General features: G+C 68.0%; 49 protein-coding genes (1 of these 49 only partly in view). 21 read left to right on the top strand and 28 right to left on the bottom strand.

The features are described 5' to 3' along the window. The 4 genes from AB0J62_RS36900 to AB0J62_RS36885 form a co-directional block, all read left to right on the top strand. A partial coding sequence (locus AB0J62_RS36900; RefSeq protein ID WP_363881548.1) for a TOBE domain-containing protein occupies nucleotides 1-510 on the top strand: 510 nt, incomplete at its 5' end. Between the two features lie 4 nt (nucleotides 511-514). Further along, nucleotides 515-949: a protein phosphatase gene (locus AB0J62_RS36895; protein WP_363881546.1), complete on the top strand. Its 435-nt coding sequence runs from the start codon at nucleotides 515-517 to the stop codon at nucleotides 947-949. Between the two features lie 22 nt (nucleotides 950-971). Then, nucleotides 972-1,367, top strand: coding sequence for a RidA family protein (locus tag AB0J62_RS36890; protein ID WP_363881544.1), 396 nt, complete (start codon nucleotides 972-974; stop codon nucleotides 1,365-1,367). Beyond that, on the top strand, nucleotides 1,364-1,915 hold the full coding sequence (locus AB0J62_RS36885) for a GrpB family protein (RefSeq protein ID WP_363881542.1): 552 nt from the start codon (nucleotides 1,364-1,366) through the stop codon (nucleotides 1,913-1,915). The genes AB0J62_RS36890 and AB0J62_RS36885 overlap by 4 nt, the downstream gene beginning before the upstream one ends. On the opposite strand, the gene AB0J62_RS36880 is transcribed toward AB0J62_RS36885, so the two are convergent. Further along, complete coding sequence (locus AB0J62_RS36880; RefSeq protein ID WP_363881565.1) at nucleotides 1,854-3,107, bottom strand: FAD-binding oxidoreductase; 1,254 nt, start codon at nucleotides 3,105-3,107, stop codon at nucleotides 1,854-1,856. The two genes, AB0J62_RS36885 and AB0J62_RS36880, sit on opposite strands and share 62 nt — an antisense overlap. 57 nt (nucleotides 3,108-3,164) lie before the next feature. Between AB0J62_RS36880 and AB0J62_RS36875 the strand changes: the two genes are divergently transcribed. Beyond that, on the top strand, nucleotides 3,165-4,136 hold the full coding sequence (locus tag AB0J62_RS36875) for a WYL domain-containing protein (RefSeq protein WP_363881540.1): 972 nt from the start codon (nucleotides 3,165-3,167) through the stop codon (nucleotides 4,134-4,136). Here AB0J62_RS36875 and AB0J62_RS36870 read toward each other — a convergent pair. After that, entirely contained in the window at nucleotides 4,126-4,527 is a 402-nt protein-coding gene (locus AB0J62_RS36870) for a hypothetical protein (protein WP_363881538.1), read from the bottom strand. The genes AB0J62_RS36875 and AB0J62_RS36870 overlap by 11 nt on opposite strands. A gap of 83 nt (nucleotides 4,528-4,610) precedes the next feature. Here AB0J62_RS36870 and AB0J62_RS36865 point away from each other — a divergent pair, with 83 nt between their 5' ends. Further along, the gene (locus AB0J62_RS36865; protein WP_363881536.1) at nucleotides 4,611-5,243 is read left to right on the top strand and encodes a MerR family transcriptional regulator; all 633 of its coding nucleotides are present in this window, start codon (nucleotides 4,611-4,613) and stop codon (nucleotides 5,241-5,243) included. Here the strand turns inward: AB0J62_RS36865 and AB0J62_RS36860 are convergent, their stop codons facing one another. Together AB0J62_RS36860 and AB0J62_RS36855 are read right to left on the bottom strand one after the other, a co-directional pair. Further along, nucleotides 5,244-6,665: a hypothetical protein gene (locus AB0J62_RS36860; protein ID WP_363881534.1), complete on the bottom strand. Its 1,422-nt coding sequence runs from the start codon at nucleotides 6,663-6,665 to the stop codon at nucleotides 5,244-5,246. Nucleotides 6,666-6,787: 122 nt separating this feature from the next. Then, nucleotides 6,788-7,270, bottom strand: a complete 483-nt coding sequence (locus AB0J62_RS36855; protein ID WP_363881532.1) for a MarR family transcriptional regulator — start codon at nucleotides 7,268-7,270, stop codon at nucleotides 6,788-6,790. A 107-nt stretch (nucleotides 7,271-7,377) separates the two neighbouring features. Here AB0J62_RS36855 and AB0J62_RS36850 point away from each other — a divergent pair, with 107 nt between their 5' ends. After that, nucleotides 7,378-7,959, top strand: coding sequence for an NAD(P)H-dependent oxidoreductase (locus tag AB0J62_RS36850; RefSeq protein WP_363881530.1), 582 nt, complete (start codon nucleotides 7,378-7,380; stop codon nucleotides 7,957-7,959). Here the strand turns inward: AB0J62_RS36850 and AB0J62_RS36845 are convergent, their stop codons facing one another. Further along, nucleotides 7,960-11,034 (bottom strand): replicative DNA helicase, encoded by a 3,075-nt coding sequence (locus AB0J62_RS36845; RefSeq protein WP_363881563.1) that lies wholly within the window; start codon nucleotides 11,032-11,034, stop codon nucleotides 7,960-7,962. Between the two features lie 403 nt (nucleotides 11,035-11,437). Here AB0J62_RS36845 and AB0J62_RS36840 point away from each other — a divergent pair, with 403 nt between their 5' ends. Continuing rightward, nucleotides 11,438-12,760: an MATE family efflux transporter gene (locus tag AB0J62_RS36840; RefSeq protein ID WP_363881528.1), complete on the top strand. Its 1,323-nt coding sequence runs from the start codon at nucleotides 11,438-11,440 to the stop codon at nucleotides 12,758-12,760. Between the two features lie 41 nt (nucleotides 12,761-12,801). Beyond that, nucleotides 12,802-13,557, top strand: a complete 756-nt coding sequence (locus AB0J62_RS36835) for a hypothetical protein (protein ID WP_363881526.1) — start codon at nucleotides 12,802-12,804, stop codon at nucleotides 13,555-13,557. Nucleotides 13,558-13,561: 4 nt separating this feature from the next. Here the strand turns inward: AB0J62_RS36835 and AB0J62_RS36830 are convergent, their stop codons facing one another. Genes AB0J62_RS36830 through AB0J62_RS36785 form a run of 10 tightly spaced genes read right to left on the bottom strand, consistent with a single transcriptional unit; the run spans nucleotide 13,562 to nucleotide 23,630 of the window. Beyond that, nucleotides 13,562-13,912, bottom strand: a complete 351-nt coding sequence (locus AB0J62_RS36830) for a YrdB family protein (protein ID WP_363881524.1) — start codon at nucleotides 13,910-13,912, stop codon at nucleotides 13,562-13,564. A 3-nt stretch (nucleotides 13,913-13,915) separates the two neighbouring features. Next, nucleotides 13,916-14,293 carry a DUF4913 domain-containing protein gene (locus AB0J62_RS36825; protein ID WP_130443131.1) on the bottom strand — a complete coding sequence of 126 codons (378 nt, stop codon included), beginning with the start codon at nucleotides 14,291-14,293 and terminating at the stop codon, nucleotides 13,916-13,918. After that, nucleotides 14,283-16,127, bottom strand: a complete 1,845-nt coding sequence (locus AB0J62_RS36820; RefSeq protein WP_363881521.1) for a TraM recognition domain-containing protein — start codon at nucleotides 16,125-16,127, stop codon at nucleotides 14,283-14,285. Before AB0J62_RS36820 ends, AB0J62_RS36825 begins: the two co-directional genes overlap by 11 nt. Continuing rightward, a complete protein-coding gene (locus AB0J62_RS36815; protein ID WP_238160140.1) occupies nucleotides 16,127-17,740 on the bottom strand; it encodes an ATP/GTP-binding protein in 1,614 nt (537 codons plus the stop codon). Before AB0J62_RS36815 ends, AB0J62_RS36820 begins: the two co-directional genes overlap by 1 nt. Before the next feature lie 37 nt (nucleotides 17,741-17,777). Further along, nucleotides 17,778-19,286, bottom strand: a complete 1,509-nt coding sequence (locus AB0J62_RS36810) for an SCO6880 family protein (RefSeq protein WP_363881519.1) — start codon at nucleotides 19,284-19,286, stop codon at nucleotides 17,778-17,780. After that, the gene (locus AB0J62_RS36805) at nucleotides 19,273-20,862 is read right to left on the bottom strand and encodes a hypothetical protein (protein ID WP_363881517.1); all 1,590 of its coding nucleotides are present in this window, start codon (nucleotides 20,860-20,862) and stop codon (nucleotides 19,273-19,275) included. The genes AB0J62_RS36810 and AB0J62_RS36805 overlap by 14 nt, the downstream gene beginning before the upstream one ends. 1 nt (nucleotide 20,863) lies before the next feature. After that, a complete protein-coding gene (locus AB0J62_RS36800) occupies nucleotides 20,864-21,817 on the bottom strand; it encodes a hypothetical protein (protein WP_363881515.1) in 954 nt (317 codons plus the stop codon). After that, complete coding sequence (locus tag AB0J62_RS36795) at nucleotides 21,814-22,683, bottom strand: hypothetical protein (protein WP_363881513.1); 870 nt, start codon at nucleotides 22,681-22,683, stop codon at nucleotides 21,814-21,816. The genes AB0J62_RS36800 and AB0J62_RS36795 overlap by 4 nt, the downstream gene beginning before the upstream one ends. A gap of 38 nt (nucleotides 22,684-22,721) precedes the next feature. Next, nucleotides 22,722-22,997 (bottom strand): conjugal transfer protein TrbC, encoded by a 276-nt coding sequence (locus AB0J62_RS36790; RefSeq protein WP_134106534.1) that lies wholly within the window; start codon nucleotides 22,995-22,997, stop codon nucleotides 22,722-22,724. Between the two features lie 15 nt (nucleotides 22,998-23,012). Beyond that, the gene (locus AB0J62_RS36785) at nucleotides 23,013-23,630 is read right to left on the bottom strand and encodes a DUF6668 family protein (RefSeq protein ID WP_363881510.1); all 618 of its coding nucleotides are present in this window, start codon (nucleotides 23,628-23,630) and stop codon (nucleotides 23,013-23,015) included. Between the two features lie 248 nt (nucleotides 23,631-23,878). On the opposite strand from AB0J62_RS36785, the gene AB0J62_RS36780 reads away from it, so the two are divergent. After that, the gene (locus AB0J62_RS36780) at nucleotides 23,879-25,306 is read left to right on the top strand and encodes a hypothetical protein (protein WP_363881508.1); all 1,428 of its coding nucleotides are present in this window, start codon (nucleotides 23,879-23,881) and stop codon (nucleotides 25,304-25,306) included. After that, a complete protein-coding gene (locus AB0J62_RS36775; RefSeq protein WP_363881506.1) occupies nucleotides 25,303-25,569 on the top strand; it encodes a hypothetical protein in 267 nt (88 codons plus the stop codon). The genes AB0J62_RS36780 and AB0J62_RS36775 overlap by 4 nt, the downstream gene beginning before the upstream one ends. 212 nt (nucleotides 25,570-25,781) lie before the next feature. Here the strand turns inward: AB0J62_RS36775 and rplI are convergent, their stop codons facing one another. The 5 genes from rplI to AB0J62_RS36750 form a co-directional block, all read right to left on the bottom strand. Further along, complete coding sequence (rplI, locus tag AB0J62_RS36770) at nucleotides 25,782-26,228, bottom strand: 50S ribosomal protein L9 (RefSeq protein ID WP_134106530.1); 447 nt, start codon at nucleotides 26,226-26,228, stop codon at nucleotides 25,782-25,784. A 14-nt stretch (nucleotides 26,229-26,242) separates the two neighbouring features. Continuing rightward, nucleotides 26,243-26,476, bottom strand: coding sequence for a 30S ribosomal protein S18 (gene rpsR, locus AB0J62_RS36765; protein ID WP_012924539.1), 234 nt, complete (start codon nucleotides 26,474-26,476; stop codon nucleotides 26,243-26,245). Between the two features lie 70 nt (nucleotides 26,477-26,546). After that, on the bottom strand, nucleotides 26,547-27,134 hold the full coding sequence (locus AB0J62_RS36760; protein ID WP_363881504.1) for a single-stranded DNA-binding protein: 588 nt from the start codon (nucleotides 27,132-27,134) through the stop codon (nucleotides 26,547-26,549). Between the two features lie 92 nt (nucleotides 27,135-27,226). After that, nucleotides 27,227-27,517, bottom strand: a complete 291-nt coding sequence (rpsF, locus tag AB0J62_RS36755; RefSeq protein ID WP_130386399.1) for a 30S ribosomal protein S6 — start codon at nucleotides 27,515-27,517, stop codon at nucleotides 27,227-27,229. A 197-nt stretch (nucleotides 27,518-27,714) separates the two neighbouring features. Beyond that, nucleotides 27,715-28,833 (bottom strand): MFS transporter, encoded by a 1,119-nt coding sequence (locus tag AB0J62_RS36750; protein ID WP_363881501.1) that lies wholly within the window; start codon nucleotides 28,831-28,833, stop codon nucleotides 27,715-27,717. Between the two features lie 94 nt (nucleotides 28,834-28,927). Here AB0J62_RS36750 and AB0J62_RS36745 point away from each other — a divergent pair, with 94 nt between their 5' ends. Beyond that, nucleotides 28,928-29,428, top strand: a complete 501-nt coding sequence (locus tag AB0J62_RS36745) for an Lrp/AsnC family transcriptional regulator (protein WP_363881499.1) — start codon at nucleotides 28,928-28,930, stop codon at nucleotides 29,426-29,428. A gap of 30 nt (nucleotides 29,429-29,458) precedes the next feature. Then, the gene (locus tag AB0J62_RS36740) at nucleotides 29,459-30,262 is read left to right on the top strand and encodes a deoxyribonuclease IV (protein WP_134106526.1); all 804 of its coding nucleotides are present in this window, start codon (nucleotides 29,459-29,461) and stop codon (nucleotides 30,260-30,262) included. Here the strand turns inward: AB0J62_RS36740 and AB0J62_RS36735 are convergent. Further along, entirely contained in the window at nucleotides 30,255-30,797 is a 543-nt protein-coding gene (locus AB0J62_RS36735) for a hypothetical protein (RefSeq protein ID WP_363881496.1), read from the bottom strand. The two genes, AB0J62_RS36740 and AB0J62_RS36735, sit on opposite strands and share 8 nt — an antisense overlap. Nucleotides 30,798-30,825: 28 nt before the next feature. Between AB0J62_RS36735 and AB0J62_RS36730 the strand changes: the two genes are divergently transcribed. Then, nucleotides 30,826-31,359: an NUDIX domain-containing protein gene (locus tag AB0J62_RS36730; protein ID WP_363881494.1), complete on the top strand. Its 534-nt coding sequence runs from the start codon at nucleotides 30,826-30,828 to the stop codon at nucleotides 31,357-31,359. On the opposite strand, the gene AB0J62_RS36725 is transcribed toward AB0J62_RS36730, so the two are convergent. Genes AB0J62_RS36725 through AB0J62_RS36715 form a run of 3 tightly spaced genes read right to left on the bottom strand, consistent with a single transcriptional unit; the run spans nucleotide 31,328 to nucleotide 33,850 of the window. Further along, entirely contained in the window at nucleotides 31,328-32,536 is a 1,209-nt protein-coding gene (locus AB0J62_RS36725) for an MFS transporter (protein ID WP_363881492.1), read from the bottom strand. The genes AB0J62_RS36730 and AB0J62_RS36725 overlap by 32 nt on opposite strands. Nucleotides 32,537-32,567: 31 nt before the next feature. Then, nucleotides 32,568-33,287 carry an SDR family oxidoreductase gene (locus AB0J62_RS36720; RefSeq protein WP_363881490.1) on the bottom strand — a complete coding sequence of 240 codons (720 nt, stop codon included), beginning with the start codon at nucleotides 33,285-33,287 and terminating at the stop codon, nucleotides 32,568-32,570. Beyond that, nucleotides 33,284-33,850, bottom strand: coding sequence for a TetR family transcriptional regulator (locus AB0J62_RS36715; protein WP_363881488.1), 567 nt, complete (start codon nucleotides 33,848-33,850; stop codon nucleotides 33,284-33,286). The genes AB0J62_RS36720 and AB0J62_RS36715 overlap by 4 nt, the downstream gene beginning before the upstream one ends. A 119-nt stretch (nucleotides 33,851-33,969) precedes the next feature. On the opposite strand from AB0J62_RS36715, the gene AB0J62_RS36710 reads away from it, so the two are divergent. The 4 genes from AB0J62_RS36710 (at nucleotide 33,970) to AB0J62_RS36695 (ending at nucleotide 37,877) form a co-directional block, all read left to right on the top strand. Beyond that, a complete protein-coding gene (locus tag AB0J62_RS36710) occupies nucleotides 33,970-34,890 on the top strand; it encodes an SDR family NAD(P)-dependent oxidoreductase (protein ID WP_363881486.1) in 921 nt (306 codons plus the stop codon). Nucleotides 34,891-34,953: 63 nt separating this feature from the next. Beyond that, complete coding sequence (locus AB0J62_RS36705; protein ID WP_363881484.1) at nucleotides 34,954-36,084, top strand: peptidoglycan bridge formation glycyltransferase FemA/FemB family protein; 1,131 nt, start codon at nucleotides 34,954-34,956, stop codon at nucleotides 36,082-36,084. A gap of 4 nt (nucleotides 36,085-36,088) precedes the next feature. Further along, on the top strand, nucleotides 36,089-37,090 hold the full coding sequence (locus AB0J62_RS36700; protein ID WP_363881482.1) for an alanine racemase: 1,002 nt from the start codon (nucleotides 36,089-36,091) through the stop codon (nucleotides 37,088-37,090). A gap of 64 nt (nucleotides 37,091-37,154) precedes the next feature. Continuing rightward, nucleotides 37,155-37,877 (top strand): methyltransferase domain-containing protein, encoded by a 723-nt coding sequence (locus AB0J62_RS36695; protein ID WP_363881480.1) that lies wholly within the window; start codon nucleotides 37,155-37,157, stop codon nucleotides 37,875-37,877. Here the strand turns inward: AB0J62_RS36695 and AB0J62_RS36690 are convergent. After that, nucleotides 37,874-39,082 (bottom strand): MFS transporter, encoded by a 1,209-nt coding sequence (locus tag AB0J62_RS36690; RefSeq protein ID WP_363881478.1) that lies wholly within the window; start codon nucleotides 39,080-39,082, stop codon nucleotides 37,874-37,876. The two genes, AB0J62_RS36695 and AB0J62_RS36690, sit on opposite strands and share 4 nt — an antisense overlap. Nucleotides 39,083-39,205: 123 nt before the next feature. Here AB0J62_RS36690 and AB0J62_RS36685 point away from each other — a divergent pair, with 123 nt between their 5' ends. Next, nucleotides 39,206-40,108, top strand: a complete 903-nt coding sequence (locus tag AB0J62_RS36685) for a LysR family transcriptional regulator (RefSeq protein WP_363881476.1) — start codon at nucleotides 39,206-39,208, stop codon at nucleotides 40,106-40,108. On the opposite strand, the gene AB0J62_RS36680 is transcribed toward AB0J62_RS36685, so the two are convergent. Further along, nucleotides 40,095-41,252, bottom strand: coding sequence for an NAD-dependent epimerase/dehydratase family protein (locus AB0J62_RS36680; RefSeq protein ID WP_363881474.1), 1,158 nt, complete (start codon nucleotides 41,250-41,252; stop codon nucleotides 40,095-40,097). The two genes, AB0J62_RS36685 and AB0J62_RS36680, sit on opposite strands and share 14 nt — an antisense overlap. Nucleotides 41,253-41,408: 156 nt before the next feature. Between AB0J62_RS36680 and AB0J62_RS36675 the strand changes: the two genes are divergently transcribed. Then, a complete protein-coding gene (locus AB0J62_RS36675) occupies nucleotides 41,409-41,876 on the top strand; it encodes a GtrA family protein (protein ID WP_363881472.1) in 468 nt (155 codons plus the stop codon). Here AB0J62_RS36675 and AB0J62_RS36670 read toward each other — a convergent pair. Next, a complete protein-coding gene (locus AB0J62_RS36670; RefSeq protein WP_363881471.1) occupies nucleotides 41,782-44,013 on the bottom strand; it encodes a glycosyltransferase family 2 protein in 2,232 nt (743 codons plus the stop codon). The two genes, AB0J62_RS36675 and AB0J62_RS36670, sit on opposite strands and share 95 nt — an antisense overlap. Then, on the bottom strand, nucleotides 43,989-44,888 hold the full coding sequence (locus tag AB0J62_RS36665; RefSeq protein WP_363881469.1) for an NAD-dependent epimerase/dehydratase family protein: 900 nt from the start codon (nucleotides 44,886-44,888) through the stop codon (nucleotides 43,989-43,991). Before AB0J62_RS36665 ends, AB0J62_RS36670 begins: the two co-directional genes overlap by 25 nt. A 254-nt stretch (nucleotides 44,889-45,142) precedes the next feature. Between AB0J62_RS36665 and AB0J62_RS36660 the strand changes: the two genes are divergently transcribed. Further along, nucleotides 45,143-48,736, top strand: the 5' portion of a protein-coding gene (locus AB0J62_RS36660) for a GH92 family glycosyl hydrolase (RefSeq protein ID WP_363881467.1). The gene runs 360 nt beyond the window's last position; only the first 3,594 of its 3,954 coding nucleotides appear in the window; the start codon lies at nucleotides 45,143-45,145; its stop codon lies beyond the right edge, outside the window.

Genomic DNA, 48,736 nt, shown 5'->3' with positions numbered 1-48,736 from the left:
GTCTACGTCACCCACGACCAGGTCGAGGCCATGACCATGGGCGACCGGGTCGCGGTCCTCAAGGACGGCGTCCTGCAGCAGGTCGACACCCCGCTCAACCTCTACGACCGGCCCCGCAACAAGTTCGTCGCCGGCTTCATCGGCTCGCCTGCGATGAACCTGATCACCGCCCAGATCGTCGACGGCGGCGCCAAGATCGGCGACTACGTCGTCCCCATCGCCCGCGACCTGCTCGCCAAGGCCGGCGACGACAAGACCCTCACCCTCGGCGTCCGCCCCGAAGCGCTGCACATCTCCGACCAGGGGCTACCGGTCAAGGTCTCGGTGATCGAGGAACTCGGCTCCGACGCGTTCCTGTACGGCTCCGCGGACCACGCCGAGAACCAGCAGATCATCGCCCGCATCGGCACCCGCCTGCACAACGACAAGGGCACCGAGGTCTACCTCGCACCCGACCCCGACAAGCTGCACCTGTTCTCCACCTCCACCGAGGAGCGCCTTGTAGTTTGATCCCGTGGGCCACTGGGACAAAGAGGCACTAGGTGTGATGGAGCTGCCGTCGGGTCGGCTCGTGCGCGGACGTAGTCTGCGGCGAGGCCCGGCGGCAGCGCCGTTTCCGACGTACGGCGTCTATCTGCTCGGGTCGGAGCCGCCCGACGTGCCGTGGGAGACGCGCTGGATCAAATGGCCCGATTTCCGGCTGCCTGTGGATCGCCCTGCCGCGTTGACGATCTTTCGCGAGGCATTGGAGCGGGCTTCCGGCGGGCGGGTCGAGTTCGCGTGCGGCGGCGGTCGCGGGCGGACCGGCACGGCGCTCGCGTGCCTCGCCGTACTCGATGGCGTGCCTGCTGACCGGGCCGTCTCATACGTACGCGCGCACTTCGACAAGCACGCTGTGGAGACACCGTGGCAGAAGCGGTACGTCGTAAATCTGTTGACCCGGGGCTGACCTCTCGCGTTGGGTTCGAGACGTGAGCATCGAGCGGACCAACCCCAGCGGACTCCACCAGACCCCCGGCTACCACCACGTCACCACGGTCCATGCGGAGACGCTTATCTACCTGGCCGGGCAGTGCCCGTTGCAGCCGTCCGGTGAGTTGGCTCCGGGTGGTCTGGAAGGACAGACCGCGCAGGTCATCAGCAACATCCTGACCGCGCTCGAGTCTGCCGGCGCGAAGCCTGAGGACGTCGTTCGCACTGTCATCTATGTCGCCAGCCCGGAACGCGAAGACTTGTCCGCCGTGTGGACGCAGCTCAACGCGTCGCCACTCGCGCCTGCTTTCACCACAGCCAGCACGCTGCTCGGCGTGGCTCAGCTCGGTTTCCCGGGCCAGTTGGTGGAGATCGACGTGACCGCGGCGCTGTGATCGTTCCGGCTGAGGTCGTCTCCTACGATCCGCGGTGGCCGCTGTGGTTCGCGGAGATCTCCGCGGTGCTGGAGCCGCATCTCGACGAGCTCCCACACGTGATCGAGCACGTCGGCAGCACAGCGGTGCCCGGTCTGGCCGCGAAGCCGATCATCGATCTCGACATCGTCGTACCGTCGGCCGAGCTGGTGCCGACGGCGATCGAGCGGTTGGTTGCCGCTGGCTACCGGCACGAGGGCGACGCCGGGATCCCCGGTCGTGAAGCCTTCGCCCTGCCGCCCGACGCTGCCCGGTACCACCATCTGTATGTCGTTGTTGAAGGCAACAAGGCTCACCGGGACCACGTGCTGCTTCGCGACCACCTGCGGACGAACGCGGCCGACCGCGAGCGGTACGCGGCGCGTAAACGCGAGCTGGCACACCTGCTCACCACGGACCGCGCCGCCTACGTCGAAGGCAAAGGCGAGTTGGTCGAAGAGCTGATCGCTAGAGCTGATGGTTCACGTGGAGCCGGCGGTCCGGGTCGTACCGGCGGCGGAGCTCGGTGAGCCGCTTGTAGTCATCCGGGTCGTAGCCGTCGGCCACCTCGTCGGTAGTCAGCGGCGCGTAGCTGAAGTTGAGAAATCGGCCGACCGTCGACGCTTTCCACGGCTCCAGGACCGCCTGCTGGGCTTCCGGCTCACCCAGGACGGTCAGCGAGTACGCCGCATCGCGATGGCCGACTGCGTTCGGGATCTCGGGTTCGCGGGCGAGTGCGCCGCCGAGATGACGGATACCGATCACGCGCATCGGCGCTCCAGCGTCCGGCTTCGGCACTGTCGACAGCGCATCGAGATCGCTCACCAGGACGTTGCGGGAGCTGTAGCTGTCGGGGCGTTCCGGTTCGGCGAAGATCTGCCCGGAGTCGACGTACGGCAGGTCCCCGACCGTGTCGAGCGCCGGCTCACCGATCGCTCGTAGGGGCTTGATCAGCTCCTCCCCGTTGTCGCCGAGGATCGCGAGCTGGATCTGTGCGATGTACTTGCCGCGCACCGGCGCCGGCACCTGCGGGATGTCCGGGATCGGCAGGATCGCGATCGCCGACGTCACCTCTTCCGGCACGGACCGCGTCCACTCGCTCCACACCTGCGGCACGGTCGAGTGCTCCGCGAGATCGAAGTACAGGCTGCCTCCGTACAGCGTCGGTACGTCGAAGAGGTCGACCTCGATCCCGGTCACGACCCCGAAGTTCCCGCCGCCACCTCTCGTCGCCCAGAAGAGGTCCGCGTCAGCGTCCCGGCGTACGCCGTCCATGGTGACGATCTCGATCCGCCGGACGTGGTCCGCGGCGTACCCGAACCGTCGCGCCATCAAGCCGAGCCCACCGCCGAGCGTGTACGGGACCGCGCCCACACCGGGCGAGCTACCTGACAGCGGCGCCAGGCCGTACGGCGCAGTCGCCGCGAGCACGTCCCGCCAGGTCGCACCCGCCTCGATCCACGCCGTCTTCCTGTCCGGATCGACCGTGACGTGGTTGAACGCGCCGGACGCGATCAGTACGCCGCCGTCGATGCCTCTGGTCAGACCGTGGCCGGAGGCCTGCACCGCGATTCGCTTGTCGTGATCGCTCGCGTAGCGCACGGCTTCCTCGACCTCGGTCGCGTTGGTGACCGGGAAGATCACCTCGGGCCGATGCGGGTCCCGCCGCTGGAACCCCAGGCGCGCGTCGTCGTACTCAGGGCTTGTCGTCGTCAGCATCATGAAACTCACGCTATGGTCCCTTGCGGACAGATCTTGTCCGCAAGGCATCCTGTTGTGATGGATATGCCTGGCCGTCTGCTCCGGTTGCTGTCGCTGCTGCAGAGCCGCCGCGAATGGTCCGGCCGCGAGCTGGCCGACCGCCTCGGTGTCACCGAGCGAACGGTACGACGCGACGTCGACCGGCTGCGATCGCTCGACTATCCGGTCACCGGGACGACCGGGACCGCGGGCGGCTACCGGCTCGTATCGGGGACGAACCTGCCGCCGCTCCAATTGGACGACGACGAGGCGATCGCGGTCGCGCTGGGGTTGGTCGGTGCGGCCGGTGGCGGGGTGAGCGGGATGGCGGACAGTTCGATGAGTGCGCTGGCCAAGCTGGAGCAGGTGATGCCCGCGCGACTGCGGCCCCAGCTCGCGGCGGTGAGTTCGTCCGCCGAAGCGATCCCGCGGCCCGGCGTACCGCAGGTTTCACCAGGGGTGCTCGCGGTCCTCGCACGCTGCTGCCGGAACCACGAGATCGTTGCCTTCGACTACCGCGGCCGGGCGCGTGGGGCGACGCGCCGGCGGGTGGAGCCGCATCAGCTGCTGACGTTGGCGTGGCGGTGGTACCTGCTCGCGTTCGATCCGGGGCGGGACGACTGGCGGATCTTCCGGGTCGACCGGATCTCCGACGTTGCCTCGGCTCTCCACCGCTTCACTCCGCGGACGTTGCCCGCTGCGGACGCGGCGTCGTACCTGGTGGAGTCGTTCGTGTCAGCGCAGTACCGGCACTCCGTCCACCTGACCGTGCAGGCGCCGGCGGCCACCGTCTCCGCAACCTTCGAGGGTGTTGTCCGCGGCATCGTCGAGCCTGTTGATGAGTCGTCCTGCGTGGTCCGCTTCAGTGCGGACACGCCGGCAATGCTCCTGACCCAGGTAGCGGCCATCGCGGCCCTCGGCCCCTTCGTCGTCGACCACGCGACGCCGGAAACGGCCGCGTTCATCGGCGGGGTCGGTGCGCGGCTCACGCAAGCCTTCGTCACGCAGTGATCAATCCGGTTCCGAGGGTCAGTACGCCGATCGCCAGGGACGCTGCGCCGGCCCACAGGATCCAGAGGAACTGATTGGGCTGGGTGCGGTCCTTGCCGGCCGACGATGCGAAGAAGCCGCCGGATATCAGGATGGCCGCGACCGGGATCGCGAGCCGACCGACCCAGAGCCAGAACCCGTCGAGGCCCGACTGGTCGACGTACAGGAGTCCGACCAGGCTGAGGATCACGAGTACGCCGGCGTGGGCGTGACCGGCCCGCGCGAACGACTTCTGGAAGTCGGTCATCGGCACCTGGCCGCGGACGATCTTGGTCATGAAGTAGCCGCCGAACTGGATCGTCACGATCGTGAGCAGGATGACTCCGGCGGTGGTGCGTGATGCATCGGTCATGCGTACACGTCCTCATGGATAGTTCAGGTATCCGCTTATGGATACTGATACTATCCATGACAGGTCACAGGAAGGCAAGGGCCATGCGGATCGGGGAACTCAGCAAGGCGACCGACGTACCGGTGCCGACGATCAAGTACTACCTGCGCGAGGGCCTGCTCCCCGCCGGCGAACTCACCAGCCCGAACCAGGCGTCGTACGGCGAGGCTCACGTCCGCCGGCTGCGCCTGATCCGCGCGCTGATCGAGCTGGCCGAGGTCCCGGTCGCTCAGGTCAAGGAGATCCTCGGGTCACTCGACTCCGACACCGAACCTCTACACGAACAGATCGGCCGCGCACACCGCGCTCTCACCCCGACCCGCCGCCTGACCGCCACCGACGAAGCCCGATCCGTCGCCACCGCGCAGGTCACCGACCTCATCACCACCCGCGGCTGGAAAGTAGACCCCGACGCTCCCGCGCTGGCTACCCTCATCGACACCATCGCCGCCATGCACACCCTCGGCCAACCCACCCTGGCCGCCCACCTCGACGCCTACGCCGACGCGGTCGAACGCTTCACGGCCCTAGAGATCGAGGCCGTCACAGCCAACCCAACCCGAGACCAACTAGCCGAATCAGTCGTCATCGGCACCATCCTCGGCGAAACCCTCATCTCGTCCCTGCGCCTTCTGGCCCAGGAGTCGATCTCCGCCGACCGCTGGAACCAGACGTAGTCAGACTCCGGCGTGGAAGGCAATGCGGGCGACTGCGTCGAGAGAGAGCTCGGCGCCGCCGAGAAGAGACTGGATCGCCTCGCGCTGCGACGGAAGCGGAAGCTTGTAGGTGATCGCTGCGCGCCGCTCCAGCCAGGTCATCAGGTCTCGCTCCGCCTCGCCCGCGAGTTCAGCCTCCGGATCGCGCATCGCCTCGAGGTCTCCGCGGACTCGATCCCAGTCATCCAGCTCTCGGCGGACGAGCCACGCTGCCCGCCGCTGGCTCGGCGACTCGGAGGCGGCTGCCCCGGCGACGTCGTCGTACCGGATGGACGGGTAGGCCGCGAGCAGTTGAGCAGCGTGCTTGACGACGGCACGGCTGGGATCGGACAGGAGACGGAGCAACAGGCCCTTCGACCGCGACTCCTTCGGCGATAGATACAGCGCCGCGAGTCGGGTCCGTGGGTCCTCGCTGGACAGAGCCTCGAAGGCCTCCGTTTCGGTCAGCACTTGGCCCGTCTCCTGGAGGCCGGCGAGGGCGATCGCATCGTCCCCCGCCTCCCACTGAGCGCGGTAGTAGGCCGCCGGATCGTGGCCGGCACGCCGATAGCGCCATCGGGCAGCCGCGCGAACCCGGCTGGACCGATCGAGCATCCGCCGTTCCAGGTCGCTTCGGTCGAACTGGTCGTCTGCGCTCGACTGCAAGGCGATCAGGCGACCTTCGACGTACTTCGAGTGCAGCAGCTTCGCCTTCGCCTTGGTCGGGTCCAGCAACATCCAGTGCTCAGCCAGCAGCCGGCGGGACCACTGGTCCTGCTCGGTGGCCAGGCGCTCTTCGAGCTCGCCGGAGTCGAACATCCCACGGGCCATCGCCGCTTCGAGGCCGAACCTTCTCACCAGAGCGGTGTCCGCGGTCAGGAGATCACGCGGATACTCAGGTCCACGTGACGCATCGAGCTTCTCGACGTACGACGTGAGCGCCACGGCGCCGTGCGTACGCGTTCGCACCCGAAGCACCAGCTCCAGCACCCGCTCGACCTCCGCAGGATCCGTCCTGGTCAACAGCGCGGACAGTGCCGGATCACGCACCTGCCCGACGTGGTCCACCGATCGCAAGGCCAGAAAGCGCGCGACTATCTCGCCTTCGGCAACGGCAAGTGCCCGCACTGCACGCTCACGCAGGAAGCCGTCCGCGTGCATCGACGCGATGCAGTCGATCAGCGAATCACGTCGTCCGACGAGCGTCGCCCATTCAGCCGTGCCTCCGAGCGGATCCGACTGACGCCAGGTGCCGAACCGAGCTCGCTCATCCAGCCGCAGCAGGTCCGCCACGGACAGCACGCCCAGCCGCGACTTGATCTCGTCAAGCGCACCGGCATCTGACCGCTGACAAAGCGCCCTCAGCCGCCGCAGCTCGTCATCAGCCTCACGAGAGCTCAGCACACCACCGATCATCAACGATCAGCCCGGCGCACCGCGACCGCATTACCCGTCGTGAGCCATATCCACGAACCGCGAGTAATGCCTCTGGAACCCCACAACCACATCGGCAAGCAGTAGCGCAGTTAGGATCCGTCGGTGACACCGGGGATGATCTTCGTCATCACCTTGTGCAGGGTGCGCCGTTCGCTCTCGGTCAGCGGGTCGAAGACGAGCTGCCGCACCAGCTCGACGTGGCCCGGCGCCGCCTTCACCAGCTCCGCGTAGCCGTCGTCGGTGAGTATCGCGTTGGTGAAGCGACCGTCGACGGGATCGGGTTCGCGGCGGACCAGGCCGCGGTTCTCGAGCCGGCGGATGAGGTGGGACAACCGCGACAGCTCGGAGTTGGCCAGGATCGCCAGCCGGCTCAGCCGCATCGTGTGGCCCGGCTGCTCCGACAGACCGGCGAGCACGTAGTACTCCAGGAAGCTCAGGTCCGAATCGCGCTGCAGCTGGCTGCCCAGCGCGACCGGGAGACTCGCAATTACCTGATGCAGGGCCCGCCAGGTCTCCAGTTCTTCCGCGGTCAGCCAGTGGGTCTCGGGCTCGCGGGCTCCTTCGGCGGCCATGGGTGCAGCATAGGCCACTGTGAGGCTGACTTGAATCTTCAAGTAAGCGGTCGTACCGTGGTGATTGACATGAACATTCAAGTCATCCCCTCGAAGGAGTTGTCGCTGTGAGCGACCTGAAGATCGCGATCATCCTCGGCAGTACCCGTCCCGGCCGCAACGGCAAGGCGGTGGCCGACTGGGTGCTGGCCCAGGCCCAGAACCGCACCGGGGCGACGTACGAGTTGATCGATCTGCTCGACTACCCGCTGCCGCACCTCGACGAGTCGATCCCGCCCTCGCTCGGTCAGTACGCCGGCGAGCACACGAAGGCGTGGGCCGAGACGATCGCCAAGTACGACGGGTTCGTGTTCGTCACGCCGGAGTACAACCACTCGACGTCCGGCGTGCTGAAGAACGCGATCGACTACCTGTACGGCGAGTGGAACAACAAGTCGGCCGGCTTCGTCTCCTACGGCTCGCTCGGCGGCGCCCGCGCGATCGAGCACCTCCGCGGCATCAGCGCCGAGCTGCAGCTGGCCGACGTGCGGCAGCAGTTGTCGTTCTCACTGTTCACCGACTTCGAGAACTTCAGCGAGTTCTGCCCCGGGGACCACTACAAGGAGCAGGCCGCGACCCTCTTCGACCAGGTCGAGTCCTGGGCCGGCGCCCTCAAGCGTCTCCGCCACGACCTCCCGGTCGCCGCCTGATCAACCGTCGTGGGCCATGTCGACGAACCGTGAGTAATGCCCCTGGAACGCCACCACCACATCAGCGGTCGGCCCGTTACGGTGCTTAGCCACAATGAAGTCGGCTTCACCAGGACGAGTGGACTCCCGCTCATACGCATCCTCACGATGCAGCAGGATGACCACGTCAGCATCCTGCTCCAGCGAGTTGTGTGTAGCGATACCTTCCGCGACGAAGTTGTGGGTGCCTAGGACGGTGGCGTCGTACACCTCTTGTTCGCCGAGGCTTTCGATCGTGGTGATGGTGTCCCAGAAGATGTCGTTGGTGGCCAGGACCTCCAGGTCGGCGTCGTCAAGGATGTCGGCGACCTTCGCGAGGCGCTGGCGACTCGGGGCGTGCTTCCACATCGTCGAGCCGGAGAACTGGGTGCTCATGGCGGAGGCGAACTCACGGTGCGAGACGTTGCGCGTGGCAAGGACCTCGCGGACCTTGGACCAGACCTCCTTCGGCACGGTGTCGAGGTTGGTGTTGCTCTTGATGTCACGCAAGGCGGTCGCGACCTCCAGCACCTTCAACCCACGCAGCCCGTGTACGCCGATGCCGTCGCAGAACCGCAGCTGGTTCTCGGCGCCGTAGATGTACAGGTGGTAGGTGTCGCGGTACCCGGCCTTCTTCACGGTCTTGATCCGGCTGAAGATGTTGTGGCGGAGGAGGAGGCGGGCCAGGTCGTCGGTGAGGCGGCGGCTGGTGCTGGCGTAGTAGATGCGTGCCTGGCCGGCCTTTGCGTCCCAGCGGACGGAGCCGTCGGTGGCCCAGAGGTGGCGGATGAAGTGGGCGACCTGCTCCTTGGAGAGCGCGAAGACGCCGGCCGGGATGAACTTCTCATGACTGCGCAGACCGAACAGGCCGAGGTCGTCGAGCCAGGCGGCGATCGGGTTGCGCTTGCCGCGGGCCAGTCGGTACGGCGCGGGGAGGCGGAGGGTGGTTACCCGCGCGGCGGCGTCCTCGTCGCGGATCGGGGTGATGCCGAAGCGGCGCTGAGCAGCCTCGCCGACCGCGGTCAGGTTGGCCTCGTCGATGCTCGCGTAGCGGATCGGCTGCCGCTTGACGAAGGAGCCGTCGCCGAGCAGGTGAGCAAGCAGCGTGAGCTCGTCCTCGTCCCATGGCGTCACGTCGAGGGGCGGTGGGACATGCCGGAGCGATCCCAGCCTCGCCCCCGGCGACAGCTCACCCAGCGGCTTCCATCCGTCGTACGTGAGGAAGGGGTGGTTCGCGGTGGCCTTGATCTCTCGGCCCGACGCGAGCTTCAGCCGGAAGACCTCCTTCACCCCACTCGGGAAGGCATGCGTCAGCGTCCGGGGCACCAGCTTCAGCCGGTCGTCGAGCGACCAGACCGGAATGTCGCGGGCGTCCGTCGCGAGCAGCTCGCCGAGCGAGATCTCCGCGCCGTTGTCGGCTCGCATCAGCCGGGTGTCCGCGGTCAGGCAGCCCGATTCACGTAGGTCGGAGGCCATGGGGCGTTTGTCGGAGCGTTGTTCGGAGCCTCGGTTGAGCTGGCAGATGGCTACTACAGGGAGCTCCAGTTCTTTGGCGAGGAGCTTGATGGAGCGGGAGAACTCGGAGACTTCGAGTTGGCGGGACTCGACCTTCTTGCCCGAGGTCATCAGCTGGAGGTAGTCGATGATGATCAGTTTGAGGTCGTGGCGTTGCTTCAGGCGGCGGGCCTTGGCGCGGATCTCCATCATCGTGAGGTTCGGCGAGTCGTCGATGAAGAGCGGGGCCTCGGAGACCTCGCCCATCTTGCGGGCCAGGCGGGCCCAGTCCTCGTCGGTCATCTTGCCGTTGCGCATGTGGTGCAGCGGCACCTTCGCCTCGGCGGAGAGCAGACGCATGGTGATCTCGTTGCGGCTCATCTCCAGCGAGAAGATGCAGGAGGTCAGGCCGTGCTTGATCGAGCAGGAGCGGGCGAAGTCCAGGCCCAGCGTGGAGTTGTGGGTCGGGATCATCGTCTTGCCGGCCAGATACAGATGGTCGGCGTTGTCGACCTCGACGCAGCGCACCGGTACGCCGACGACCGGGTCGACCCACTCCACCCGGCGATCGCCCTCACCGACGAGAGCGGCCGGGAAGCCGTGCCCGGTGATCTGCCGCGGCGCCGACCTGGGGATCGACGGTGTCAGTCCGGGACTCGCCGACATCGCCGTGTACAGGTCGGCGGTCGTGCAGACCACCGGGCGGCCGCCGTCCTCGACGAGCCACTGGTGCTCGGCGTCGGCGACGATCGTGCTGCCGTCGGAGAACGACAGCCGGAAACAGGGCCGGTCGACCATCACCTCGGTCGCCGCGACCACGGTGGTCGGCAGCCCGCTGGCATCGAGCAACTGGTCGCCGACCGCGACCTCGCCCATCGTGGTCCAGCCGGTCGGCGTCGGCAGCGGGGTGTCGAGGGCCAGCGCCTTCCCCATCGCGGGACGCGCGGCGACGATGATCATCTGGCCGGGGTGCAGCCCGTTGGTCAGCTCGTCGAGATCGGTGAAGCCGGTCGGCACGCCGACCATCGCGTCACCGCGGGAGTCGATCGCCTCGATCTCGTCGAGGGTGCCTTCCATGATGTCCTTCAGCGGGGCGTAGTCCTCGGCGGTCCGCTTCTCGGTGACCGAGTAGATCTCCGCCTGCGCCTCGTCGACGACATCGTCGACCTCGCCCTCGCCGGCGTACCCCAGCTGGACGATCTTCGTGCCCGCTTCCACCAGCCGGCGCAGGATCGCCTTCTCGCGGACGATGTGCGAGTAGTAGCTGGCGTTCGCCGCGAGCGGGACGGACGCGACCAGGGTGTGCACATACGGCGCGCCGCCGATCCGGGCCATGTCGCCACGCTTGGTCAGCTCGGCGGCGACGGTGATCGCGTCGGCCGGCTCACCCCGCGCATAAAGGTCGGTGATCGCGTCGAAGACGCTCTCGTGGGCCGGCCGGTAGAAGTCGGTGCCGCGCAGCGTCTCGATGACGTCGGCGATCGCGTCCTTGCTCAGCATCATCGCGCCGAGCACGCACTGCTCGGCCGCCAGGTCCTGCGGTGGGGTGCGGTCGAAGCCCATCTCCGGCCTGCGCTCTTCGTGGCCGCCGTCCTGGCCCCCGCGGAACTCCGCCACGCTCACTTCGCCCGACCTCCTCGTCCGCCGCCGCCCGGCCAGTGTGGACCTGATTCGAACATCTGCTCGAATCCTAGCCCGGCCCGCCGACACTTTCCGGCAGCAGGCCTCGCGACCGTACGCCGCTGCCGTCGCCCAATGCCACCCAGCCGTCCACAGGGGGTGTGGACGAACTGTGGGAAACTCCGTGAAGGGCTGTGCACAGGCTGCGAACAACCCTGTGGATATCTGTGGACGTTTGCCCACAACATCGGCGTGACCTGCGGTTTCTCCCGTGCACAACTGTGGAGAAGAAAAAGTCTGAGACGAATTTCCAGCGCTCCCCGCCGTCGTGGGTAACCTCGCTCCGGTGAGACGCAGACGATGGGTGGGCGAACAGGATCGGGAGATCCTCCGGCTGGCCGTCCCGGCGTTCTTCGCGCTGGTCTCCGAGCCGCTGATGCTGCTCGCGGACTCCGCGATCGTCGGCCACCTCGGTACGCCGCAACTCGCCGCGCTCGGCGTCGCCGGCACCATCCTGCAAACCCTCGTCGGCATCTGCGTCTTCCTTGCCTACGGCACCACGTCCGCGGTCGCGCGGCGGATCGGCGCCGGCGACCACAAGGGCGCGCTTGCGCAGGGCATCGACGGACTCTGGCTCGCCCTGCTGCTCGGCGTCGTACTGGCGTTGCTGGGGCTCGCGCTCGCGCCGCAGGCCATCGCGGCGTTCGACCCCTCACCTGAGGTGGCCGACTACGCGGTCACCTACCTGAGGATCTCGTGCTTCGGGATCCCCTCGATGCTGCTCCTGCTCGCGGCGACCGGCGTACTGCGAGGACTGCAAGACACCAAGACCCCGATGGTCGTCGCGATCACCGCCAACCTGGCAAACATCGGGCTCAACGTCCTTCTCGTCTACGGCATCGGCCTCAACATCGCCGGCTCGGCCCTCGGTACGGCGCTCGCGCAGACGGGCGCCGGCGTCGCGCTGGTGGTGGTCGTCGTCCGCGGGGCCCGCCGCGACGGCGCCAAGCTCCGGCCGGACCGCCCCGGCATCCTCGCGTCCGCGCAGATGGGCGTACCGCTGATCGTCCGGACCCTGACGTTGCGTGCGGCAATCATTCTGCTCACCTTCGTCGCCACCGCCCTGGGTACGACGTCGGTCGCCGCGCACCAGGTGGCGTTCACGCTGTGGTCGTTCCTCGCGCTCGCCCTGGACGCGATTGCGATCGCCGCGCAGGCGCTTACCGGTCGCGCACTCGGCGCCGGTGACGTCGCAGGCACTCGCACGATCACCCGGCGGATGATGTGGTGGGGCCTGTTCTCCGGCGTGATCGGCGGCCTCGCGCTGTGGGGTCTGCGCGGCATCTACGTCCCGTGGTTCACCAGCGATCCCGAGGTACGCCGTACGCTCGCGGCCATCCTGATCGTCGCCGCACTGTGGCAACCGGTGAACGGCGTGGTGTTCGTACTGGACGGTGTGCTCATCGGCGCGGGCGACGGAAAGTACCTGGCCGCCGCGGGCGTCATCGCTCTCGTGCTGTATGTGCCGCTCGCCCTGGCGGTGCTCTGGCTCGGCGGCGGGATCGTCGCGCTCTGGTGGGCATTCGGCGGGTACATGCTGCTCCGATTCATCACGCTGACCACTCGCGAGCGGCGCGACGGCTGGCTCGTCACCGGAGCTACCCGCTGACCCTGCGGTGCGGCATCGTGGAGCGGAAGGAAAGGAGCGGCATGCCCGACACCGACGACGACCAGTCCGTCGAGCTCGACCCCGTACAGCGGGAGCAGGGCGACGACGACACTGAGGCCGCCCGTGAGCGGCGTGCCGCACAGGCGCGAACCGAGGCCGACCGGCAGGTCGTCGCTGATCTGACGCTCGACGAGGACGTGGAGCGCCGGGTCGAGGAGGAGCAGGCCCTCGTCGAGGAAGAGGACGAGGCGGCACGCGCCGAACGTCTTGAGCTCGCCACCAAGGAGCAGCAGGAGCTGGACGAGCATCGCGACCGCGAGCAGCTCCTCGATGCCACTGCGGAGACCACGAGGGCGTTCGAGCTCGCGTACGTCGACGAGGCGGCCCGCGACCGGTACCGTGCCCTCGCCACGACGGAGACGCAGCGGTCCGTCGGCGACCTGGCCCGCGGCAGGCACGAGCTCGACGAGGCGGCGGCATACCCCGACGAGCCCGGTTCGGTCGGACTGGCCGCGAAGGGCCGGCGCGACGAACGCGCGAGCGGCATCGAGGCGCGTCGCGCGGAGTCCGACGACCGCATCGCCGACAGGTACGACGACTCCGCTCAGGAACACCGCCGCGAGGCTCGGCAGGCGCAGCCGGACGCCGTCGAGGCCGTCCGTACCCCGCCCGGAGGAACGCCGGAGGCACAACTCCCTCAGGCCCGCCGCCACGTCCGCGGACCCAAGAGCAGACCGCGAAACCTTCAGCGCCGCAAGCCGCAGCAGCAGAACGACGGGATCGACCTCGACCTGTAGAGCCCTAGGGCTGGAGATTCTGGGTCTGGATGATCAGCAGGTTCGCCGCGACCACGACGACGAACACGACGGCGAGCAGCGGGTGTCCCAGGCTCCACAGGGCGGCACCCGCGAGGCCGAACACCAGCACCTTCACGATCCACCGCACCACCGGCGTACCGCGGGTGGCGGTCGGTGCTGCGAACAGTCCCCAGAGCACCGCGGTCACCAGCGGTAGCCCGATCGCGAGCAGCCATCGGGCGAGCGCCGCACCACCGGTCTCCCAACCCCACCAGGCAAAGATGCCTAGGGCAACCAGTTCGACGAGGAACGCCAGCAGCAGGTTGCCCCACTTCCAGAGATTGAACACAGTCACGTGTCAGATGCCGCGGATGTTCGGCTGGCGCTGGTCGAAGAACAGGCCGGCCGGCGGCTCCTGCACGGGCAGCGGCGGGATCGGGTAGTCGGTGTGGACGTTGTTCCGGCAGGCCGCGAACGGGCCGTCCGGGTCGAGCAGCGCCATCATGTGCGGGTCCGCGTGGTCACGCCACCAGACCGACATCCCGGTCGCCGGGTCGAGTCGCAGGTGCTCCCACGCGCGCCAGATCGAGTCGAGCCGGCTGAGCGCCTCCGCGTGCCGGTACCACTCGGGGCACCAGACGAACTGCTGCCCGAGCCGCCGGGTGTAGAGGTAGATCAGCCGGTCTTCGACGAACGCCGCGACGTGTGGATAGAAGAGCTCCTGTTCACCATCCACCTCGGTTGTCCCCTTCGTTCTGCTCCCAGACCGGCCGGTCCGGGCCGCGCTGCGGCGGGGGCGCCTGTCCGCCGGTGCCTGCGGCCACCCACGGGTTGTTGCTCACCGGAACGTTCGCCGCCGCTCCCGGATCGTACTTCGCCAGCGAGGCCTTCACCGCACCGGCGTCGGGCCGGGTGAACCAGGGGACGGTCTTCACCAGCGTCGCCGGGATACCCGACGGGAACACGACCGCGCGACCGGGCGGCATCGAGGCGAGGTCGGAGACCTCCATGATGTTGTGCCGCTGGACCTGCGAGCTGGTCCCGCGCTTGCCCTCGTTGTACGACACGGAGTTCGAGTTGATGTCGTAGTCGCCGATCATCTTGCTCAGGTTCTCGAGGAAGGACGCGTCCGCCGCGCCACCGCCGTACACCCGGATGTTGGCCGAGCCCCAGAGCTTCTGCATGCCGTGGTCCCCCCAGCACTCCTGACCCTGCGCCCAGGACTGCAGGATCGTCATCAGCACGATGCCGCGTGAACCGAAGTGCGAGTACAGGTCGGGGAGGTTCTTCCACCGGCACACGTTCGCGGCCTCGTCCAGTACGCCGACCAGCGGGCTGGGCATGCGGCCCATCGGGCAACCGCGGGCGAACTGCTCCGCCGCCTCGACGACGGCCACCGTCAGCGCGGTGACCAGCGGGCCCGCCGTACCGGCGCCTTCCTTGGAGAGGCTGTAGAGCGTGCCGCCCTTGCGGACGAACTCGTGCGGGTTGAACTGCGGGCGGTTGTCGTTCGGCCCGCTCGGGACGACCCAGCGGGTGACCTTGCGGTTGACCAGGAACTGCGCGCTCTGCTGCGCCGTGCCGTAGACACCGGCGCGCTGCTTGTCCGGCGCGTTGATGACACCGGACAGCGCGTCGGCGGACAGCTGCAGGCCCGGGGTGTTGCGCAGGATCCGCTCGGGCTCGTCGTTCCGCTGGTCGGCGAGCCAGCTGTAGACCTGCGTGATCGGGCGCTTGGCCACCGCGGCAGCCAGAAGCAGACCGGCCAGCAGGTCGGTGCCGGCGGCGTCGAAGAACGCGTCGGTCTGGGCGCCGACCTGCCGCTGCGACGCGACGAAGTGCTCGGCCAGCTCACGGGCCTTGGTCTCGTCGGTGATGTAGCTCAGCGGGTTCCACCACCAGGTGTTCGGCTCCTCGCAGACCTCCTGCGGGTCGAACACCCAGACGGGGCCCTTCTCCGAACGCGGCCCGCGGGTCGCGTCGACGATGTCCCGCTTGTTGGAGGTGGCGATGACACACCCCGGCGCGTCCAGGATCGCCGGCACCGCGCGCGACGTGGTCTTACCGGTGCGGGGACCCCAGATGTCGACGTGCATGTCTTCCCAGTTGCCGAAGACCTCGAGGTTGTCCCGGACGGTGCGGCCGATCAGGATGCCCGGACCGGCGTGCCCGGCGCCGAGCTGGTTCGCCTTCTCCTGCGCGCCTTCGCGGGTGAGCTTGTAGATCTCGGACCGCTTCGACATCAGCTGCGCCTGCCGGTCGACCCGGCCGACCGACTTCTGCCGGCTCCGGAAGTACCAGAAGCCGGTGCCGACCAGACCGAACAGCACGACCAGTTCGATGATCAGTACGCCGGTGGCCGCGCCGGACCAGTCCCGGTGCCCCTTCATCAGATCGACGATCGCGTCGAACGGGTTGCCTACCGGCGGCGAGCCGTTGATCGCCGCCGCGACCTTCATCGCGCCCCAGAGCGAGAACACGACCAGGGCGAACAGACCGACAGCGGTGAAGATCAGGATCGACTCGGGCGACAGCCCGCCCGGTCCGGTGCTTTTCCTGCCCTGGGCCATTACTCGTCAACTCCCGTTCGGGCGACCACTCGGGTGGTGGGGTCGGGCGGCGGCAGCATGGCCGGATCGTCCAGGTTGTACTCGCCGACGACCGCCTCGCTGCCGTCCGGTGCGACCTCCACCTTCAGCGGCTTGCCGTCTTCGCCGGTTTTCCACAGCTTGTTGGTGTCGTTGATCTCGCGCTCGACCGAGGTCAGGCCGACGTGCACCGGGATCCCCGGGCGGCCACCGACCTTGACCAGGAAGTTGCCTCGACCAGGGGGCGCGGCCTCCTGACCGGTGGCCGGGTCCCAGGCGGGCGGGTCCTGCCAGCCGATGAGCATGTTCTGCTCTTCCTGCGACATCGGCACGACCTCGGTCAGGTTGTCCATCTCGGCCCGCGGCAGACCACCGCAGATGACCATGCCGGAACGCTCGACGAAGCCCTTCGCCTTCATCCGGTCCTCGGGCAGCTCCAGCGCCAGCAGGTCGGACATGGTGTGCGAGATCATCGCCATCCCGACACCACGCTGCCGGTTCAGACGGGTCAGCGCGTCGACCCGGTCGACCAGGCCGCGCCCGGCCCGCAGTACTCGCCAGAGCTCGTCGAGGATGACGAAGTAGTGCCGCCGCGGCTCGAGGCCGGCATCAGCAAGCGCCTGCGAGACCGCGACCGCGCCGAACCCGTACGACCAGCAGGCCAGCAGTACGGCGGCCTGCAGGCTGGTCTCGGAGTCGTCGATGTTGGACACGTCGAACACGACGGGCCGGTCGAGCTGCATCGGGTTGTCGGTCTGCTCGGAGAAGATCTCACCGAGCCGGCCGCCGCCGACCAGACCGATCAGCGATGCCTCGAGGCCTTCGGTGATCTGCCGGTACCGGTCCAGGCTGCCGCGGTCCAGGGCGACGTTGCGGACCCGGTCCGGGGCGTCCTGCACGACCTGGAGCAGGTCGCGAAGCACCGGCGTGCCTTGGAAGCGCTCGTCGAGAACCTTGAGCGCCTCGTCGAGGATCGTCTCCTCGCGGTCGTTCGGCGGCTGCGATCGCATGATCGAGATCAGCGCCGAGACCATCGTCTGCCGGCGGCCGTGCGCGTCGGCCTGGATCGCCTCGCGGGCCTTGCCGGTCAGGCGGAGCGCGGCCTCGCGGGACTCGCCCGGGTCGAGGACGTTCAGGTGCCCTCGGCCACGACCGAGCTGGATGACCTGGCCGCCAAGGGCCTCGATCAGGTCTTTGTAGTCGGGCTTGAGGTCGCCAAGCACGAGCGGCATCACGCCGTACCCGGCCAGGCCCAGCGCCATCCGCCGGGTGATCGTCGACTTGCCCAGACCCGGCTTGCCGAGCACGAACATCGACGGGTTCGAGATCAGCTTGGCCCGCATGAACCAGCTGATCGGGTCGCAGCACATGGTCGCGCCGGACAGGATGTTCCGCCCGATCGGCACCCCGACCATCGGGCTGCCGGTGCCGGCCGCGAACGGCCACATACCGCAGACCTGCACCGTCGTCCCGCGCCACTCCGGTGCTGCCTGCAGGTACGTCGAATAGCCGCCGCCCGGTCCGGGCCAGCCCCGCGGCATCGGCCGCTTGCCCCGCTTGGTCGGCTCGACCGGCTTCTTCTGCTTCTGGCTCACTGTGACTCCCCAGAGGTCACCGTGCTGCTTTGCTCGATCATAGAGACTCCCGCAGGCCGGCCGGCACGGCCAAGTGGTTCTGCAGGACGACGCCCAGCGGCAGCGCGGACACGAAGGCGGAGTCCTGCGAGCCGTACGCCGGGCGGAGCAGGACGCGCGCCGTCGCGCCCAGATTGTCCATCGCGGCGATCATGTCCGGGATCTGCTCGACCGTCATCACCGTGCCGGTGACGACCATGCCGAAGTTGACCAGACCCGCACCGCGCGCTTCCTCCTGCGCGGACCGCTCGGCAGCCCGCGCCTCGGCCAGGCTGCGTGCCGACGGCCGGCTCGACGTACTGGCACGGAACGACGCGTTGCGCTTGTCGGCCTCGACCATCCGGGCCGACGTACCAGCGTCCAGCGGACGGTAGAGCAGGGTGACGCGCTTGCGGTCGATGTCGACATGCGGCGCGACCAGCTGCGACAGCACCGACGAGAACACCTCACCACGTGGCGCCTGCGACATCTGCCACGTCACCGACCAGGCCGAGTCGTGCCGGTACTTGTCCCAGAACGCCTGCGCACCGGACGGGCCGACGTCGGTCCACTGGAGCTCGGGCGGCATGCCCTGACTGCGAGCCTCATCGATCAGGACGGCGGACGCCGGGTCGTAGGCGATCCGGATCGCCTCGCACAGCTCCTGCGCGTTGACCGGACGGGCCGCACCCGCGCCGGTCGCGTTCAGGCTCTGGGTCAGCGCGGGCAGCCGGGCCGCGAGCTCGCGACCCATGTCGTCTTCCTTGCGGCGCTTGCCGCTGCGGTCGGTGCCCTTGAAGGTCAGGGCGACCCGGGCGGAGACGAGCGCCGAGCCCTCGGGGTACGTCTGCACGACCTCGGTCAGCATCGCGCGGGCGATGGCCGGCGTACCGTCCATCATGTTGTTGCCGACCTCACGACGTAGCCGGATGCCGGTGTCCGGCGCGCTCTCGACCGTCACCGAGGCAGCGACGATGCCCGGCTCGTGACCGAGCGACGCCAGCCACTGTCCCCAATGCGCTACCCACACATCCACCTGGTCCTCGTCCACCAGCGAGGCGCCGTCCGGCTCCGCGTTGATGACGACCGTGAAATGCCGGGTGCTCGGGTAGTAGAGCAGGGCGAACGGGCGCCCGTACGAGTCCTGGTACTCGCTCAGCTGGGAGGAGGCGGCCAGGCCGGGGAGCTGGAACTTGCCCCACGCGGTACGGCCGAGAGGACCGGATCGGTAGATGTTGTGCTTTGCCATCTTTGCTCGCTGCCATCCAATTCGGGTCGAGATCCGTTGCAGCGTGGACTGCCCATGCTTGTCCTTGGTCATCAGCAGCAGCAGTACGACGCCGACGACCAGCAGCGTGATCATCGCTGCGGGCAGACCGCCGGACATCGTCGCGATGACGACCATCAGCAGGCCACCCATCAGGATGGCCGTGCCGAGCATGCCCAAACCGCCGATACCCGCCGAGGCGGGCTGGCGCCAGTTGCCGTAGGTGCGAGGTGCGCGTCGTACGTTCTCAGCCGCTGCCACTTGGGCCTTCCGGTGTCGGTTGGTCGTCGCCTCCGCCGCTGCCACTCGGGCCAGACGGAGGTGGAGGCTGGTTGCCTCCGCTGCTCTGCTGTCCTCGGCCTCCGCCCCGGTTCGGGTCGCCGGTGCCGCCGCTTCCACTCGGGCCACTGCTCTGGGACGAAGACTGCGCGGCCGCGTCGCCCTGGTCGGTGGTCTCGGCCGCGGCCGCCTTGCCGGCGTCCGAGATGCCCTTGGCAACCGCGACACCCACCACGATCGGAGCAGCCACAGCCGCTACCGGCGCGGCCGCCGCGGCGCCGGCACCTGCACCCGCCGCTCCAGCTCCAGCCCCGGCCCCAGCACCAGCGCCTGCTCCGGCTGCCGCACCTTCGCCACCGGCCGCGGCACCCTCACCGGCGCCCGCTGCGCCCTCACCGGCTCCGCCACTACCGCTCGGTGCCTGCTGCTGTGCTCTGCCGACGTTCTGGGCGCCGGTCGGGCCGTCGCCTCCGCCCCCGCCGCCGTCGTCGGCGCCTTGGCTGGTCTGCTTGTTCGCCAGGTCGCCGAGCTTGTCCATGCCGGGCATCATCCTGGCCGCGAGCATGCCCGCGCCGGCCGCGCCCGCGGTCGCCGAGACCATCGGCACGATGAACCGCATCAGGGCCGGCAGCGCGAACAGCGCGAGCACCAGCATCGTCAGGCCGGTGATCACGTTCATCACCAGGCTGCCGACGTCGGCCGCGTTGGTGCCGTCGAAGTGCAGCGGGGCGCCGTTGTTCGAGACCAGGCGGATCGCTGTCGCGTAGACGATCGCCGCCACCGGTTTGTAGAGGATGAAGGCGAGCAACCACGCGATTATTCGTTTGAACCAATTTCGGCCCATCTCGGTATTCGTCGCGGCGGCCGAGATCGGCAGTACGCCGAGCAGCAGGATCAGCATCGCGCTGCGGACGACCATCAGCACGATCTGGATCACGCCGGCGATCACGCACAGGATGCCGACCGCGATCATGATGCCGATCAGCAGCGGTGAACCGGCGAGTGCCGCGACCGCGGCGAAGCCCAGCACCACGGACATGCTCGCACCGAACGCCTTCGCGTCGCCGGAGCCCATCTTGTCGCAGTTCCTGATCCAGAGGTCTCCGCTCGAACTCAGCGAGGAGCTGACGATGCACTTGGAGAACGTGTCGCCGGCGGTGATCAGCGCCTGCGCGACGGCGATCGAGAAGGCCGAGGCAACACTAAGGGTGATCAGCGAGCGGAGCAGATCGCGAGCCGTCTCACCGCGCTGCGTCCAGGCCATCTGGATTGCGCCGACGATCAGCCCGATCGCCGCGATGAACAGCGCGATGAACTGCGTGTGCGACCAGACCCAGCTGACCGTGTCGTTGGCCGGCTGGCCCGGAGAGCCCTCGACCGACGGTGTCGGCACGTAGATCCAGAACGTCGCGATCGTGGACATCAAGGTCCCGACCGCACCGGAGATTGCGTCGAGGATGGGCTGGAACACGAACTTCATCACCGCTTCCATAGCGGGGGCAAGGACCGCCGAGACGGCTTCTTTCAGCAGATCCGTGGCCCAGTTGAGCGGAATCATGTCAAGACGTCCTCGGGGAGACGAATCGAAGAATGGCGGGGAGCGCGACGATCGCCAGGACCATCATCGTGGCGCCCGTGACGATCTTCAGGGTCTGCGGCGTCCCGGCCGGCGCACCGTCCACGGTCGGCACCGACATCAGGTAGATCGCGGTCGCGTAGATCAGTGCCGCGACCGGTTTATAGATGATGAATCCGGCCAGCCAGCTGAGCGACCGCTTGAACCACATCATCCCCATATCGGTGTTGGTCGCGGCCGCGGTCAGCGGGAGCACGCCGACCAGCAGCACGAGCATGCCGTAGCGGATGATCATCAGCGCGAGCTGGATGATGGAGGAGATCACCATCAGGATGCCGACGAAGATCACGAGCAACCAGCCGAACTGCTCGGCGGGACTCTTCAGCGGATTCACCAGCGCTTCCGTGAGCGCATCGGTGAAGCAGGCGTCCTTGGTATTCGCCGGATTGGCCGTGTCCAGAACCGGGACGGCGACACAGTGATTCTTGGCGCTCAGCGCCTCGTGGACGATCCAGGTGGAGAACCCGTCCGCTGCCGCGATCAGCGTCCCGGCGAAGGCCGTCGCGGAGGCCGTCACTACGACCAGGGTGATCAGCGACCGGAGGATCTCCTTGGCCGGCTCACCGCGGTGCGAGATCGCCATCTGGACCGCGCCGACGATGACCGCGAGCGAGGCGATGAACACCATGATGAAGTTCGTGTGCTGCTGCACCCAGATGGCCGGGGTGTTCTGCGCGATGTCCGGGGTCTGGATGTTGATCCAGAGCAGGGCGACGGCCTTCATCACCGCCTCGACGGCATTCACGACGACGGTGGCGATGGCCTGGAAGATGAAGTCGAAGAACTTGCCGAAGGCCCATTGGATCGCGGTCTGCAGGCCGTCCCGGATGCAGTCGTCCCAGTCCCACGGCCACTTGGAACATCCAAGGGCGATCATGACGCACCACTGAACCTAACGTAGCCGTTGAGACTGGACAGGATGTCCGGCTCGACCGAGCCGTTGAAGGTGCCGTCGTCCTGCAGCACGGCGTACCAGTCGCCGTGCGACCACTGCATGGTGATCTGCAGTGCGCCGTACGCCTTGTTGTTGAGGTTCGCAACGACCTGGATGATCGTCGTGGTGGCGTTCGGCGGGTAGTAGAGCACCTTGAAGCCGGAGAACTGCACGTCGCCGGCCTCGGTCGGCGGGGTCTGGATCTCGGACCTGGCCGCGGCGATGGCAGCGTCCCGGCCCGGACCGGGCAGCACCCGCGTCTTCAACGCGGCGAGACTGACCTCAGGGTTCTGCACCTGGCCCAGGAGAACCATCGCCGCGAACACCGCGCCGGTCGGCGAGTGCGCGAAGCAGGAGCGCACGCCGTTCGCGGAGGTGGACGCAGGCCCGGCCGCAGCCTGGATCGGGACCAGCATCTCGCCCTCGAACTGCCACGTGACCGCAGCCGGCGCGGCTAGCCGCGGGATCGCCTGATCCGGGTTGCTGTCGTGGCACCCACCGGTGTGACTGTTCGGTGGTGGCGGAGCCGTCCTGGTAGCGGTCGGCTGCTCGGTCGGCTGCCCGGTCGGCGTGGCAGGCGGCCCGCTCGACTCCGTGGGCTGTTCAGTGGGGGCGATGGTGCTCGGCGACTGGCTGGGATTGGCTGCCGGAGTGTCCGAGCCGTTACTGGCAACCGCCCAGACCAGCAGGCAGATGAGCACGGCTCCGATGACGATCGCCGACGCGACGAAGCCACGCTCCTCGAGGAAGCTGCGCTTTTCGCCGTCAGAATCGCCATCGGAATCCGGATCCCTGCTGAACAGTCCCACCTGCGATCAGCCTCCGAGCAGGTCGCCGCTGACCACGATCACTTCAGGGCGTCGACGAGTGCCGTCGCCGCACCGATCACGATGCAGGCCGCCAGGACCCAACCGAGGCGGGCGGCGTGCTCGCCACCTTCACCGCGGCGCTGGCCGACAGCCATCATGCCGCCGGCGATCAGGATGCCGAGCGTGCAGACCGAGTACGCGATCCACTTGACCCAGCCGAGCACCTTGTCCAGGCCGGGCTGGACGCCGGGAGGCGCGTCGAGCGGGAGCGTCATGGTGTTGAGCTCCATGACCACGTGGTGTACCAACATCATGGTTGTGAATACCTTTCAGTACGGGGCGGGGTAGTCCGCTGGGTTTGACGCGCGAAGAGCGTAGATGGATTCAAGGACTTCGAAGACCTCGTCCGGGGTGTTGTCAGGCGTGGGAGCCTCCCCTCTGCGCCACTCCTCGATCCAGGGGATGTCCCAGACCCTCGGAACACCTCCGCCGACGATGTCGGCGAAGTCGTCGAGCACGCGGGGCAGCCGGCCCGGTGCGTCCGCGATCAGCACCAGGCCGAGCACAGCCACTCCCTGGACGACACCCGAGGCCCACTCGATCGCGGCTCGTTGCGCGGCACGCAGACCGGACCCGTGGGTGCGCGCGACCAGGATCACCGGGGTCGGCACCGGCGGCGGCGGGATCGGCCAACGGTGGTTGGCCGCCCGGGTCCCCGGCAGGAGCAGAGACATCGTGGACTCGCCGGCGCCACCGTGCACACCGACCCACCACAACGTGTCTGCCACCGGGATCGCGAACTTGGGCAGGCGCTGATCCTCCGCGGGCGCCGGCACCCCGTGCTGCGGGGCGGACGGCCCCCGAGGGGTGAGGTCCGGCTGGGTGGGGCGCGGTGACGGCGGTTGCGGACCCGGAGACTGATCTCGTGTCCACGGGTTCTGCGTCATGGCCCCTCCTCTCGCGGTGCGTCACAGGCTGTCGCCCACAGTATTCTCTCGCTTTCCGGGTGTACTTTCGTGACCCATCCACAGGCGAGGATGTTTCTACCCCCTTGTCGGGGTCAGTCGAGCCGCCGGGCTCGTGTGGTTTCTGCCTGCCCGGAATCCCTGGCATGCCTCGTGCGGGGGACATGCTAGAACGAGGACGTCGGAGTCGGATGAGCGAGGGAGATCTGTGGCGGGAATGAGAGGACATCGTGGCTGAGAAGATCCCCTCCTGGCCGAAGGTCACGATTCGGCTGTACGACGACCACAACGCCGAGGTGAAGATCGCCGGCCGGAGCCACCCGGTCAATCACCACGATCCGCGACAGGCCGCGATCCAGCTCGTCAGCGAGCGGGCCGCCCAGCTGGGCCGCGCGGTGAAGGCAACCGCGGTCGAGTCCGACGGCGCCTCCTGGCCGCTCATCATCCACCCGGACGGACAGGTCGAGGCGATCGAGGCCGACTCCGGCCGGGGCCGCAACGGCGGCCAGAAGCCGATCTGGCCGATCGTCGTCGCGATGGTCGTGGGCTGCGTCCTGGTCATCGGCACGATCGTGTTCGTCGCCGTGATCAAGCCCAACCTGCACAAGAAGCCGACCGTCACCGCGTCCCCGCTGCTGCCGTCCCTCCCGGCGCCCCAGGTCAGCCCGGACGAGTTCCCGCCGGGGAACGTGCCGCCGGGTTTCACGGCCCACGCCGGCTGGACGGTCAACATCGCCGAGAACACCTCGCCCGCGGTCAAGCCGGACGGCACCGAGGTCGCCATCCTGACCGCCGACGGGAAGGTCGCGGTTTTCGATGCCAATGGCAAGGTGTTGTGGCAGGACGAGGTACCGAACGACGCCGAGAGCCCGGTCTACACGACCATCGACGGCAAGCTGGTCCTGGCGGTCGCCACGCAGGACACCTTGATCTACTGGGCCGGCGGCGGCGCGGAGCCGAAGAAGGTCGGGCTCCCCGACGGGGCGAAGGTGCAGTTCTTCGGCAAGTCCCCGCTGATCACGCTGAGCGGGACCGGCGGCGCGATGGTGATGTCCGGCGGCGAGCTCAAGGCCGTGCCGAACCAGCCGCGGCTGTCGACGATCCTGCTGGCCGAAGGCGATCGCGCGCTGATGTCGCAGTACCGTGGCCCGCTGTTCTGGAGTGCGCCGGACAAGCCGCTGCAGAAGATCACGCCGCAGAAGCCTGGCGGCGCGATCTCCGACAAGCCCCAGCAGGTGCTCGCCGCGAGTCCGGACTACGCACTGGCGGTCTGGCAGACCAAGGATCCCGAGAAGGTGATCCCCACTGTGCACTCGACCGCGAGCGGCAAGGTCGTCGCGGTCTGCCAGCCGGCGTCGGCAACAGATGTCCAGTCCTGGGACTGGGTGCCCGACCCGAACCGCCGGATGGCCGCCTGGGGTGAATGCCTGATCAACCTGGCCACCCCCGGGACCGTGCGGATCCAGGACTTCCATCCACTGTCGATCACCAGCCCGTTCATCTACGGCACGATCGGCAGCAAGATGTACGCCGTCACGCCGGGCAAGCCACAGCACCTGCTCGACCCGGCTCCGGTCCGCCCGTGGGGAATCGCCGGCAACCACGCGATCATCGTCTACGCCTCAGTCCTCTACGCACTGAACCCGGCCCCCCGATGAACGAACCACTGCGCCGGGCGGTGCTGACGCTGGCGGCGGTCGGTGTGCTGCTGCTGCCGTCCGCCCAGGCGCTTGCCGATGACAACGAACCGGTACCTACCGAGTGGCCGACGGTCGCCCTGCCCGACGACAACGACGGCGAGGCCGCGCAGCCCGCGCCGGTCGAGTGGCCGGCGGTGACGAAGTCGGACGACACCAGCGACAGCTCGTCCGAACCCGCTCCAGTCGAATGGCCGACCGTCCAGGAACAACCCGGCGGCTGAACAACCCCTCGGCAAGCCCGTCGAGCTGGTCGAGCCGATCGAGCCCGTCGAGCGGTCCAGCCGGTCGAGCCCGTCGGGCAGGTTGAGCCGGTTGAGCCCGTCGAGCTGGTCGAGCCGGTTGAGCCGGTCGAGCCGGTGGAGGACAAGACCCTGGGAAGGCGAAAGGCCCGCGTTCCCTTTCGGGGGGCGCGGGCCTTCGGGTGTTGATGGGGTCAGCTGGCGGCTACCTCGAGGCGGACCGTGGCGGCCACCTCTGGGTGCAGCTGGACCGCGACCTGGTGCTTGCCGGTCGTCTTGATCGGCGACGCGATCGCGATCGCGCGCTTCTCGACCAGCGGGCCGCCCGCGGACTTGATCGCCGTGGCGATGTCGGCCGGGGTGACCGAGCCGAACAGGCGGCCGGTGTCGCCGGCCTTGACGGCCAGGGTCACGTTGAGCTGCTCGAGCTGGTTCTTGACCTCGCTCGCGTGCTCCTTGCCCTGGATCGCCCGGGCGTCACGCGCCCGCTTGATCGTCTGGATCTGCTTCTCGGCGCCGCGGGTCCAGCCGATGGCCAGGCCGCGCGGGACCAGGTAGTTACGGCCGTAGCCGTCCTTCACCTCGACGATGTCGCCGGGAGCCCCGAGGCCCTCGACCTCCTGAGACAGGATGAGCTTCATGGTCCGCGCCTCCCTCAGCGAGCGGTGCTCGTGTACGGCAGCAGGGCCACCTCACGAGCGTTCTTGATAGCGGTCGCGACATCGCGCTGGTGCTGCACGCAGTTCCCGGTCACCCGGCGGGCGCGGATCTTGCCGCGGTCCGAGATGAACTTGCGCAGCAGCGCGGTGTCCTTGTAATCGACGTACGTCGCCTTGTCCTTGCAGAAGCCGCAGACCTTCTTCTTCGGCTTCCGAATGATCTTGGCCATTGTGGTGCTCTCTTCCTATTTCCAGAGCCCGGCGAGTGCCGGAATGGTCCCTAACGGGTTTGCGGGCCGATCAGAACGGAGGCTCCTCCATCGAGCCGCCGCCCTGGCTGGCCCAGGGGTCGTTCTGCGGGGCGGACTGGCCGCCACCACCTTGCGGGGTTGCCCAGGGGTCGTTCTGCTGGCCGCCCTGACCGCCGCCGTAGCCGCCGCCCTGGTTGCCACCTCCCTGGTTGCCGCCGCCACCGAACTGCTGGCCGCCACCACCGCCACCACCGAAACCGCCACCGTCGGAACGCGAGGTCTTGGAGATCTTCAGCGTCGCGTAGCGCATGCTCGCGCCGATCTCCTCCACGTCACACTCGAAGACGGTGCGCTTGTTCCCGTCGCGGTCGTCGTAGCTGCGCGCCTTGAGGCGGCCGGTGACGACGACCCGGGAACCGCGGGTCAGGGACTCGGCAACATTCTCGGCAACCTGACGCCACACCGCGCACGAGATGAAGAGGGTTTCCCCGTCCTTCCACTCGTTCGATTGCCGGTCCAGCGTCCGCGGAGTGCACGCGACGGTGAAATTCGCCACCGCGGCGCCCGAGGGCGTGAAACGCAGTTCCGGATCACCCGTCAGATTTCCGATCAGGGTGATAGGTGGTTCGCCTGCCATTGCCGTTCCTCCTGCTATCGGGTGTGGCTGTGTCTACAGCTATTGGTACCGGCCGGTGCCGACAGTACCGATGGCTGCTGACGACCCCAGGTTCAGTGCTGGTCCGGCCGGATGACCTTGGTGCGCAGGATCGACTCGTTCAGCGTGAGCTGACGGTCGAGCTCCTTCACCACCGCCGGCTCGGCGGTCAGGTCGACGACGGCATAGATGCCTTCGGACTTCTTCTTCACGTCATAGGCAAGCTTGCGACGACCCCAGATGTCGAGCTTCTCGACCGTGCCACCTTCCTTGCGGACGATGTTCAGGTACTGGTCGATGGACGGCTCCACGGTGCGCTCATCGAGCTCCGGGTCGAGGATCACCATGACTTCATAACGACGCATGCGCGAACTCCACCTCCTTCGGACTTGGCGGCCACGGTCTCTCCGTGGCAGGAGGGCGATGCGATTGTGCTCCACGCCGACAATTGCCGTCGACGCCAAGCAACGAGCCCGGTCGAGGACCGGGCCACATCCAAGAGAATACCAGCGTCCGGACGGCGCCTTGACCATATCCACAGGTCTGTTGTGATGACTCTGTGTCACGGGGATACGACGATCCGCTCACCGCGACGGAGCACCAGTAGGAGCAACGGTACGGCGAGAATCACCGAGATCACCGCAAGCACGGGGAAGCCGCCGAGCGTGAACAGCCACGGCGAGGTGGCAGTGGCGAGCGCGGAGACCGTCCAGATCGACGATTCCACGCGGCTCTCGAGCTCGGCTGATCCCAGCTGGGCGCTGCCGCCGAGGTAACAGAGGTTCCACGCGTAGCCCAGCAAGAACAGTGCCGGAGTGAAGACCAGTCCGGTCCGCGTGACCAGTACTGCGGCCGCCAGCAACCCGGCTAGCCCTGCCAGCGTGACTACGCGAGGCCCGAAGCGGTCGATGCACCAGCCTGTCAGTGGGGAAAGCGCGAACATCCCCAGGGTGTGGACAGACAACATGACGCCCAGCAGACCGAGTCCGTCGTGGTGCAGGTGCGTGTGGACGGGGACTGCTGTCATCACCGACACCATCACCAACTGCCCCACGACCATGACGCCGGCTGCCAGTAGTACTGAGCGACCGCCCGACACTCGACGGACCTGCCTCACTTCGGTCGCCTTCGTACGCCGGATGTAGGTCGAAGCGACCAGTGCGGAGAAGACGGCAACCAGGGCGAGGAGAAACGGGCCTGCGATCGCCGGGAGACCGAAGCCGGACGCAAAGGACTGAGACGGTGCCATAAGGAACGGTCCGCCTGCAGCGCCGAACGTGCTGGCCCAGATGACCGTGCTCATGGCCCGGGAACGCCGGGAAGGGGGTGCGGCGTCGGCGGCGGCGTACCGGGACAGGAGGCTTGCGGCGTTGCCTACGCCGAGCAGGAACATGCCGACGAAGAGGAGCGTGATCGGTCCGCCCACGGCTGCCAGGACTGTCGACGCTCCCCCGGCGACGCCCACGCCGTACCCGGTCCGGAGGGCTTGGGCGCGTCCGAGGCGAGCTGTCCAGCGGCCGACTGCCATCGCTCCGGCAGCCGTGCCGAGGACACCTGCGGTGTTGGGGAGGCCGGCCAGTGCCGGACCGAGGTCGTCGGCGATCAGGATCGCGCTGACCGCACTGGCAGCGACCATCGCGGCGTTCATCAGGGCGGCGGCGACAACGACTGGGATCAGCATGCCTACCACGCTAGAAAGGCGGACCGCCGCGCTGAATGCTCGAAGGAAGGCGTCTGCCCTTGTGGACGAGCGATATCGAAGGTGTTCTGGGGACATGACCTTTCAGGAGCGCGAACTCGACTCCACCGACTGGCAGATCCTGGCCGCCCTGCAGTCCGACGGCCGGCTGTCGTTCAACCAGCTCGGCAAGCGGGTCAATCTCTCCCCGCCGGCCGTTGCCGACCGGGTACGCCGCCTGGAAGAGGCCGGCGTGATCAAGGGCTACCGCGCCGAGGTCGACCCGGCCCGCGCCGGTCAGCCGCTCTCGGCGTTCGTCCAGATGCGCTGCACGACCGGCCGATGCCTACTGAAGACCACCCGCGCCGAGGACTTCCCGGAAGTACTGGAGATCCACAAGCTCAGCGGCAACTCCTGCTCCATGCTGCGAGTGCGAGTGAGGTCGATGCGGCACCTGGAAGGGCTGTTCGAGCGACTCGGCGAACACGGTGAGATGAACACCCACATCGTGCTGTCCACCGAGTTCGAGGGTCGCCCGGTCCAGCCGCCGAGCGACGACGAGCGGACGGTGACCCGGTCGGCGGGATGGGGTTCCTGAACTGTCCGTGGGGAGTCCTAGGGTGGGGTCATGACTGTGAAGCTCGGTGCGCATGTGGACCAGGAAGACCCGCTGGCGGAGGCGGCCGACCGGGGCGCCGACCTGGTGCAGTTCTTTCTGGGGAACCCGCAGGACTACAAGGCGCCCAAGCTTGCGTACGCCGATGGCGAGGAGGCGCTCAAGACCCGCGCCGCCGCGGCCGGCGTGGATCTCTACGTGCACGCGCCGTACCGGTTGAACGTCGCAAACACGAACAACCGGATCCGGATCCCGAGCCGGAAGCTGTTGCAGCAGACGCTGGACAAGGCGGCCGAGATCGACGTCAAGGGCGTGATCGTGCACGGCGGCCACGTCGGCGACGAGGACGACCCCGAGGCCGGGTTCGACAACTGGCGCAAGTGCATCGAGCGGGCCGAGCTGCCGGTGCCGTTGCTGATCGAGAACACGGCCGGCGGGGAGAATGCGATGGCCCGGCAGCTGGACCGGATCGCGCGGCTCTGGGAGGCGGTGCAGGCGTCGGGCAACGACCGGCTGGAGAACGTCGGGTTCTGCCTGGACACGTGCCACTTCCACGCGGCCGGTGAGGAACTGCCGACGATCGTCGAGAAGGTGAAGGCGATCACCGGGCGGATCGACCTCGTCCACGCCAACGGGTCACGGGACGAGTTCGGCTCGGGTGCGGACCGGCACAGCAACTTCGAGGAGGGTCATATCGACCCGGCCGACATCGTCGCGGTCGTGCAGGCGGCCGGCGCACCGGTCGTCGTCGAGACCCCGAACGCGAACAACGGGCAGAAGGCCGACCTGGACTATCTGCGGGCACACCTCAAGTAGTCGGCGGCTTCGTCCGGTCCAGGCCGTACATCCAGTAGGTCAGGGCCCACGGGAGGACCAGGGCGAGCGCGGCGGTGTTGCTCGACGGTATGAGAAGCCCGCAGATCACGGCGATCGCCATGACCACGGTGCTCAGCTGGAACAGGTCGAAGGGGCCGAGCAGGCGCGTCCGCAGGGTGAGCTTCCCGCGCGCGCAGGCGACGTACGCGGCGACCAGCGTGACCAGGCAGAGGAAGGCCACCACCGCACCGAGCCACGCCAGCGCGCTGTAGGTCTTGTAGGTCTGGAGTATCCCGGAGAGCAGGAAGACGCCGGTCAGGACGGTCAGCCAGGAGCAGGACCACAGGAAGCGGATGATCGTCCGCTGCTGCTTGGCTTCGGCACTCTCCTCGACCTCGGCCTCACGCCCGGTGCCGGCCTCCGCGTCCGGCCCGGTGTCGGCCGCAGGCTCCGAACCGGTCTCGGCCTCGGCTGCCGGGGCCGGCTCGGTGTCGGGGCCCGGCTTGGACTCGGGCTCGGGGTCGGGGTGCGCCATGCGTGCGACGGTAGCGCAGAATGAGGCTATGCAGGCCTGGCCAGAGCAGTTCCCCGAGCTGTTCGCACCCGGTTACTGGGAGTGGGGCGACCTCGATGTCCGGTTCACCGTCGAGAAACCGCCGGACGAACTGATCAGCAACGTCCACGTCGTCTGCCGGACCACCGGCGGAATCGTTGTCTGCGGCAACGATATTGGCTGGCGTTTCCTGCCCGGCGGCACCCGCGAGCCCGGCGAGACGATCGAGGAACTCGTCCGCCGCGAACTGATCGAGGAGGCCGGCGCCCGGCTGACCGGGCCGCTGACCTGGCTCGGCGCCCACCGCGCCGACCACCGCCGGCCTGAGCCGTACCGTCCGCACCTGCCGCACCCGGTCTCGTACTGGGCGAACTTCGTCGCCGACGTCGTCATCGAGCAGGAGCCGACCAACCCCGACGACGGCGAGCAGGTCACCGAGGTGCTGGTGCTGCCGCCGGACGAGGCGGCCGACTACCTCGACGGCCAACCAGGTGGCGTGATGGGCCCGATCGTCAGGCTGGCTCAGGCAAGACAGCTGGTTTAGCGACCCGCCAGGGCAGCAGTACGGCGCTCAGCGTGCAACTGATTCCCGCAACCCACAGCGCGCCCCGAATGCCGATGAGCGTCGCGAGCAATCCACCCAGCGCGATGAACGCGGGCTGCACGCACCGCGAGCTGATCGACCACGCCCCTACCACGCGCGACATGTATCCGTCCTCGGTCTGCTCCATCCGGTACGTCGCGAAGGACGGATTGAACGCCCCCGCGCCGACGAGCAGGCCGATCTCCGCCACCGTGAGCAGCACGAACCCGCCCATCCCGTGCGGCGCCAACGGGAACAGTAGAAGCCAGGGCGCCCGCAGTACGCCGAACACCAGCAGCATCCAGTGCAGTCCGTACCGCCGGGTGAGTCGCGGCGCCATCCGCGCGCCGATCACGCCGCCGATGCAGGAGATGCCGAGGAACACGCCGTAGCTCCACGCCGCCAGCCCGAGATCCCGCAGCATGAAGACGGCCAGCAACGGCGACGTCATCATCACCGGCCCGCCGAAGAGCTGTGAGTTCCAGAACAACGCCCGCAGTCCGCGGTGCCGCAGGATGTACCGCCAGCCCGCGGTGATGTCCGCCTTGCCCTCGCGCTTGACCGGCTCCGGCTCGGGTTGCTGGATCCGGCGGATCCCGATCGCCGACCCGAGGAACGACACCGCATCAACCGCCAGCGTGATGGTCGCGCCGACCAGGCTGACGAGGCCGCCGCCGATCACCGGGCCGATACTCAGCGAAAGCCAGTTCGTCTGCTCGAACCGGCTGTTCGCCTCGGCGCGGCCGGCCGCCGGGACCAGCGCCTTCAGATGCGCACCGCTTGCCGCCTGGAACGCGATCGTCCCGGCCGCCTGCAGCACGCCCGCCACACACAGCTGCGCAAACGTCAGTACGCCGAACGCCGCGGCGACCGGCACCGAGACAAGGGCGACGAACCGCGCGAGGTCCGCCGCGATCATCACCGGCCGCTTCCGCCGCTGCTCGATGAAATCGCCCATCGGCAAGGCGATCGCGGCGCCGGCCAGGGCTGACAACGCAGCAAGCAGCGAGACCTGGAACGTGCTCGAGTCCAGGACGAGCACCGCGACCAACGGCAACGCGCCGAGCCCGACCGCCGATCCGAACGCGCTGACCGTGAACGCAACCCACAACCGACGGAAGTCCCGACCCAAAGACATCCCGCGATCGTAGAAGTAGGCACCGACAGAATCAGCGGAGGTTGAGGCCACCGTCGAGCATGATCACTTCACCGGTCAGGTAGCTGTTGTGGATAACTGCGGAGATCAGGTCCGCGACGTCGGCCGGCTGAGCGGCGCGGCGCATCGGGCTGGCGGTTTTCCACAGGTTTTGCGCGTCTGTCCACGACTCTGTGAGCGGTGTGTCGACGAGGCCGGGTGCGACCGCGTTGACCCGGACCTCAGGTCCGAGAGCGGCCGCGAGCAACTTCGTCACGTGGTTCAGCGCGGCCTTCGAGGCGGCGTACGCGATCGAGCTGCCCTTCGGACGTACGCCGGCGTGGCTCGTCACGTTGACGATGGATCCGCCGGATTCACGCAGCGCCGGGAGGGCCGCCGTACACAACAACCAGGGCGCGATCAGGTTCACGTCGAGCAGTCGTCGCCAATCGTCCGCGGTCAGGCCGTCGAGGGAGGCGTGCGGGACGGGCCAACTGATGCCGGCGTTGTTCACGAGTACGTCGAGACGTCCGTGCTCGCTCAGCACATCCGGCACCAACGCCTGCGCCGCCGTGTCGTCGGACAGATCGGCCTGGTGGTACGAACCGCCCAGCTCGGCAGCGAGCGCCTTACCGGCCTCGTAGCTGGAGCGCGAGTGCACCGCGACGGTCATCCCGTCCGCAGCCAATCGCCGGGCCGTCGCCGCTCCGATGCCGGACGTAGACCCGGTGACCAGCGCGACCTTGCGCGTCACACGCCGTACCGCATGCCGTCGATGAGCAGATTGAGGAGGCGGTCGGCCTGCTCGCGACGGTCGGAGGCTGCCAGTCCGACTCCGGTGAGGCTGATCAGTACGTCGTCGGCGGTGATATCGGAGCGCAGATCACCGGCGGCTGCACCAGCCTCGAGAATCGGCGTGATCGCGCCGACGAGCAGGTCGCGGCTGTGCGCGTACGGGTCCGCTCCGGAGGCAATTACCGCCCGCAGTGCGTCGGCCATCCCCAGCTTGCGGGCCATGTAGTCGATGAAGCGATCCATCCATGCCCGCAGCGCCTCGGCCGGCGGGAGCTTCGCGAGCAGCTCCGCCGCGGCATCGCAGACCGCCGCGAGCTCACTGCGGTATGCCGCCTCGATCAACGCCTCCCGCGTCGGGAAGTGCCGGTACAGGGTGCCGATGCCGACGCCGGCGTCCTTCGCGATGCCCTCGAGCGTCGCCTCCAGCCCGCACTTCGAGAACGAACGCGCAGCGGCGTCGAGGATCTGACCGCGATTGCGCTGGGCGTCCGCGCGCAGCGGACGCTCTCCGGTAGCACTCATGTCCCCTCCCCTCGGGCGTCAAACCTAGCGGAACTTGATAACCGGAGGTGCCTCCGCTTAACTGGAGTTACCGGAGGCTCCTCCGGTTAAGCCTAGCTCGCAGAACAGGACTGTCACTGATGAGCAGATTCACCACTCCCTTCGGATATGCCTCGACAGCGGCCGAGGTGATCTCCGGCGTCGACCTGAGCGGCCGCCGCGCGGTCGTCACCGGCGGCGCGTCAGGAATCGGCGTCGAAACCGTCCGCGCGCTCGCCGGAGCGGGCGCCGAGGTGACGCTGGCCGTTCGCAACACCGCGGCCGGCGAACGCGTCGCCGCGCAGATCATCGAGAGCACCGGCAACAACCACGTGTTCGTCGCTCCGATCGAGCTCGCCGACCCCGCGTCGGTGCGCGCCTTCGCCGACAGCTGGACCGGTTCGTTGCACATCCTGGTCAACAACGCCGGCGTGATGGCCGAGCCGTTGAACCGCACGCCGCAGGGCTGGGAGCACCAGTTCGCCACCAACCACCTCGGCCACTTCGGCCTCGCCCTCGGTCTGTACGACGCACTCGCCGCGGCCGGTGACGCCCGCGTCGTCTCGGTCAGCTCGAGCGCGCACCTGCGCTCCGACGTACAGCTGGACGACCTCCACTTCGAGCACCGGCCGTACGAGCCGTGGGCGGCGTACGGGCAGTCGAAGACCGCCAACATCCTGTTCGCGGTCGAGGCAGCCAAGCGCTGGGCCGCCGCCGGCATCGTCACCAACGCGCTGATGCCCGGCGGGATCCGGACAGCGCTCCAGCGACACATCCCCGAGGACACGCTGAGGCAGTGGGACCAGTACCGCTGGAAGACTGTGGAGCAAGGGGCCGCGACGTCAGTACTACTGGCCGCGTCACCGCTCGTGGAAGGCGTGACAGGCAGGTACTTCGAGGACAACAACGAGGCGCTGCCGAACGTCGAGGGCGAGAACACCGGCGTCGCGGCGTACGCGCTGGATCCGGAGTCGGCCACTCGCTTGTGGGACCTGTCCGAGAAGCTGCTCGCCCAGGTTTGATCAGAAACCGGCTCAGCGAGGGCCGCTATGGTTGCAGCACCTGGGCCGGTACTCTGACCCCCCGTGAGTGACTTCAGCATTCGGACCATCTCGGCCGACGAGCATGCCGCGTACATCGCGGCGCAGCCGGCGGCGAGCTTCCTGCAGACCCCTGGCTGGGCGGCGGTGAAGAGTGAGTGGAAGGCGGAGTCACTCGGCTGGTACGACGCGGCGAACCCGGCGGAGCTCGTCGGCGTAGGACTCGTGCTCTACCGGCAGATGCCGAAGGTGAAGCGGTACCTCGCCTATCTGCCGGAAGGCCCGGTGATCAACTGGGACGCGATCGACCTGGGCGTCTACCTGCGTCCGCTGGCCGCGCACCTGCAGGAGCGCGGCGCGTTCGGCATCCGGATGGGTCCGCCGATCGCGACCCGGCGCTGGACCGCGAAGACGATCAAGGACGCCATCGCCGGCGGTCAGCAGCCGAAGCTCGGCGATGTCCGCCCGGACGTGATCGAGCCGTCCGGCGCGATCGTCACCGAGCAGCTGCGCAAGCTGGGCTGGAAGGCGCCGCGGGTCGCGGAGGGTTTCGCGGCCGGCCAACCGCAGTACGTCTTCCAGGTGCCGCTGGCCGGTCGCAGTGAGGACGACCTGCTCAAGGGCATGAACCAGCTGTGGCGGCGCAACATCAAGAAGGCGGACAAGCTCGGCGTCGAGGTGACGCAGGGCGGACCCGAGGACATCAAGGCCTTCCACGGGCTGTACGTCGAGACCGCGCACCGCGACCATTTCACGCCGCGGCCGCTGCCGTACTTCGAGAAGATGTACGCCGCGATGGCGAACCAGCCGTCGGGCTGCTGTGACTTCCGGATCTACAACGCCCATCACGAGGGCGACCTGGTCGCATCGACGATCTGGGTCCGGGTCGGCGGTCATTCCTGGTACTCCTACGGTGCCAGCTCGGCCGCCAAGCGAGACGTGCGCGGATCGAACGCGGTCCAGTGGCGCATGATGGCGGACGCGCTCGCGGCGGGCGCGTCCGTGTACGACCTACGGGGCATCACCGACACCTTGGACCCGAACGACCCGCACGTCGGGTTGATCCAGTTCAAGACCGGGACCGGCGGCGAGGCCGTCGAGTACGTCGGTGAGTGGGATCTGCCGTTGAACAAGGCGCTCTACACCGCATTCGACCTCTACATGAGACGGCGTTGACACCATGCCCCTAGTCCTGCACGTCGATTCCGATCGATGGCGTGATCACCTGCGTTCCACGTGGAACCCCGACATCGTTCCGGTCGCCAAGGGCAACGGCTACGGGTTCGGGAACCACCGGCTGCTGGCCGAGGCCCGCGCACTCGGCGCGCGGACGGTCGCGGTCGGGACGTACTTCGAGGTCCCGTCGGACCCGCGCGAGGACGTCGTCGTACTGTCGCCGTGGCGGCCGTTCCTCGAGGTGCCGCAGAGCAAGAACGTGATCCACACGGTCAGCCGGCTGGCCGATCTCGTCTCGATCCCGGCCGGCAGCCGGGTGCTGATCGAGGTGATGACCTCGATGCGCCGCCACGGCATCGGGGCCCGCGAGCTGCGGCACACCATGCTGCTGAACGCACTCGATCGGATCCGCTTCGAGGGCTGGTCGCTGCACTTCCCGATGGGCGCCGGCGGTACGTCGGCCAACCTGCGCGAGGCTCAGCAGCTGGCGAAGGCGGCTCTCGACGTCCGCAAGAGCACGCTGTGGGTGTCGCATGTGCCGGCGCAGAAGCTGGCCGATATCGGTCCCGACGTGAAGCTCCGGATGGGCACCGGGCTATGGCTCGGCGACCGCGGTGCGCTGACGGTCCGGGCGACGGTTCTCGACGTCCATTCGGTACGTCGGGGTGAGCGCGTCGGTTACCGGCAGCGCCGGGTCAGCGGGGACGGTCACATCCTGATCGTCTCCGGCGGTACGGCGCATGGCGTCGGCCTGGAGGCGCCGACCGCGGCGGCGAGCGTCCGGCAGCGGGCGATCGCGATGGCAAAGGGCAGCCTGGACGCGGCCGGGATGGCGTTGTCGCCGTTCAGCATCGAAGGCAAGCAGCGCTGGTTCGCCGAGCCGCCGCACATGCAGGCCAGCATGCTGTTCCTGCCGTCGTCGGTGGCGCCGCCGGCGGTCGGCGACGAGGTCGATCTCGACGTCCGGTACACGACCACGACGTTCGACAAGGTGTCGATGGACTAGCACTGGACTGGCGCTGGACTGACACAGTTGACTTCAGGTGCACCTGAAGTTGCAGCGTGAGTTCATGAGCTTTCTGGAGCAGATCGAGGAACGGCCGGATGCGGCCGAGCTGCGTGCGGCGTCGTACCGGCTGCTGGGGCTGAAGCGTGGCGCGACCTGTGTCGATGTGGCTTGCGGTGCGGGGCATGCGGTCGCTGAGCTGGCTCGCAAGGGCCTGAAGGTCACCGGGATCGACGCCGATCCGGACGCGATCGAGGCCGCGCGGGAGCGGGTGCCCGGGGCAATGTTTCACGTGGCACATTCCGATGACCTGCCGCTCGCGGACGGGTCGATGGACGGGTACCGCGCGATGCGCCTGTTCCACCTGCTGGTGGACCCCGCTCCGACCATCGCCGAGGCGCATCGCGTACTGCGTCCCGGCGGGCGGATCGTGGTCGGTGGGCAGGACTACGGCTTCGTGATGATCACGAGCTCCGACCAGGACCTCACCGACGTCATCCGCCTCGGCCTCGAGTCGCACACCGTGTCGCCGCGCGCGACCCGAACCCTCCGCGAGGTGCTCCTCGACGCCAAGTTCTCCGACGTCGAGGTCGTCGTACACACCGAGGTCATCACCGACCACCAACAGCTGGCCCCGCAGCTGAGAGCGGCAGCCGCCGCCGCCGTCGACGAAGCCCTGATCACCAAGGAAGACGCCGACACCTGGCTGGCCGAACAAGCCGCCAGAGCCCGCCGCGGCCACTTCCTCGCCGCGATCCCGACAATCCTCGTCGGCGCCCGCCGCTAGGTCGCCTTCTTCTTGACCGACTGACTCGCGGCGATCACAGCGCCGATCGACAGGATCGCGGCGAAGCCGATCATCGACGGGCGCAGAGCGAACTGGCGGATGACCAGGCTGAACGCGATCGACGGCAGGCCCATGCCGACGTACGCGATCACGAAGTACGTCGCGAGCACGCCCGCTCGCGAGGCCGGTTCGGCGGCGACGACCGCGGTGACGACCGCGCTCTTGAAGAGCAGGCCGGCGCCGCCGCCTGCGAGCCCGGCCGCGACGAGGACCAGCCACAGCGCCGGTCGGTACAGGGAGAGCGCGGTCAAGGCCAGGCCGACCGGGAACATCACCGTGCCGATGAGCAACACCGTGGAGTTCGCGGCCCGGCGCAGGGCCAACTGCGTGACCGCGGACGCCGCGAAACACACGAACGACGCCAGCCCGGCAACGAAGTACGAGGTGATGCCCAACTGCCCGCGCACGATGATCGCCCCGAGCGACGAGAACAGTCCCATCACCGCGAACGCGAAGAATCCCAGTGTCGCCGCCGACCAGAACGCACCCCGCTGACCCTCCCGTACGGCGAAGCGCACGGGCCGATCCTGCTCCGCCAATGCGGTGTCGACCGTCTCCGGCGACGACAGCACCAACAGCAGCAGGACCACCATCAACCCACCGAAGATGACGTACGACGTGCGCACCGGAGCCGGCGCCCATTGCGCCAGCGCACCCGCGACCAACGGCCCGATCGCCAGTCCACCGAGGTTCGAAACAGTCGCAACGAGTGCCGGAAAACCCGACCCGGCGTCCGGACGGACCTCGCGATACAGATCGGTGAGGTACGCCGTCGCGGTCGACGCCATCAGCCCGACCGCGACACCGGTCAGGATCCGCCCGATCAGCAGGCCCGGCAGCTGCGGCCACGCGGCGAGGACCGCGGCCGAGGCGATCCCGGTTGCCAGCGCCGGCAGGATGATCCGGCGCCGGCCGAACCGGTCGGACAGGTGGCCGAGCAGCCGGAAGCTCGAGGCCGCGCCGATCACCATCACCGCGAAGGCGACAGTCACCGTGAACGCACCGAAGTGGTCCGTGACCTGGTAGATCGGCCAGAGCGGCGTCGGCGCCGTGCCGAACGCCATCAGGGTCAGGAAAGCGGTGGCGACGAACCAGAATCCGGTCAAGTGCCGGTTCGTCGTCCGTACGGCGGTAGTCGTACTCATCGGGCGAATGCCTCTCGTCGTGGAATGGTCCACTCGATCCCAACGGGTACGTCTCCGCGGGCGATACCAGCTCTGCAGGGACTACTTCAGATGGATTCCATCTCTGTGGGAGATACTGCCGGCATGGAACTGCGGCATCTCCGGCACTTCGTCGCGCTCGCCGAGGAGCGCAGCTTCACCGCGGCTGCGGCCCGCGAGCACATCGTGCAGTCGGGCCTGTCCACCTCGATCCGGGCACTCGAGAAGGACGTCGGCGCGCTGCTGTTCGTCCGCGGGACCAGGCCGATCCGGCTGACGGCGGAGGGTGAGGCTCTGGTCCCGACCGCTCGCCGTACGTTGGAGGCAGCCGACATCGCGCGGCAGACGGTCCAGGAGGTGCACGGCGTACTGGCCGGGCAGCTGCGGATCGGCGCACTGCAGACCACCGGGCACACGCTTCCGTTCGCGAACTGGCTTGCGGAGTTCGCACTCGCACATCCGCGGGTGGAGATTTCCGTACAACAACTGGCCGCGTCGGAGATGGTCCGGCTGGTGGCCGACGGCGGCCTGGACTGCGCGCTGGTGGCGCTGCTCAACGGCGATCCCGCCGGGCTCGACGTCGTACCGCTGCTCGCCGAGCCGATCGTGCTGGCCTGCCCGGCCGATCACCTGCTGGCGCGCGAGACCGCGGTCGGTCTGGTGCAGTTGGCCGACGAACGGTTCGTCGAGGCTCCGCCCGCGTGGGCGATCCGGTCCGAGATCGATCGAGCGTTCGCGGAGGCGGGCCTGCACCGCCGCATCGCCTGCGTGGTGAACGAATGGAGCATGGTCCTCGACCTCGTCGCGGCCGGTGTCGGAATCGCGCTCGTACCGCAGGGTCTGGATTTCACGCTGCACCCACGATCGACCGAGGCGCTCCGGCTGGTCCCGTTGCAAGGGACCAGCCTGGAACGCCGGGTCGATCTGGTGGTGCCAAGCGGACATGCCGCCACGCCCGCGGCGCGACGGTTCACCGAGTTGGTGAGGTCGAAACTCAGCGCTCCTTGAGGTGGCCCTTCCAGCGGACTGTGGGGAGGAGTGCTGCTGGGTCGACGCGGTCCTTGTTGGCGGAGACGATGTCGAACATCGACTCGATCAGGGTCTCCGAGAGCAGATGCGGCTGCAGGCCCAGGCCGACCAGGCCGGTGTGCTTCACGTTGTAGTAGTGCTCGGCCTGCTCGACGCGCGGGTTGTCGAGGTGCTCGACCTGGACCGGGCCGGGGAAGCACTCCGCGACCAGGTCCGCGAGCTGAGACACCGAGTAGCTCTCGGTCATCTGGTTGAAGACCCGGAACTCGCCGGCGTCGGCCGGGTTCTCCACCGCGAGCCGGATGCACTCGACGGTGTCGCGGATGTCCAGGAAACCGCGGGTCTGCCCGCCCGACCCGTAGACGGTCAGCGGCTCACCGAGCACGGCCTGGATGCAGAACCGGTTGAGCACGGTGCCGAACACGGCGTCGTAGTCGAACCGGGTCGCCAGCCGCGCGTCCTGCACGGTCTGGTCGGTCTGCTGCCCGTACACGACGCCCTGGTTGAGGTCGGTGACGCGCATCCCCCAGATCCGGCAGCCGAACTCGAGGTTGTGCGAGTCGTGCACCTTGCTGAGGTGGTAGAACGAGCCGGGCTTCTTCGGGTAGAGCATCCGGTCCTTGCGCCCGTTGTGCTCGACCTCCAGCCAGCCTTCCTCGATGTCGATGTTCGGCGTGCCGTACTCGCCCATCGTGCCGAGCTTGACCAGGTGGATGTCCGGGTTGGTCTCGGCGATCGCGTACATCAGGTTGAGCGTGCCGACCACGTTGTTGTGCTGCGTGTACACAGCGTGTTCGCGGTCGATCATCGAGTACGGCGCGGCGCGCTGCTCGGCGAAATGCACGATCGCGTCCGGCTCGAACTCGTTCAGTACCCGGTAGACGAAGTCGGCGTCGAGCAGATCACCGACGTACGTCGGCATCCGCTTGCCGGAGACCTCCTCCCAGGCTGCCGCCCGGGTCTCGAGGTCCTCGATCGGGACCAGGCTCTGGACGCCCAGCTCGCGGTCGTATCCGCGGCGGGCCATGTTGTCGAGCACGGCCGTGTCGTGGCCACGGTCGGAGAGGTGCAGTGCTGTCGGCCACCCCAGGTAGCCGTCACCGCCCAGGACGAGTACGCGCACGGCTCGGCCGCCTTCCGTCAGGGAACGTCGTCACAGTCCTTCCTATCCCGAGTACCCGCTCCAGTAACGTGACGGGGGTCATCAAATCGCTGGCAATCGGCTGAGAATTCCGGCCGGACTGCCCTCGGGGACTGCGGAGGTGCAGAATAGGCCCCGATGCGCGCTATCACCAAGACCGGACTCTCCCGCGGCCGATTGTTGCTGTGGGCGAGGTACTCGGCATCCTCCGTGGTCGCAACCGTGGTCAGCCAGTTGGCGTTCGCTCTGTGTTACTGGTTCGGTACTGCGGCGATCGTCGCGACCGTCGTCGCCTGGTTCGCCGGCGCCGTCCCGAACTACGTCCTGAACCGCCGCTACACCTGGGGCCGCAGCGGACAGAAGTTGCCGTACACAATCATCGTGATCGGCTCGGCCGTCACCGCCGCGGTGGTCACCTCGGTGACCGACCACCTGGTCCAACCGATCGAGTCACACGCCTGGAAGACGATCCTGGTCTCGGGCTCCTACCTCGCGACGTACGCGATCCTGTTCATCGTGAAGTTCGTGCTGTTCGACCGGCTGGTGTTCGCCAAGCCTGCGCCCGCCGCCGAGAGCGCCGAAGCACGTACTCCCGTAACCACGTAGTCGTCATCACCCGCCCGTAGTTCGCGCCGTACACCAGGCCTGGGCCCTTCTTGCTGCTTCCGTCGCCGCGCCGGCGCATCGTCATCGGCAGCTCGACCACGCGGGCGCCGATGGCCAGCGCACCGAGCAGCAACTCCGACGACTGGTACTGCGGCTCGCGCAGCGTGACCGCGGTCGCCAGCCCGGACCGCATCGCGCGGAACCCGAACGACGTGTCGGTCAGCTTGCGCCGGGTCAGGATCGACGCCAGCACCGCGAAGACCCGTACGCCGACCCAGCGCAGCCGGCTGTCCGCATCCTCCGCTCCGAGCCGTCGTGAACCGGTGACGAAGTCGGCCCGGTCGGTCAGGATCGGCTCGAGCAGTACTTCGAGCTCGCTGTTGTCGTACTGCCCGTCCGCGTCCGTCGTGACGACGTACTCCGCGCCGCCCGCGGCCGCGAGGTTGTAACCGAGCCGGAGCGCGGCACCCTGACCACGGTTGCTCGGGGCAACACAAACGAAAGCCCCGTGTTCACGGGCGATCTCGGCAGTGTCGTCGGTCGAGCCGTCCACAACCACGAGTACGTCGACGGGCAGGCCCGCGCAGGTCCTCGGCATGTTCGTCAGCACCTGACCGATCCCGCCGGCCTCGTTGTACGCCGCGATGACTACGACGACCGGAGCGAACTCCTTCGTGCCGAAGTCCTTTACGGCAAGGGAATCCACGGTGTCCGGGTAGTCCGCCATCGCAGGGCGAGCCTGGTCCTTGCCCAGCACCGCACGTAGTCCGATGGCCCCAGCCAGTGGGAAGAACACCAGACCGGGCAGTTGGTAGCGCCATGAGAACTCAAAGGCCGCTGACCCGAGCAAGAGGATCACACCAGCCGCAACCGGCAACAGGGCGGCCGAGCGGAGACCTGACGTCTTTGCCCGTCCCAGCCCGGCTACCGCGGCCAGAGCGATCAGGGCGTACAGACCGAGCAGCGCGCCGGACGTGTAACCGCCGTGGAGTTGGTACGCGCGCAGGATGACCGCAGGCACATGGGCGACGTGTGGCTCCGACCCGCCCCATTTCACCGCGGCTTTCGCGGTGTTCGGGTCGTTGAGGTTCGGATAGCTGAGCTGGAACTGCCAACGGCTCAGCGGTACGTCGTTGGGCGAGCTGGTTCGAGTCGGCGCGAAACCCTTCGCGAAGTCCTTCAGCGCGGCCCATGTGACGTCGAGCGGCTGGTGGGTGATCACAAGGTGCGCGAACTCGGTGGCGAGCTGGCGCTTCGTCGTACCGGGTGGAAGCGGGCCGGGCCAGTTCGGGTCGCCGTAATGGTTGTGGGCGTACTTGTCCACGCCCAGGCGCGCCCCGAGCGGTTCCTTCGGGCAGAACAGCCGCGTCCCGTCGTTGAGCGGCAGCTTGGCGCAGTTGGCGACCGTGGCGGTCCGTCCGTACAGGATCTGGTTCTCGGCGCCGGTGAAACCCCAGCGGCCGGTCTCACCGTGGTAGTAGCCGACGTACGCCGCGAAGACGACAGCGAATCCCGCTACAGCCGCCGCAGTACGCCGTACGACGTCCATGCGGCGTTTGCGCCAGGCGTTGCCGACCACGACGAGGTAGAGCACCACTGCGATCAGCAGCACCATGCCGATCGCGCGGACCGTGAACGCGGCGCCGATCAGTACGCCGACGACCGCGGCACGCTTCCAGCCGGGCACGCGGCCCAGGAGCAGCCAGAGGATGGCCACCAGGATCACGTCGAACGTGGTCTCGGCCATGATGTTCTGCTCGATCTGCACTTGGTAGGCGTCGAGCAAGAGAGGCGCGGCGGCCACTGCGGCCAGCCAGCGGTACACGGTGAGTCTTCGAGCCAGTGCGTAGATCGCCACGCCCAGGAGCAGTCCGACGAGGTGCTGGACGATCACTACGAAGGTCAGCCCACTGATCCAGACCAGTGGGCCGAGCACGAAGTCGTAGCCGATGGGGTTGAGCTGGTCAGGGCTCAGCTTCCCCATGTTGGTGAGGTACTGCACCGAGTCCGTGTAGACGATCGCCGGCCGATAGGCGACGGTCGCAAGCACCCGCAGTACGACACCAAGCGTCAGAAAGACGACCAACAGCCAGTGCCGCCGAATGACCGCCTTCACTGGTTCTTGAAGTACTGCCACGTCCGTTCCAGGCCCTCTTCCAGCGTGACCGTCGGCTTGTAGCCAAGGTCGTTGGCGATGTCCACAACCACTGCCGGCATCTCACCGGCAGGTGCTTCGATGTGTTCCGCCGGCACCGGACGCCCGGTGACCGCACACACAGTCTCGATCATCTCCAGCACCGACACCGACCGCCCGGACCCGATGATCGCGCGGCCGTCGTACTTGCTGTCGAGCGCCAGCAGGATCCCGCTCACCACATCGTCGATGAACACCAGATCCCGCCGCTGTGCGCCGTCGCCGTACACCTTCACGCCGGTCCCGTTCAGTGCCGCGCGCATCATCCGCGGCACGAAGCTGTCCTTGTGCGACATCCCAGGCCCGTAGACGTTCGTGAACCGCAGCGCCGCGGTCGCCATCCCGTAGCTGCCGGAGTACGCCGAGAGCAGCATCTCGCCCGCGGCCTTCGTCGCGCCGTACGGCGTCAGCGGCCGCAGCGGCAGGTCCGCGGTGATGGTCGACGTACCGACGTCACCGACGACCGCGTTCGTGGACGCGAGCACGAACCGGTCGACGCCGCTGCCGCGCGCCAGCTCGAGCAGCACCTGCGTGATGGTGACGTTCTGCGCGAAGGTCTGCATCGGCGCATCCACCGACCGCAACACCGACGTCAACGCAGCCAGGTGCACGACCGCGGTCGGCCGGGTCTCGAACGCCGCTACGCAGGTCTCCTGCTCGGCCAGGTCACCGGTCACCACGTGCACCCCCTCGTCCCACGACGGGGGCGGCGGCTCCCGATCCACCGCCGTCACGGGCACTCCACGCTCCCGCAACGCGGCCACCACGGCCCGCCCGATGAATCCGGCCGCCCCGGTGACCAGCACACGATCGTCCATGGCTTCAACCTACCGCCGGGGTGTCGATCCACCATCATGCGTGGACAGTGCGCTACGAACTATTGACCGGGGGTTACGAAGCTGGGCAGGATCACCCCGGGCGCGGGCTGACAACCTTGTCATCGGGGCCGCGCATCCACACCGGGGGGACAGCTGTCGGCCCCGGTCCGGCCGTGCAAGGAGCGTAGATGGATCTCCGCCGCCCACTGGGGCTCGTCGCGTCTCTCGGACTGATTGTGACAATGTCTACTTCCATGACGTCAGCTCATGCCGTCCCTCCGGCCACCGTGGCTGACCAGCCTGTGGTGAGCGGGTCGTCCTTCTTCACCTCCTTCGAGCCGGGCCAGCCGCAGCCGGGCTACACCGATGCCGTCGAGACCGGCCCGGACGGGAAGCCCCGCACCGAGGGCGTGCGCGGCCCGACGCCGACGGGGATCGGCGGCAGTGAGATGGACAAGGTCACCAAGGTGACCGCGAACGGCGAGAACACCGGTGGCGGGGAGATCGCCACCAACGCTGCAGACGGTGACAAGTTCACCAAGTGGCTGGTGTTCGAGCCCACCGGCTGGCTGGTCTACGAGACCTCGGCCCCGGTCGTGATCCGCAAGTACGCGCTGACCTCGGCGAACGACGCCGACGGTCGCGACCCGCAGAACTGGACCGTCTCCGGTTCGAACGACGGCACCGCGTGGACCACGCTGGACACGCAGACCGGTCAGAGCTTCGAGAACAGGTTCCAGACCAAGGAGTACAGCTTCTCCAACGAGACGGCGTACAAGTTCTTCAAGCTGGACGTCACGCTCAACCACGGCGAGGACATCGTCCAGCTCGCCGACTGGTACCTCTCGAACGGCGCCCCGCTGCCGCCACCCGGACCGGTCGCCGAGTCGCAGCTGGACTCCGGCCCGACCAGTGCGTACAACGCCCGCGCTCGCGTCGGCTTCACCGGCGTCAAGTCCTTCCGGTACGCCGGACACCAGGACAGCAGCGGCCGCGGCTACACGTGGAACAAGATCTCCGACGTGGACCTCAAGGTCGGCAAGGACACCCGCCTGTCGTACAAGATCTTCCCCGAGCACGTCGAGGGTGACCTGAGCTACCCGAGCACGTACGCCGCGCTCGACCTCGCGTTCGACGACGGCACGTACCTGAGCGATCTGAAAGCCAAGGACCACCACGGGTTCACGCTCAGCCCGCGTGGCCAGGGCGACTCCAAGGCGCTCTACACGAACCAGTGGAACAACGTCGAGGCCGACCTCGGCGCGGTCGCCGCCGGTAAGACGATCAAGCGGATCCTGGTCGGGTACGACAAGCCGTCCGGCCCGGCCGACTTCCGCGGCTGGCTGGACGACATCCGGATCGCCGCCGCGATCAACCCCGACCGCGCGGCGCAGAAGACCGCGGCCAAGCACCCGTCGGACCTCGCGCTGACCACCCGCGGCTCGAACGCGACCGGCGGTTTCTCGCGCGGCAACAACTTCCCGGCGACCGCCGTACCGCACGGCTTCAACTTCTGGACGCCGGTGACGAACGCCGGCTCGACGTCCTGGCTGTACGACTATGCCAAGGGCAACAACGAGGACAACAAGCCGACCATGCAGGCGTTGTCGATCAGCCACGAGCCCAGCCCGTGGATGGGTGACCGGCAGACCTTCCAGGTGATGCCGTCGACCGCCGACACCCCGACCGCGGACCGCAAGGCGCGGGCCTGGTCGTTCAGTCACGACAACGAGGTCGCCAGGCCGTACTACTACGGCGTCACGTTCGACAACGGCAACGCGGCCGAGATCGCGCCGACCGACCACGCGGCGATGCTGCGGTTCAGCTTCCCGGCCGGCAAGGCGTCGCTGATCTTCGACAACGTCAACAACAGCGGCGGGCTGACCCTCGACCCGGCGACCGGCGTGGTCACCGGGTTCACCGACATCAAGAGCGGTCTGTCGACCGGCGCCGGACGGCTCTTCGTGTACGGCGTCGTGGACCAGAAGGTAATTGCCTCGGGCAAACTTGCGAACGGCGGTGGTCCGGACGTCGGCGGGTACTTCATGTTCGGCGCCAAGACCACCCAGGTGCAGCTGCGGATCGCGACCTCGCTGATCGGCACCGCGCAGGCACGGAAGAACCTCGAGCTCGAGCTTCCGGCCGGATCCAAGTTCAACAAGGTCAAGGACGCCGCGCAGGCGCAATGGGACAAGAAGCTCAGCACGATCGAGGTCGAGGGCGCGACAGCTGACCAGCTGACCACGCTGTACTCGAACCTCTACCGGCTGTTCCTCTACCCGAACAACGGCTCCGAGAACACCGGCACAGCGTCGAAGCCGGTGATCACCTACGCGTCGCCGACGTCGCCGAAGGTCGGCGCCGACACCCCGACCACGACCGGGTCGAAGATCGTCGCGGGGCAGACGTACGTGAACAACGGCTTCTGGGACACCTATCGCACGGTGTGGCCGGCGTACTCGCTGTTCTCCCAGGACGACGCGGCCGCGCTCGTGAACGGGTTCGTCCAGCAGTACAAGGACGGCGGCTGGATCTCCCGCTGGTCGTCCCCCGGCTACGCGAACCTGATGGTCGGTACGTCGTCCGACGTCGCCTTCGCGGACGCGTACCTCAAGGGCATCAAGGGGATCGACGTCCAGGCGGCGTACGACGCGGCGGTGAAGAACGCGTCCGTCGTACCGCCGTCCCAGAACGTGGGTCGCAAGGGCATGGATCTGTCCACGTTCAACGGCTACACGGCCAACACCACCGGTGAAGGCTTCAGCTGGTCGATGGACGGCTACATCAACGACTTCGGCATCGCGAACATGTCGAAGGCCCTGTACGACCAGGCGAAGAAGAACGACCCGCGCAAGCAGGAGTACCTGGACAACTACAAGTACTTCCTGAACCGGGCCCGCAACTACGTCACGCTGTTCGACCCGACCGTCGGCTTCTTCCAGGGCAAGGGACCGGACGGCGTCTGGGGCAACTCGCCCAGCACGTTCGACCCGCAGGACTGGGGCCACGACTACACCGAGACCAACGCGTGGAACATGGCGTTCTCGACGCCGCAGGACGGGGCCGGCCTAGCCGCGATCTACGGCGGCCGCGACGGGCTCGCGAAGAAGCTCGACGAGTTCTTCAGCACTCCCGAGGACGCACTGCACACCGGTGGGTACGGCGGCACGATCCACGAGATGCTCGAGGCCCGCGACGTCCGGATGGGTCAGTACGGGCACAGCAACCAGCCGTCGCACCACATCACCTACATGTACGACGTGGCGGGACAGCCGTGGAAGACGCAGGAGAAGGTGCGCGAGGTGCTGTCCCGGTTGTACACCGGCTCGGAGATCGGGCAGGGGTACCCGGGTGACGAGGACAACGGCGAGATGTCGTCCTGGTACCTGTTCAGCTCGCTCGGCTTCTACCCGCTGCAGGTCGGTTCACCGACGTACGCGATCGGTTCGCCGCTGTTCACGAAGGCGACGGTCCGGCTGGCCGGCGGCAAGAAGCTGGTGATCAGCGCACCGCAGAACTCGTCGAAGAACATCTACGTCAAGAGCGTTCGCGTCAACGGCAAGCCGTGGACGTCGACCGCCTTGCCGCACGAGCTGATCGCGAACGGCGGCAAGATCGACTTCGAGATGACCGACCAGCCGACCAAGTGGGGCACCGGCCGGAACGACGCGCCGCCGTCGATCACCAAGCCCGGCGAGGACCCGATGACGTGGCGCGACTCGACCTCCGACACCGGCGCGGTGATCGGTGCGGGTGGTGCTGATGTCTCCGCGCTGATCGACAACGACTCGAAGACGCAGGTCACCCTGACCGGCGCTCAGCCCACCGTCACGGTCGCCCTGCCGCAG

The sequence above is a fragment of the Kribbella sp. NPDC049584 genome, assembly GCF_040675555.1.
Lineage (GTDB): Bacteria > Actinomycetota > Actinomycetes > Propionibacteriales > Kribbellaceae > Kribbella.
This window is presented reverse-complemented; position numbering and strand designations above follow the sequence as displayed.

Coding starts and splice junctions, on each gene's coding strand:
- AB0J62_RS36880 (WP_363881565.1), bottom strand. CDS start 3,107: ATGATGCTGACGACGACAAGCCCTGAGTACGACGACGCGCGCCTGGGG.
- AB0J62_RS36875 (WP_363881540.1), top strand. CDS start 3,165: ATGGATATGCCTGGCCGTCTGCTCCGGTTGCTGTCGCTGCTGCAGAGC.
- AB0J62_RS36870 (WP_363881538.1), bottom strand. CDS start 4,527: ATGACCGATGCATCACGCACCACCGCCGGAGTCATCCTGCTCACGATC.
- AB0J62_RS36865 (WP_363881536.1), top strand. CDS start 4,611: ATGCGGATCGGGGAACTCAGCAAGGCGACCGACGTACCGGTGCCGACG.
- AB0J62_RS36855 (WP_363881532.1), bottom strand. CDS start 7,270: ATGGCCGCCGAAGGAGCCCGCGAGCCCGAGACCCACTGGCTGACCGCG.
- AB0J62_RS36845 (WP_363881563.1), bottom strand. CDS start 11,034: ATGGGCTTCGACCGCACCCCACCGCAGGACCTGGCGGCCGAGCAGTGC.
- AB0J62_RS36835 (WP_363881526.1), top strand. CDS start 12,802: ATGCCCGACACCGACGACGACCAGTCCGTCGAGCTCGACCCCGTACAG.
- AB0J62_RS36820 (WP_363881521.1), bottom strand. CDS start 16,127: ATGGCCCAGGGCAGGAAAAGCACCGGACCGGGCGGGCTGTCGCCCGAG.
- AB0J62_RS36805 (WP_363881517.1), bottom strand. CDS start 20,862: ATGATTCCGCTCAACTGGGCCACGGATCTGCTGAAAGAAGCCGTCTCG.
- AB0J62_RS36800 (WP_363881515.1), bottom strand. CDS start 21,817: ATGATCGCCCTTGGATGTTCCAAGTGGCCGTGGGACTGGGACGACTGC.
- AB0J62_RS36790 (WP_134106534.1), bottom strand. CDS start 22,997: ATGATGTTGGTACACCACGTGGTCATGGAGCTCAACACCATGACGCTC.
- AB0J62_RS36785 (WP_363881510.1), bottom strand. CDS start 23,630: ATGACGCAGAACCCGTGGACACGAGATCAGTCTCCGGGTCCGCAACCG.
- AB0J62_RS36775 (WP_363881506.1), top strand. CDS start 25,303: ATGAACGAACCACTGCGCCGGGCGGTGCTGACGCTGGCGGCGGTCGGT.
- rplI (WP_134106530.1), bottom strand. CDS start 26,228: ATGAAGCTCATCCTGTCTCAGGAGGTCGAGGGCCTCGGGGCTCCCGGC.
- rpsR (WP_012924539.1), bottom strand. CDS start 26,476: ATGGCCAAGATCATTCGGAAGCCGAAGAAGAAGGTCTGCGGCTTCTGC.
- AB0J62_RS36760 (WP_363881504.1), bottom strand. CDS start 27,134: ATGGCAGGCGAACCACCTATCACCCTGATCGGAAATCTGACGGGTGAT.
- rpsF (WP_130386399.1), bottom strand. CDS start 27,517: ATGCGTCGTTATGAAGTCATGGTGATCCTCGACCCGGAGCTCGATGAG.
- AB0J62_RS36750 (WP_363881501.1), bottom strand. CDS start 28,833: ATGCTGATCCCAGTCGTTGTCGCCGCCGCCCTGATGAACGCCGCGATG.
- AB0J62_RS36745 (WP_363881499.1), top strand. CDS start 28,928: ATGACCTTTCAGGAGCGCGAACTCGACTCCACCGACTGGCAGATCCTG.
- AB0J62_RS36740 (WP_134106526.1), top strand. CDS start 29,459: ATGACTGTGAAGCTCGGTGCGCATGTGGACCAGGAAGACCCGCTGGCG.
- AB0J62_RS36735 (WP_363881496.1), bottom strand. CDS start 30,797: ATGGCGCACCCCGACCCCGAGCCCGAGTCCAAGCCGGGCCCCGACACC.
- AB0J62_RS36730 (WP_363881494.1), top strand. CDS start 30,826: ATGCAGGCCTGGCCAGAGCAGTTCCCCGAGCTGTTCGCACCCGGTTAC.
- AB0J62_RS36725 (WP_363881492.1), bottom strand. CDS start 32,536: ATGTCTTTGGGTCGGGACTTCCGTCGGTTGTGGGTTGCGTTCACGGTC.
- AB0J62_RS36715 (WP_363881488.1), bottom strand. CDS start 33,850: ATGAGTGCTACCGGAGAGCGTCCGCTGCGCGCGGACGCCCAGCGCAAT.
- AB0J62_RS36710 (WP_363881486.1), top strand. CDS start 33,970: ATGAGCAGATTCACCACTCCCTTCGGATATGCCTCGACAGCGGCCGAG.
- AB0J62_RS36700 (WP_363881482.1), top strand. CDS start 36,089: ATGCCCCTAGTCCTGCACGTCGATTCCGATCGATGGCGTGATCACCTG.
- AB0J62_RS36695 (WP_363881480.1), top strand. CDS start 37,155: ATGAGCTTTCTGGAGCAGATCGAGGAACGGCCGGATGCGGCCGAGCTG.
- AB0J62_RS36690 (WP_363881478.1), bottom strand. CDS start 39,082: ATGAGTACGACTACCGCCGTACGGACGACGAACCGGCACTTGACCGGA.
- AB0J62_RS36685 (WP_363881476.1), top strand. CDS start 39,206: ATGGAACTGCGGCATCTCCGGCACTTCGTCGCGCTCGCCGAGGAGCGC.
- AB0J62_RS36675 (WP_363881472.1), top strand. CDS start 41,409: ATGCGCGCTATCACCAAGACCGGACTCTCCCGCGGCCGATTGTTGCTG.
- AB0J62_RS36665 (WP_363881469.1), bottom strand. CDS start 44,888: ATGGACGATCGTGTGCTGGTCACCGGGGCGGCCGGATTCATCGGGCGG.